The organism is Thiohalomonas denitrificans (genome assembly GCF_900102855.1).
GTDB classification, from domain to species: domain Bacteria; phylum Pseudomonadota; class Gammaproteobacteria; order Thiohalomonadales; family Thiohalomonadaceae; genus Thiohalomonas; species Thiohalomonas denitrificans.
The window spans coordinates 1-56,252 of the sequence record NZ_FMWD01000007.1 but is presented as its reverse complement, the minus strand read 5'-3'; the positions used below and the strand labels follow the sequence as shown (position 1 = coordinate 56,252).

Sequence of the window (56,252 nt, the reverse complement as noted above, 5' to 3'; positions counted from 1 at the left end):
GTGTTGTCGTCGGGCCGTACCTTTGACTTCGGCTTCCTTGACCGGCCATGGAAACAGGAATGCAGATATTGCAGGAGTAACATCTGTCCGATCCTGCCTCGCAGGGGACACCCCTGCCGCTCGGCTAGTGATTCTCTACGGCACACAGGGGACTTGCACCCCCTGGTCATTCGGTTAGCACCACCTAAACCGAAACAGCGCCATAACTGGCGCACCAAAAAGAGAACGGCCCGCAATGCGGGCCGCCTCTACCGAGTGTTTGAAACCGGCTAGTTACTGCAGTACAACCTCGGTGACTGGGAGTTCAACACCCTTCGCAGTAAGGCGATGCACGCGTACCTCCTCTATTACCTCTTCATATTGCATGTAATGCGTGAATTGGAACGAACCGTAATCGATGCTGCCGTCACCGTTCAGGTCTTCGAAGTTCCAGGGTGCGTACGGGGCAACCGGTTCGCCGCAGACGTATTCATTGGTAACGTCGTCCCAATAGCCAGTGGAGTAATCACAGTATTCACCGAGATCGTTCGGATCTGCCGGCTCGAAGCCCCAGCTAAACTCACCCGGGTCGCTGATATAGGTCCCACTCGCATCATCCCAGACGCTTTCGAGCCATCCGCAGCTGGCGTAAACGGTACCGTCACTGGTCTCTTCGAGACAACCATCGACGACTTCTTCGTATTGCCCGGTATCCGGGTTGTACACCGATTCGTCGAAGTTCCAGGTACCGCGATCGCTGCCGTCGCCGCTGGCCACGATGACCGTTTCATACCAGGCGCTGGTCAACGTACCCAATTCAGTGGTGGAGACACTCTTGCTTCCGGTCTCTGTCCCTGCCTGCTGCGCGGCTGCCAACTCAATGGCGGCTCCCCGGGAGCGGGGAAGGTTGGCTGCTACCGCTTTAGCAGCGGTTGCCGTAGTATCAACCAGCGTCTTCCCGGTACTCTGGAGGCGGAATTCGGCGATGTCGGTTACGATCGTGACACCGTCGACAGGTGTGCTGTCAAGATCCGTCTCCCCAATCGGGTCGTTTCCATCAGCGTCAACGAGAGATTCATCAGGGAGCAGGCTCTCGGGGTCATCCTCATACATACCGTAGAGTTCCGCACCCAGCATAGTGACGAAACGGTCTCCGGGATCGATACCGCATTCGTCATCGTCGCACCCTTTGGAGAGATTCCAGTGGAAGCCATCCAGAGTGGTGTTGTTGTCGTTGCCACTATGGAATTGGCTAAAGACTTCCAGCCAACCCGCATCCAGTTCAGCGGCAGAGGTTTTGAGTGCTATTCCGTACTCAGCCCAACCGCCCACGGGCAGTGTGGTATCGAAGGCCGCCTTGCTTGGATTCGCCGCGGTTTGGACCATCGGGTCATCACTGTAGCTACTAGCACCGCTGTAAAGCTTGAAACCGCTGAGCACCGTACCATCCGCCAAGGTCAACGGATCAGCAGCGCCGGTATCCGTTTCGAAGGTCCAATCCCCCTGCAGGAAGGTCATAACGACGCTATTCGGACCTTCAACGATTTCGCCGCCCGTGCTGGCGTAATCAATGAGGTCAGCCCATTCCATTGTGGACGATCCGAACGTAGCGGCTTCGAAGTAATATCGGCCAGGCGAAAGGGTAATGCTGGCGCGCGGTTCTTCGCGGTCTACCACGACCTCAGACGTGGCATCACACCAATGCGATCCCTGCGGGAGCCGGCAGTATGCAAAGGCGACAACCTGGGCGTCGCTGCTGATAATCGACTTGGTTGCCGTTTCCTCAGGGAATGCGACCGAAAGATTGATCGTCGCGGTCTTCACTGCGGAATCGGAGTCTCCGGTTGTACTGCTGTCGCCGCTGCCACATCCCACCAATGTTGCGGCTACCAGAGCCGGCAATAGATATTTCCCCTTATTCATTGTTTTCTTGCTCCTTGTCTGTTTGTCACGCCCCCTATTCGGGGGTACTTCGCAAATTTGTATTCAGTCCTAAAGCCCCTGCCGGGACGACGACGGCCATCCCGGCAGGTGTTCATCAGCGGATGATGACCTCGGTTTCGGAACTGATTTCGCTGTAGGTCACAGTGAACGTATGCGTGGTCGGGATCTCTACGTAACCATCATCCACCTCGACCATGATCGTGAAGCTCTGCCCGTCGGTCGCATCGTCAGGTACGGCAAAGGTGTGGGTGTCACCGGTCCCAACAACGGTACCGTCCACCTTCCAGACGAAGCTGAGCTCATCCTGATCATCGTCATCGGCAGTCACCGCGAAATCGATGTTGGCCGGCAGCTCGCTTACGGTCGTAGCGCTCTGTGTTGTTGAGGTGAAATACGGTGCCTTATTGTCAGCCGCCAGTACTTCCACGGTTGTCGTTCGCGTCGCCGTGTTGTTGCGATCACCTCCATCATCAGCTGTATAGGTGAAAGTGAGCGTATCTCCGGCGGACGCGGTACCCTGGAACGCCCCAGCGGGGTCGAAATCACCCACGCATGCATCACAGCTCCAAGAACCAGTCGTCGTACCACCATCCGGATCGTACGCATAGGCGTAGAGGGTAATAAGAGGCAGGCTGCCGTCCCGATTCAGCCGCACTGTGGTACCGACCGAAGCGTAGGCGTATGTAATCACCGGCGGCCGATTGGCATCGGCCGGAGCCACCGACAGCGTTCCGAGTGCGGCCTGTCCCTCATCCTTCCCGTCCGTTACGGTCAGCGACACCGGGTACTCACCTTCCACCAAGTCGGTGAGCTTGACTTCCTGGTAGCTATCGGCTTGTGTGATGGATCCGGTATGGACACTCTCCCCGACTTCCAGCGTGTAGGAAAGCGGGTAGTCCTCCGCCCCGTCTGCGTCGTAACCATAGACGTAGGCGGTGGCGCTGGCGGTCCCGGTCGTGGTGTTGGCCTTGACGCTGGTGCTGCTGAGATAACCGTATGCAGTGGGAACGGTGTTCGGTTTCGCTATCGTTCCCATATCAGCAACATCGCCGCCATCCGAATTTTCATCGCCGTTTATGACGTCATTGACTCGGAATGTCTTTGCGATGTCGCCAACGAACAACTCCATTTCGACGTCGCATGCAACCCGCGTCTCGAAGCCGCCATCGCTTCCGGTGTAGGCCCATCCATAACTATAAGGCGAGGTGCTGTATGCCCAGACGTACTCATTGGCAACGCCCTCTCCGTTCTTGGTGACAGTCCCCGAGACATAGCAACTCTTCGGTTTGGCAACCTCCACCGTGTGCGTCGCGCAACTATCCTCTTTCGCACCCAGCGGCACATCGGTTTTCGTCTGGTAGCTGTAATCGTACGGATTCCAGTAGCTGACCATCGCGGTACTGGGAATGTCATTTTCAGTGACGACGGAATTAAGCGTAACGACACCATTGCTCTTGGTGCTGGCAGACACGCGGCTCAGACCCGCCCCCGAGAGCTCTGCATAGAGGCCGGAGAGCGGGTTGGCCGATGCCGAGTCATCGGTAAACGTGATGTCGACGCAAACCTCAGTCGGCTGTGTCACCATCAGCGGATAGTCGAGATTCCACCAGGCGTTGATGTATTCCTCGCTGCTGACATGAATATTAAGGTAGTAATCTCCGTTCGTGCAGCTCGTGGAATCAAAGGTAGAAACTTCGTCGTAGTCGCTTCCATTAAAGGTCTGAACAGTGCCATCACCGAGCAGGATCCAAGAACCGCTGACCGGGCTGTAGGTGTAAATGGGAATCGTGTTTCCGTTGGACTCTCCGGAGGGGCCTGTCTGGCTCCAGAACGAATCCACTGAGGCGCAGCTCTCATAGGGGATCCAGCGCCGAACCGTAACATCCGTTTCAGCGCTCTTTACTGCTCGCCCTGTTTCCAGCGCGTCCTGCGCCAGTGCGGCTACGCTGGAACCTGCTTCGTCCGTTACTTCGATACTGTCGAAGGCGACAGAAACAAGCCGGTTCCCGTCGCTATCGATGTAATCACCTGGGAAACTGCGCGCATCTTCGGCGTTGTTCGGATCGAACGTCACCAGATTGGCACGCAGTGTATCCGTGTCCGGCAATGCCTGTTGCGGGATGGCGATCTCCAGGTCCATGCCCGCTGCACCTTCGGCGGCCTTGGCGGCCTTGAGGGCACTAGTGCCGGCTACGGCCTTCCGAGTGCCGTCGGCATAACGCACGACACCGAAGCTAAAAACCCCACCCTCAGCATTTGCTTTGAGCGGCGAATCGAGGTTCTGCACCTGAGTTTGTGCCGTGCGCAGCACTGCATTGAGATCGACGTCCGCCGGTTCACTGTAGTTGACGCGTTTGGACCAGCCTGTCGTGCCGGGACTCTTTACATCGACAACCAGATAACCACCCTCGTTGTGCAACGTAATTTGGCTGGAGAACACACCAACGCTTTCCGCCGCAACCGTCCGTGTTTCACTAAGGGTGCCATCAGACTCATAGGAGTGAATGGTGATACTGGCCGTCTCCGGAGCGACTCCCTTGGCCGCTTCAGCACTCTTTCCGGCAGTTGCCTCCCCACCTGAAGAGAGGGTTATGCTGCCAGAAACGCTCTTTACCGTGGTGCTCGGCTCAGGAGTGCCTGGGTCGTCGACGCTGCCACCACCACCCCCACCACAACCATTTAAAACAAACACAAGCGCGATCGCGCTCACAATGGGTATTCTACCGGACATGTTTCTCTCTCCTATTCTTCTGGCGACTCCGCAGCCCCAGCGTCGGTCCGTTTGTCCCGGCGCCTGCGAGAGTAATTCCATGACGTCTTAAAAACTAACCTAAGGTAAACGTGAAGTCCATCACAATTTTACGGACACTACGATAGAGGGGGGCCGCCCCGAATCCCCCCAGGGAGGCTTGATTGCCACTGCTGGCAACCGGCCCACTCATCGAATGGTTCAGTCGGCCCCTGGCAGATCCGCCAAGGGCCGATTGTCGGAGTATTCCCATTACCCGATTAGTTCGTACGCGATCGGACCGAACGCCGTCAGCCATACATATAAAAGACGGTGAAAAACACGCCGTTCAACGGGTTGTCTTTATAGCCCGTGCCCACCCTTCTTTTTGTAAGCAGCGCCCGTCGGTGAGAACAGCCTCCGTGCACAAAACGGCCTAACCGGTATAATGGAGCTTGATGCTTCACTCCTGTTACTACTGGTATGCGCACCTTCATCGTCCTGCTCCTGCTGCTACTCCTTTCCGGGACCGTTTGGGGTGATAACGTCGACCCGCGACTCAGAAATCGGCTGGTGGACGCACTGGCGGAAGGATTTGATTACGGCGATCGGTGGGATGTAGAGGTCTGGGTCACCGACATGGCTACGCGACTCTCCAACCGCGTAACCGACAGGGAGGAGCGGCTCACCATTCTCAAGCACACTTTCATCGAAGCCCACCAGGCGGGCCTCGACCCGGAGCTGGTGCTGGCCGTCATCGACACTGAAAGCAACTTCGACCGCTTTGCCATCTCCGAGGCCGGGGCCCGCGGGCTGATGCAGGTCATGCCCTTCTGGCTGAAAGAGCTCGGCAGGCCGGATGACAACCTGTTCGACATCGCCACCAACCTGCGCTTCGGCTGCACCATTTTGAAGTATTACCTGGATCGCGAGCGCGGCGATCTTACACGGGCTCTGGCTCGATATAACGGGAGTCTCGGCAAGGTCTGGTATCCACAGCGGGTCTATACCAAGCTTCGGGCGAGTTGGTATCGCTGATTGGGCTCTCGGTGCCGGGCGGAAGAGCGGCCTGCGGGGGCTGACCGAAGTCTGTGACGGGCTGAAGGGTGATCGACGGGGGCTGAACGAGGTTTTTGACGGCCTGAAGGCCGACCTGCGAGGGCGATGCTTTAGCGTGTTGAGAAATCCGGGGGTGGCGTCTCTTCTACCGCCTGGCATTCCACGAAGGCCACGTCTGCGGCATCGGAACCTTCCCACAGCCATCCCTTGAATTGCTCAAGAGCACTCTTTTCACCACAAGCCAGCACTTCCACCTGGCCATCGGGGAGGTTGCGGGCGTAGCCGGTCACGCCCCGGGCCTGCGCCTGGCGACGGGTGCTAGCCCGATACCAGACTCCCTGTACCCGGCCGCTCACGCGGCATCGCAGACACTGGCTCATGGAAAATCCACGACCACCGGCTGACCGATTCTGAGCGTTCGCTCCGAGTCGGGTGAAAACACCACATCCACGGGGTAGCGGTCGCCGCCGGCGGCAACCGGCTCGACGCCGATATGGTAGATCTCACCGCGATACTGTCGGTCCCCGACCCGCACCCGGATCTCCTCCGCCGCCTCTATGCCGGCCAGCTGCTCCGCACCTGCCTCCATGCGGGCCAGCAGCTCTCCGGTTCCGGCCATTGTCACCAGCGGAACGCTCTGAAGCCGGGTCACCACGATCTGTCCCGGCTCAACATTGCGCCTCAGCACCACCCCGTCGAAGGGGGCCCGCACCGCGCTGTAACGCAACCGTTCCCGGGCGTCAGCCAATTGTGCTTGTGCGCGCTGGTACGCCGCTTTGCTACGAACCGCATTGATCCTGGCCAGCTCCAGGTCGTGGTCCGAAAGCAGTGTCCTATCGTAGAGTTCCTGGGTCCGCTCCAGTTCACGTTCGGCTTCTTCCAGGGCTGCCTGCTGAAAGGCCAGCTCCGCCTCAGCCTGATTGAACCCCGCGCGCAGGGCCCCCTGATCCAGCTGCACCAGCAGATCGCCTTTCGCCACGCGATCCCCCGGGGCCACGGCAACCTGCTCCACCACACCGGAAACCAGCGTGCTCAATTCAACGCGCTGAAGCCAACGCAGCTGGCCTTCGAACGATTCAGCCATCGCTTGAGCGGCAGCCATCATCAAGGCGACGCCCAGCAACGTATTGGAAACCCTACTCATACTCATTTCTCCCCTAACCTTCATCGGCAGATGTGGACGCCTTCGGCAGTCCACCGGCCAGCGCTTTCAAGCGTTCCCAGGCCAAAACACGGCCAAAGCGGTTCTTCGCGGCTTCGATTTGGGCCTCCGAAAGTCGAACCATGGCATCGCCGAGGTCGGTTTTTACTTCCAATTCGTAGATCGTACGGCTACGGTCGAGATAGAGGTCGCGGTAGTCCTGAAGCGCCAGCACCCGGTCCGCATCCACTTGCAGTGTCTCCAGGTCAAGATAATTGTCCAGCAATGCCTGCCGAACAGCATCCTCCGCCGCAGCCAGTGAGGCCCGAGTCCGGTTCAGAGTGGCTTTCTCCCTGGCAATTTGCGCACCGACAGCACCCCCGCTGTACAAAGGAACCGTCAGTACCACGCCGGCGCGCCAATCATCATGCGAGCCAGCTTCCCGGGAGTAGGTGGAGGCTTCAAGCTCGCCATCCAGATAGGGACGGCGACCAGCGCGCGCCCCCGCAATTCGACTTTCGGCCGCTTTCACTTCCGCCCGCAAGGCCCGAATGGCGGGATTCTCCGCCAGTGCCTTTTTCAGCAGGGACTCGTATTCGGGCAATTCCCCATCCAGTTGCGGAAGATCGGGAAGGGAGAGATCGGAAGAGAGTTCTCCCGGACGGCCCAAAGCGATCGCCAGCCGCGAACGGGCTGAACGCTGGCGCGCCTGACTGGCAGCACGCTTTTTGCGTATTGCCTGGTACTCGGCTTCCATTTCCAGCAGGTCGATATCGGAAACCTGACCCAACTCATGCCGATCCTGTAATCGGTCCAAGCTGACATAAACGACGGCCATCTCCTCGTTGTCCCGCGCAAATTCCAGGTCCGCCAGCAGAACGTCGAAATAGGCCTCCATGATGGCGATGCGCCGCTGCCGTACCACATCGGTATATCTCAACCGGCTGGCCTTGCCAAGGCCCTCAGCGGCCGATTCCTCGGCAGCACTGCGACCGAAATCATAGAGGTTCTTGCGGACAAACAGACTACCCCGGTGATCGCCATTGGACTGGTCAGCGGCAACCTCGGACGGTTCGACCCAGCGCAAGCGGCCCTCCAGCGCCACGTTCACACCGGTGCGTGATTGCGCCAACCGCTCTTCCGCCTGGCTGTACTCCAAATCAGCACGGGCCTGTGCCACGTCCGTCGGCCCTCTCTCTGCCAGAGACAGGGCATGCTCCAGTGTCAAGGGCTCAGGAAGCGGTTCCGTATCGGCCGTCGAGATCCGGACCACCAGCAACAGGGCCACCGTTGCGAGGCAACCGCCCAGCACTCTCTTCTTCATAACGGTTACCGCTGCTGGCGCTTGAACCGGGTGAAGGAGGTTTCGTGGTAATGACCCTCCGCAACGTAACGGCCCAGAAGCATGAACTCTTCACTGTCGCGGGTACGACCGGTGAACCGGTGGATTCTTTCTCCTTCCAGATCGAAGAAGGCAAAAACCGGTGTAGCGCGCACACGATGTTTCTTGAAGGCGAAGTCTTTCTGCGTCATAGGCTCGCCCGAAAATGAGGTGATCTCAATCTCACCCTCAATATCGACGGGAAAGCTGAGAAAGTTTTCGCGATAGTACTCTTGCACATCAGCGCGGTTGAGCACGTGGTCTTTCATCCAGTGGCAAAACGGACACTCGTCCATTTCGAAAAAGAGCAGAATGCCCTGTTTCCCCTGGTCCTTGGCGAGTTGCAACTCTTCGGTGAAATCCCCGAAAGTTTCATTGAAAAAGTACTGGTAGGGATCCCGTTCACCCGCTGCGTAAGTCGGTCCGACCAAGCCCCACAACAAAACGAATACCGGCATCAAGCGGCGCATACTCACCTCCATCCTCGTTTAATTATTATAGGGTTTCCGAATAACGACACTACCACGAGTGCATCTGCCGGTGTGCCGTTTTATCGACTACCGACGGACCTGCTGATCGAAGCCGTCGATAAATTCAATAAGCCTGTCGCTGGTAATCGCCCCCACCTCCCTGGCAACCACCACCCCATCCGGGGAGACAAGATAGGTCGTGGGCAGGCCTGGAATCGGACCGATCATCTGGGCGTCCGACGTACGAACGCCGACCGGGTAGGTAACCAGATTTTCCTCAAGAAAGCGTCCCAAACGCTCCCCTTCCAAATCTTCCATATTGATGCCTACCACTACGGCATCGGAGTCCTTGTGTTCTTCATGAAAGTGCACCAGTTCGGGCAACTCTTCGAGACACGGTGGGCACCAAGTGGCCCAGTAGTTGACCACCACCCATTTGCCCCGGTAATCAGCAAGTTTATGGGTCTGACCGCTACTGACATCTTCGAACGTCAACCGGGCCTCGGCCAATGCCGTCATGCTGAAAGAAAGAGTGAGCAACAGAAAAAGAAACGTACGCAAGGAACACACCTCCAGCCGGTTCGTCGCCATACATTGCCAGCACTCGCGCCGATGCGCAACGAGCGAATTGCCTATGCCTGCCCCATCCGGCCTGCCGCCACGCGACCGGGTAAGATGGAGTAGGAGGAGGCTTCGCCATGCCTGACGCACCAAACAAAAAACCCCGCCGAAGCGGGGTTTTTTGTCAGGGATTTGCCGAGCGGTCTTAACGCGCCAGGTAGGCTCTGTCAGACTCTTCGACAACTCCCAGCGACCAGGCACCGCGGGTACGGGCATGCTCGACAGCGGCATCAACTTCACCGTCGGACCAGTCGTTACGGATCGTGAAGTTCTGCCCCGGGTAGATCAGATCAGCGTCACTAATCTTGTCACGGTTGGCTTTATAGATAAGCGGCCATTTGTAGGGGTTGTTGTAAACGTCGCTCTTGCCGGAGATGCTCCACAGGCTATCACCACGCTCAACCGTATAGGAACCGGGCGCCTGCTGCTGCTCCTGCTCCGCCCGCTGCTGCGCCAGGCGCCGCTCTTCAAGCCGCTTCTGGGCAAGGGCGTTTTCGGCCTGACGGCGAGCACGATTGGCCAATTCGACGGCACTAATGGTGTCACCCTCTGCGAGGGCCGCTTCCGCTTCCTTCACCATGTCTGCGCTATCCCGCCAGGCTGCGCCTGCGGCCTCGGCTTCCTCGACCGCAGCGTGGGCCGCATCGATCGCAGCCTGTGCTTCGGCGACTGTCGGCCCCTCGGGCTCTTCTTGCTGTGGTGCGGTGGCGCAGCCCACCATAAATCCAAGGACGAGCGCCAATAGTGCCGAGTGCTTCATTACCGTCAAGATTTTCATCGTTCTTGTGCTCCGGGACGATTGATTTTATCGAAAAAAATTCTATTTTTTTGGACCGTTTACTTCGACGTCAAACTAGCATCGGCCATTGGCCACGTCAATGCGACCCAGTTCTCAAAATTCCTAACCAGAATCAGAGGTTATGGAACTCCGGCTATTGTGCAGTGGCCAGTGCGTGGTCTCGCGCACTGATCGCCGCGGCCTTGGCTGCTGTGGCATAACGGCGTGCCCGCTCGTATTCACCATGCTCCAGGTCACGGGCGGCCTGCTCCAGAAAAGTTTCCGCCTGGTCCAGGTATTGTGAGGCATGACGCTCGGCGTGGGCTTCCCTGGCCGCATGGATCGCCTGACGGGCGTCACTCATTTCCTGCGCCGGGGGCATGCTGGCACACGCCACCAGGGCCATCGCAAACAGAAGCGGAATCATTCGGATGGTCGTTTCCATCCACAACCGGGTGCCGTCGCGAGTGGATCCTTCCAAATGCGGTAGGTTCGAGTCGCAGGATCGTATAGGCATAGTCATTCTGTTTCCCTGACATCTCGCGCGCAGATATCGTGTCCGGGCGCTGGGTGATAGCTGCCTGATCGGGAACGGGAATTAACCGCATACTGAGACAGAAGGCCCCTTGCCCGAAAGTTAGAAATCACCGTACACCCTTGTTTCTGCTAGGATAAGTTCAAACTAACACCGAATTGAAAAAACTGTCAAGGTGAAAAAATTGCATCCCGACTCCGGCTGAAACGCTACAATCGACCATCTCGACACGTAAAACAAGTCCGCCATGATTAACCCGCCTTACCGTAATCCATGGAGCCCTGAACCAGGAAAGGCATTGAAGTCAGTGCCGAACAAGGGGCTCCTGCCACATATACCTTGGAGGGAGTGTTGACATGATGGAAGTCCTTGTCCTCTATTACAGTCGCCATGGTGCCACCGGAGCTATGGCCCGACTGGTCGCACGGGGAGTGGAAGAAGTGCCCGGGGTTCAGGCCCGCTTGCGAACGGTGCCCGAGGTTTCGACCGTCACCGAGGCGGTAGCCGACGCCATTCCGGCCGAGGGCCCACCCTACGCGTCGCTCGAAGATCTCCGGGAATGCGCCGGCCTTGCCCTCGGCAGTCCGACCCGATTCGGCAACATGGCGGCGCCACTGAAGTATTTCCTCGACACCACGACTCCTTTATGGCTCTCCGGAGCGTTAATCGACAAGCCGGCGACACTCTTCACCTCCACGTCCAGTATCCACGGCGGCCAGGAAACGACGCTGCTTTCAATGATGCTGCCGCTTCTGCATCATGGCATGGTGCTGCTGGGACTCCCCTACAGCGAGTCGGACCTGTTCACGACGACCGGTGGTGGAACCCCTTACGGCTCCAGTCATGTTGCCGGAACGGATAACCGGAACCCCATCAGCGACGCCGAACGACGGCTATGCATCGCCCAGGGACGCCGGCTGGCCGAGTTGGTGTGGCGCATGGCCCGGGAAGGAAAGTGACACAGTCCCGCCTTGCCTACACCGTTGCCCTCACGGGCTATTTCGGCCTGCTGATCCTGTTGACGGCGTGGACCGTCTGGCTTTCACCCCCGGAGGAGCTGCCCATTGCACTGGTCCTGCTGGTCGGGGTAGGTCCACTGCTGTTGCCTTTGCGGGGATTACTGCATGGGCGTCCCTATACCTTCGCCTGGACCAGTTTTCTGGTCCTGCTCTATCTGGTACACGCAGTACTGGAGATCTACAGCAGTCCGGCTGACCGACTACTCGCCACGGCGGAGTTGCTGTTCGCGCTGATGCTGTATGGAGGAGCGGTGGCCTACGCCCGCTGGCGGGGCAAAGAACTCAAGGCATAATGGCCAACTGTTCACGGACGAAGGGAACGGTGAGCCGCCGCTGGGCGGCAAGCGAGGCGCGGTCCAGGTGTTCCAGCACTGAAAACAGCGAATGCAGGTCCCGTGGACTGCGCCTCAGAATATAATTCGCCACCTCATCCGAAAGCTCCATTCCCCGGTGGTGGGCGCGCAGTTGCAAAGCGACCCGCTTGTCGGCATCGACAAGCGGCAGCAGTTGGTAGACCGGCCCCCAACTGAGGCGCGACCTCAGGTCGGGCAGCGAAATACCCAGGGGCCCCGGCGGTGCATCAGCCGCCACCACGATCCGACAACCGCTCTCGCGGGCCCGGTTGTAGAGGTGAAACAGGCCCACTTCCCACCCGGTATGCCCTGCCACTTGCTGGAGATCATCGACGGTCACCAGGGCCATGGTCTCCAGTCCCTCCAGCATCTCCGGGGCCAGTTCGGTGCTCTTCGAAAGCGGCAGATAAACGGCACCACCGCTCTCGCCACTCACCCGGTGGCAGGCGGCCTGCAGCAGGTGGCTGCGACCACTGCCGGCGCCCCCCCAGAGAAAAAGGAAAGGTTCATTCCCTCTCTCGAGCTGAAGAACCACCTCGGTGTTCGGACCGGCAAAGAAATTATCGAAGGTCGCACCATCCCGCAGCCCGACCCCGAGCGGCAGTTGAGCGCTCATGGTCGATCCGTTGATTGGTTGAACAGCTCACTGTCCAGGTAGCGTTCATGAGCATAACGCAGGAGCACCATCACAATGGCGGCTACCGGCAACGCCAGCAGCACGCCGATGAAGCCGAACAGCTGCGCACCGGCCATGACCGCGAAGATCACCGCCACCGGATGCAGGCCAATGCGCTCACCCAATAGCAGCGGCTGCAGTACCATGCCCTCGATAGCCTGAGCCACCCCGAACACGGCCACCACATACAGCAGGTGAATGGCATCCTGAAACTGCATGATGGCCGCGATGCCCGCAGCCACAATGCCCACGATAAAGCCCAGATAGGGTACGAAACTGACGAGCCCCGCCGATACGCCAATCAGCAGGGCCAACTCCAGCCCTACCAGCCAGAGCCCCAGTGAATAGATCAGTCCCAGGGCGAGCATGACTATCAATTGCCCGCGGAAGAAGGCCCCAAGCACCTCGTCCGAGGCGCGGGCCAGACGAACAACATCCGGCTCCAGACGGCGCGGGAGCAGTTCACGTATCCGGCCCACCATGACATCCCAGTCCCGCAGCAGATAAAAAGTCACCACCGGAATCAGGATGAGATTGGCCAGCCAGCCGACCAGCGTCGCCCCGGAACGGGATAGCGCACTAACCACCCCGCCAGCCGAACCGGCTGCCTGCTGCCAGTAGTCGCTGACGGCCGTTCTCAGTGCGCCCAGTTCCAGCCCGCCCAGATCAATGCCCAGAAAAGCTCCGAGCGCCGGGAGCCCCTCTTTTTGCACCCAGTCGATGTAGGTCGGCAACTTTGAGACAAACAGTACGATCTGACGTTCGAGTAGGGGGACAAGCACCAGCATCAGCGCAAAAATGACGGCCAGTAACACTACAAATACCAGGACCACCGAAAGAGCACGTGACAGACCACGGTTCTCCAGCCGATCGACCACCGGGTCGCCGATATAGGCCAGCACCGCCCCCGCCACGAACGGTGTCAGAACCGGTGACAGCAGATAGAGCAGATACCCTCCGACTGCCACGGCCGCCAGCCAGTACCACTTCTGCGATTCTGTCATCGACTTCCCTTGCGTTCACTCGAGCGGTAATGATGGGCACGCTTTCCCCAGATGCCAACGTATTTGAACCCGCTCCAGACGGTGGTCACGGCCACGACCATAACTATCCCGTTGATAAAGGGTCCGGGCAGCGCCTGTATTGCAAACGAAAAAAGCACCAAAAGCACCAATAATACCTGAAGCGCCGTATTCGCTTTGCTGACCAGAGTGGGCTCCATTTCCACCTGCCCTATCAAGAACTGGTAGGCCGCCGCCCCACCGATGATGACGATATCGCGCAGAATGACCAGGGCTACCAGCCATGCCGGAAGCATGCCCAGCAGGCCCATGGTGATATAGGAAGAGACCATAAGGAGTTTGTCGGCCAACGGGTCCAGTAGCGCACCCAGTCGGCTCGACCACCCGAAGCGCCTTGCCAGAAATCCATCCAGCGCATCGGAAGCCCCCGCTACCGCGAACAGTGCGAGGACCATGCCGTATTGACGGTCCACGAGTAACGCGACCAGCGGAATGACAAGCAGGATTCGAAAACAAGTAATGAGATTCGGTATCGCCTTCGGGTTCACGGCACCAGGCGGTAGAGCAAGGCCCTACGGCTTCCCTGTTCTTGTTGTTCTTGTTCGTGCTGCTGATCCCGTTCCGGCACTGGTGTTGAGGCGTACTGCTGCTCCCGGTCCCGGTCGGGCACTGCTGCTGCGGTCAACGTATCACCCAGGGCCAGTGTATTCACCAGCCTTGCTGTACCGCCATCCACCCGCAGACCAAAGCGCACCTTCTCGGCCTCCACCCGGACCACTTCAATATGGTCGATGACGTTGAGACCGGTGAGATAACCCAGAGTCCGCTGTAATCCGGCCAGGTCCACTACCCCTGCCACGTCCAGTGCCAGTCGATCATCCGACATCCCGCCGGGTGAGCCGGAAAGGGCCTCGGAAAGGCGATCCGCCGCCCCCTCGATTCCCAGAGCCAGCAGTGACCGTTTGTCTTCACTCTCGCCATTCCAGCGGAAACGATTGTCGCCCTGGTACAGGGACCAGCGCACCGCCCACCGGGAACCTCGCAATGGGTAGAGCCGACCTACCAGTACCGCCTGAGGATCGTACCGTTCGGAGATTTCCACGATGGGCTGATGGAAATCCCCCCAGATGTCCGCGGGCCTGATCCGTGACTGCTCGGCCAGATCCAGCAGCGGCAGGCGCACCGGTAACCCCCGGCGCTCTCCTGTCGTGATCAGCGTCTCCCGGGCGAAGCCTTCATCATTCGCGCCCACCAGCTCACGATGTCCGCCCTGCTCAACCGCAAGCCACACCAGCGTCACGGGACGGGCGGCGCCCCACACGGAAACACCCTGCTCCCGCAACAGGCCATCGACTCCCCGGGCGTCAAACCGAACCCACAGAACGAGTTCATCGGTCGAAGGTGATCGTCGATAGCGATACTGCTGGACATATTTGGCGACCTCGGCCGGCGCCCTGTTTTCGACCTGGCCGGAACCACTCACCTTTACCAAAACCTGTGACAGTGCACGGGCAGTGGCATCCTGTCGCGCTGCACGACTCTGATCGGCCACGGGCACCTCTGCCTCATACAGACCATGGAGTTCCAGCGCCAGGAGATCGACCCCGGGCAAAAAAAGTGATAGAGAAAGGAGAAACACACGTAACCGCATCATCCGCCGCAAACTATGCGAGTGACTGCAGCAAGTCAAGGGAATAGAGCCCGATTCCAAGCGTGGGGTGGGACTGTTAAAATAGGCGCGAAAAGCAGTTCCTTTCTCAACCGACTCAGGATTCCCCAGTGAGCAGCGACCCCAAAACCGGCCAAGAAGGCCTCAGCTATCGTGATGCCGGCGTGGACATCGACGCCGGCAATACCCTGGTCGAACGCATCAAGCCGTTTGCCAAAAGCACCCTGCGACCCGGAGTCCTGGGCGGCCTTGGCGGCTTCGGGGCCCTGTTCGAGGTTCCTCTCGATCGCTACCCCAATCCCGTGCTGGTGGCCGGCACCGATGGCGTGGGCACCAAACTCAAGCTCGCAATGGAGTTGAACCGGCACGATACCATCGGCATCGATCTGGTCGCCATGTGCGCCAACGACCTCATCGTGCAGGGTGCCGAACCACTGTTTTTTCTGGATTACTACGCGACCGGCCATCTCAACGTAGACGCTGCGGCGGATGTGGTGAAAGGGATCGCCGCCGGCTGCGCAATGGCCGGGGCCGCCCTGACCGGCGGCGAAACGGCGGAGATGCCGGGCATGTACCAGGGCGATGACTACGATCTGGCCGGGTTCTGCGTCGGTGTGGTCGAAAAGAGCGAAATCATCGATGGCAGCCGGGTCACGGATGGAGATGCGATTATCGGGCTTGCCTCTTCAGGCCCGCACTCCAACGGCTACTCACTGATTCGAAAAGTGCTCGAGGTGAGCGGCACCGGACTTGACGCCGACTTCGGTGGCAGGCCCATCGGCGAGGTTCTGCTGGAGCCGACGCGGATATATATCAAACCGCTACTGAAGCTGTTCCAGGATGCCGATGTCGAGGTCCACGCGCTGGCCCACATTACCGGGGGCGGCCTCACGGAAAACCTGCCCCGGGTCCTTCCGGAGGGAACGCAGGCCATTATCGATGCCGCCAGCTGGAGCCGTCCTCCCATCTTCGATTGGCTCCAGCGCACGGGCGGTATCAGCGATGAAGAGATGTATCGCACCTTCAACTGCGGAATCGGCATGGCGATCTGCGTGCCCGCCGCACAGGCCCAACTTGCTGCCGAACGGCTTTGCGAGGCGGGGGAAGAAGCGATGGTCATCGGTCACATCGCGGCAGGCGGCGGAGAGCGGGTCATTATTCGATGAGTGCAAAGCTGCCCATTGTGGTACTCATCTCGGGAGGTGGCACCAATCTGCAGTCCATCATCGACGCCGTCCGGGAGGGCCTGCCTGTGGAGATCCGGGCCGTCATCAGCAACAGAGCCGATGCCTTCGGTCTGGAACGGGCGCGCCGTGCGGGTATTCCGACGGAAGTGGTCGAGCATCGGCAGTTTGCCGATCGCGAGAGCTATGATGCTGCGCTGATGGAGTGCATCGACCGCTTCCAACCGGGACTGGTGGTGCTGGCCGGCTTCATGCGCATTCTCAGCAATGACTTTGTTCGCCACTATCACGGCCGCATGCTCAATATCCATCCTTCCCTGCTCCCCAGACACCGGGGTCTCAACACGCATAGCCGCTGCCTCGATGCGGGTGATACCGAACATGGCGCCTCGGTGCACTTCGTCACCCCGGAGCTGGACGCCGGCCCCATCATCCTTCAGGCGCGGGTTCCGGTAGAGCCGGACGACAGCCCTGAAACCCTGGCATCGCGGGTACTGGCGCAGGAGCACCGCATCTACCCCCAGGCCATTCGCTGGTACGCCGAAGGACGGCTAAAGCTTAAGAACGGACATGCCCTGCTGGATGGCGAACCGGTTCAGTGCAGATAGTGCGGACGCAGCAGGCGTGGCGGATTCGTTGTCCGATGTGTGTTACAACCTATGACCTGGACGGAAGCTAAAGCTGAACATGAACTATTTTGCCTGGATCATAACGCTGCTGATGGCGCTGACGGCAGGCCCCACCGGGGCCAAACCCGCCTATGTACCCGAGCCCTACGAGGCGCACTACACGGTACACGCCAACGGACTCAAAGTGGGGGAGATGACCCGAAAGCTTGAGAAGCGCACTGACAATACCTGGCTGATGGAGTCATCACTCTACACGACCGGGCTGGTCGCGCTTTTTAAGGATCATCGACTTACCGAAACGAGCCTCTGGCGCTCCCGGAACAGTACCCTTGTCCCGCTCGATTTCCAGGCGAAGCACACGGGAGGCGATGACAATTCCTTCGAGCGGATGCGATTTGACTGGGAAGAGGAGATCGTGACCTATCTTCGCGAGGGTGAGGTGACCAAAGTGGCCGTACGGCCGGGGATTCTCGACAAACTGCTGTATCAGGTCGCGCTCGAGCGCGACCTCTCGGAGGGGGAGAAGCACCTCGAGTACACCTTCGCCGACCGGGGGAAAATCAAGACCTATCGGTTCGACGTAATCGGGCAGGAGCAGTTGGACACCCCACTGGGCACCTATCAGACACTGAAGGTGCGCAGAGAGGATGTCACCCTCTGGGTGGCTCCGGCACTCGATTACACGTTGGTAAAGCTCGTTCAGGAAAAGAAGGACTACACGGCGACCAGTTACATCACCAGACTGGAACGTCAAAAGTAACCCCGTTCCCGCAGTCTACCGGGAACCTCTAAAATTCATTTTCGTCACTCCCGCGAAAGCGGTAGCCCGGTAAAATCAACGGCTGGATTCCCGCTTTCGCGGGAATGACGAATTTATAGAAGTGCCCTACCGTCGAAAGCCGCTTCAGGTGACGGGCAGCGTTACACCGCGTTGCCCCTGGTATTTGCCGCCGCGATCCAGATAGGAGGTCTCGCACACCTCATCCGATTCGAGAAACAGCATCTGTGCAATCCCCTCGTTGGCGTAGATCTTGGCCGGCAGCGGCGTGGTATTGGAGAATTCCAGGGTCACATGCCCCTGCCATTCGGGCTCCAGCGGCGTTACGTTGACGATGATGCCGCAGCGCGCATAGGTCGACTTGCCTAGGCAAATAGTGAGTACGCTACGCGGGATGCGAAAATACTCCACCGTGCGGGCCAATGCGAAGGAGTTGGGCGGGATAATGCAGACGTCCGACTTCACGTCCACAAAGCTGGACTCGTCGAATCCTTTCGGGTCGACAATCGCCGAGTTGATATTCGTGAAGATCTTGAATTCATCCGCACAGCGCACGTCATAGCCGTAACTGGAAGTTCCGTAGGAAACGATCCGGTTACCGTTCACCTCCCGGACCTGGCCGGCCTCGAACGGCTCAATCATGCCCTGCTCTGCCGCCATGCGGCGGATCCACTTGTCGCACTTGATGCTCATGGGAAAATTTGAAACGCCCCAGGGAAAGGCATCAAAGATACAGGGAAAAGGGGACCCTAAACAAGCTTGAGTTTTGACCCCGGGGAGCAAGGGAGGAGACGGTGCCCCAAAAGGAATGAACCACAGAGAACACAGAGAGTTCACGGAGGCCTTTGAGCACACAAGCCGTTCTCCGTGTCCTCTGTGCCCTCTGTGGTTAAGGCCGTTAGCCCCAGTTCGTCGTCAGTCGTTCTGGATGACGATTTTCGGGAAGCGGGCGCTGTAGTCCTTCGCCTGACCGGCGAGCTTGGCGCCCACCTTGCGGGCGATATCCCGGTAAATCTGGGAGATCCGGCCATCCGGATCGGCCACCACCGTCGGCTTGCCGCTGTCGGTCTCCTCACGGATGGAGATATCCAGCGGCAGGGCACCGAGGAAGTTCACACCATACTCCTTCGCCATGGACTGACCGCCGCCCTCACCGAAGATGTGCTCCTCGTGACCGCAATTGGAGCAGATGTGGATCGACATGTTCTCCACCACGCCCAGCACCGGCACCTCGACCTTCTCGAACATCTTGTAGGCCTTGCGGGCGTCCAGCAGAGCGATGTCCTGCGGTGTGGTGACGATCACCGAACCCGAAACCGGCACCTTCTGCGCCAGGGTCAGCTGGGTATCACCGGTGCCCGGCGGCAGGTCGATCACCAGATAGTCGACTTCACGCCAGTTGGTATCGTTCAGCAGCTGCTCCAGCGCCTGGGTCACCATCGGTCCACGCCAGATCATCGGCGTATCCTCGTCGATAAGATAGCCAATGGACATGGACTGGATGTCGTGGTTGACGATGGGCTCCAGAGTATGACCGTCCGGCGAATCCGGCTTTTTGTCGTGAACGCCCAGCATACGCGGCTGGCTGGGGCCGTAGATATCTGCATCCAGCAGACCCACGGTGGCGCCTTCGGCCGCCAGTGCCAGCGCCAGGTTCACCGAAGTGGTGGATTTACCGACGCCGCCCTTGCCCGAAGCGACGGCGATGATGTTCTTCACGCCCTTGATGTGCTTGACACCCTTCTGGGCGGCATGAGAGACGATGCGGGTATCGATCTCGATTTCGACGCTATCAACGCCCTCCACCTGTTCGACAAGCCCCTTCAGCTTGCCGGAAACCTCGTCACGGTAGCCGTTCATCGGGAAGCCGTACTCGACGACGATTTTCACCTTGCCGCCGTCGATCTGGATGTCTTTCACGGCCTTGGCGGAGACCACATCCTTTTCAAGGTACGGATCGGAGTAGCCTTTGAGCGCCTCTTCAACCTGCGACTGGGACACCTGTGCCATCATTCTCTCCTGGGTTTTTTGCCGGCGCCATGCGCCCGGACCTAATAACTGAGTAATTCAATCGGAAATTATCGCAGAGTTTCATTAGTGTCGCAAACCACCGGCCGGTACGGAAGCCTTTGCCGCGGTTATCGACGATAACGATATTCCTCGAGGCCGTGCGGTAGCGGCCCTGAGGGCGATCATCCCCGAGTCTGAGCCATAATCCATTCGCGGCTTCTGCCTCTTCCACGTCCTGCAACCAAAGGCAAGGGGTTTCACTCACCTGTCTCGTCCGCTCGCTGGCGGCCATAACCCATAATTTGGTACTGTATTCCTCTTTTTCAAGCAACGGAAATCTCCCCACCCCGATGGCCGATAAAAATCGCAAAATCCTGGTCACCAGCGCCCTTCCCTACGCCAATGGTCCGATCCACCTTGGCCACCTGGTGGAATACATCCAGACCGACATCTGGGCGAGATTTCAGCGCCAGCGGGGACACCAGTGCCTGTACGTGTGCGCCGACGACGCTCACGGCACACCGATCATGCTGCGCGCCCAGAGCGAGGGGATTTCTCCGGAAGAGCTCGTGGCCCGCATGAGCCGGGAGCATCAGGAGGACTTCGCCGGGTTCCATATCGGCTTTGACAACTACCACAGCACCCACTCCGACGAGAATCGCGAGTGTGCCGAGACGATCTACACGCGACTGCGCGACGCCGGGCACATCGCAACCCGCACCATCACGCAGGCATTCGATCCGGAAAAGGAGATGTTCCTGCCGGACCGCTTCATCAAGGGAACCTGCCCCCGCTGCGATGCCAAAGAGCAGTACGGCGACTCCTGCGAGGCATGTGGCGCCACCTATACGCCGACGGAGCTCAAGGATGCCGTCTCGGCCATTTCCGGCGCCAAACCCGTTGAGAAGAACTCGGAGCACTTCTTTTTCCAACTGGCCGACTTCGAGGGCATGCTCCGCGACTGGATTGACGGTGGACACCTCCAGGAGTCCATCGCCCACAAGCTCAAGGAGTGGTTCGATACCGGCCTGCAGGACTGGGATATCTCCCGCGATGCCCCCTACTTCGGTTTCGAGATCCCCGATGCCCCGGGCAAATTCTTCTATGTCTGGCTGGATGCGCCGATTGGCTACATGGGCTCTTTCAAAAACCTCTGCAGCAAACGTGAGGACCTGGAATTCGACGACTGGTGGGGCCCGCACGCGGACTGCGAGCTGTACCACTTCATCGGCAAGGATATCGCCTATTTTCACACGCTGTTCTGGCCGGCGATGCTGCACGGCGCCGGATTCCGGCTGCCGAACGCCGTCTGGTGCCACGGCTTCCTGACCGTAAACGGCCAAAAGATGTCCAAGTCGCGCGGCACCTTCATCATGGCCCGCAGCTATCTGGACCACCTGAATCCGGAATACCTGCGCTACTATTTCGCCGCCAAGCTCAGTGACGGCATCGAGGACCTGGACCTCAGCCTTGACGACTTCCAGCAGCGGGTCAACTCGGATCTGGTCGGGAAGGTGGTCAATATTGCCAGCCGTTGCGCCGGCTTCATCACCAAAAAGTTCGACGGCAAGTTGTCGGCGCACCTGAGCGAGCCGGAGCTGTACCGGGAATTCGTTGCGGCCGGCCAGGAGATCGCCGCCCAGTACGAAGCGCGCGAGTTCAGCCATGCCATGCGCACCGTCATGCAGCTGGCCGATCGCGCCAATGAGTACATCGACGAGAAAAAACCCTGGGTGGTCGCCAAAGAAGCAGGACGCGAACAAGAGCTCCACGATATCTGCTCTCTGGGCGTGAATCTTTTCCGGGTGCTGATGAACTACCTGAAACCGGTACTGCCGGGCACGGCCGAGAAGGCTGAGAGCTTCCTGCGCACCGCTCCGCTGAACTGGAACGACTGCGAGACACCGCTGCTGGATCACACAATTGACAAGTTCAAGCCACTGATGACGCGGGTGGAAAAGGAGAAGGTGGAAGCCCTCATCGCCGCTTCGAAAGAGGACCTCGCAGCCGCCCAACCGACAGAAGACCCCCAGCCGGCGACGACACCGCTGGCCAAAGACCCCATCGCGGAGACGATCACTTTCGACGATTTCGCCAAAGTAGACCTGCGCATCGTGCGGATCGCCAGGGCCGAACATGTGGAGGGTGCCGACAAACTGCTTCGTCTCACCCTGGATCTGGGGGGCGAGACCCGCAACGTCTTCGCGGGCATCAAATCCGCCTACCAGCCGGAGGAGCTGGTGGGTTGCCTGACCGTGATGGTGGCCAATCTGGCCCCGCGCAAGATGCGTTTTGGCGTCTCCGAGGGGATGGTGCTGGCCGCGGGGCCGGGCGGCAAGGATCTGTTCATCCTCCAACCCGACGACGGTGCCGAACCGGGTATGCGGGTAAAGTAGTGAACTATTACCAATGCTTGCTTTACTAAAGTAGTCAGGTATTGTCACCTTATGACTGAATACGCCCTCATTCTGGTCAGCACGGTGCTGGTCAACAACTTCGTCCTGGTGAAATTCCTGGGGCTATGCCCCTTCATGGGCGTATCCCGGAAGCTCGAAACGGCCACGGGCATGGGACTCGCCACCACCTTTGTGCTGACCCTATCCTCCGTGTGCAGCTATCTGGTGAACGAATATTTGCTGGCACCGCTGGGATTGGAGTACCTGCGCACCATCAGCTTCATTCTGGTCATTGCGGTGGTGGTGCAATTTACGGAGATGGTCGTCCACAAGACTTCGCCGCTTCTCTATCAGGTGCTGGGCATCTTTCTGCCACTCATCACCACCAACTGCGCGGTCCTGGGCGTAGCTCTGCTAAACACCCAGGCGCAGCACGGTTTTCTGCAATCGGCCGTTTACGGCTTTGGGGCCGCTGCCGGTTTCTCCATGGTGCTGGTGCTGTTTGCCGCCATGCGCGAACGCATTGCCGTCGCCGACGTTCCGGTCGCCTTCCGTGGGCCGGCCATTGCCCTGGTCACCGCCGGCCTGATGTCGATGGCCTTCATGGGCTTCTCGGGTCTGGTCAAAGGCTAAAACAAAATTGAACCACAGAGCACACAGAGTTTACCGAGTGATTCCCTTTTGGAAACAGTCACACGCCTCTGTGTACTCTGTGGTTAACTGATTGTGGACATGCTGACTGCTATCGCCGCCATTGCCGGTCTGGCCATCGTCTTCGGGCTTCTGCTCGGCTTTGCGGCCGTGCGTTTCAAGGTCGAGGAAGACCCGGTGGTGGATCAGATCGATTCCATCCTGCCGCAAACCCAGTGCGGGCAGTGCGGCTACGCCGGCTGTCGTCCCTACGCCGAGGCCATCGCGGCGGGCGAGGCGGAGATCAACCTGTGTCCGCCGGGCGGCGAGAACACCATGTTGGCGCTGGCGGATCTGCTCGGGCGTGACCCGGTGAGCCTGGACGACGAGGGCAAACCGCAGCCCAAGATGGTTGCGGTCATCGACGAAGATACCTGCATCGGTTGCACCCTGTGCGTGCAGGCGTGTCCGGTGGACGCCATTCTGGGTGGTGCCAAGCAGATGCACACCGTCATCGAGAGCGAATGTACCGGGTGTGAACTCTGTGTGGACCCCTGTCCGGTCGACTGTATCGAAATGAAGCCGTTGGAGGAGACCATCCAGACCTGGAAGTGGCCCTATCCGGTGGTTGTGGAGCAGCGCAAGCGATGAGCCGTAAGCTATCGAATTTCCCCGGAGGTCTTCACCTGCCGGGGCATAAAGAGCTTTCGGCCGGCGAAGCCGTTACTGCGGCAGAAATTCCCGATGTGCTGGTTATACCCCTGCACCAGCACATCGGGGCCGCCGCCGAACCTCTGGTCGAAGCGGGCCAGACGGTCCGCAAGGGCGAGGTGCTGGCCAAGGCCAAGGGGTTTGTCAGTGCTGCGGTCCACGCCTCCAGCTCCGGGACCGTTATCGCCATCGAAGATCGTCCGGTGGCTCATCCCTCCGGACTGCCTGCCCCGTGTATCGTCCTCGAAACCGATGGCGAGGATACCTGGTGCGAACGTCGCCCTGTCGAGGACTACCGCTCTCTGGATCCCAGCGAGCTGCGGAACATCATTCGTGATTCCGGCATCGTCGGCCTTGGTGGAGCGGGATTTCCCGCCTATATCAAGCTCAATCCAGGCGCACGTACCGCTGTTGATACGCTGATCCTCAACGGCGCCGAATGCGAACCCTACATTACCTGCGACGACATGTTGATGCGTGAGCGTGCCGACGAGATCATCGCCGGAGCGCGCATCATGCGACATGCACTTAACGCCGGTGAATGCCTGGTCGCCATCGAGGATAACAAACCCGAGGCAATCGCCTCCCTGCGTGAGACCCTCGAACGGTTGGGTGCCGATGACATCGAGGTCGTTGAAGTCCCCACCCGCTACCCGATGGGCGGGGAGAAACAGCTCATCAAGGTTATCACCGGCAAGGAGGTCCCATCCCAGGGCCTGCCTCTGGATATCGGCATCGTCTGTCACAACGTAGCCACCGCTTCCGCCATACACCGGGCGGTGGAGCGTGGCGAGCCGCTCATCTCGCGAATTGTGACCATGAGCGGCGGCGTGGGACATCCACGCAACCTCGAAGTGCGCATTGGCACGCCTGTAGAAGAACTCCTGCCGCAAGCGGGCGGCCTTTCAGGCGATGTCGAGCGACTCATTGTCGGCGGCCCGATGATGGGCTTTACCCTCCAGCATCGCGATGCACCGGTCGTCAAGACGGTCAACTGTATTCTCGCCGCCACGCGGGAGATGGACGCCTCCCACGGACCGGTCCGCCCCTGCATCCGCTGCGGTGCCTGCTCTCAGGCCTGCCCGGTGAGCCTGATGCCGCAGCAGCTCTACTGGTACGCCCGCGCCAAGGATTTCGACAAAGTCCAGGATTACAACCTGTTCGACTGTATCGAGTGCGGCTGCTGCGCCTATGTCTGTCCATCCAATCTGCCGCTGGTGCAGTTCTATCGCTTCGCAAAGACCGAAATATGGTCCCAGGAGCGGGAGAAAAAGGCGGCGGACCTGGCACGCGATCGTTATGAATTCCGCACCGCCCGCATCGAGCGCGAGAAGGCCGAAAAAGCCGCGCGCATGGCAAAGAAAAAGGCGGCCGTGAAAGGGGAGAAGGGAAAGGGCGACGATGCGAAAAAAGACGCCATCAAGGCCGCCATGGAGCGTGCCAAGGCCAAAAAAGAGGGTGCCGGAACCCAACCCAAAAACACCGAGGACCTGACGGAAGAGCAAAAACGCAAACTGGCCGAAGCCAAGGCCCGTCGTGAAAAAATGCTCAAGGAACAGGAACAGGAACAGAACGGCGCATCCGGCGATAAAGAGGAAAAATAACCCCAATGGCCGAGATCAATTCCAGTTCACCCTACGCCCACAACCCTCACAATGTCACGGGCGTGATGTTGGCGGTGGTGTATGCGCTGATTCCGGCGACCCTTGTCTACGTCTGGCTGTTCGGGCCGGGCGTACTGCTCAATATCGGTATCGCCGCGGTGTTTGCCCTGGCTGCCGAAGCGGCCGTACTCGCCTGGAGGGGTACACCGGTGCGGCCGGCACTCAGTGACGGCAGCGCCCTGGTGACCGCCCTGCTGTTGGGACTCGCCCTGCCACCCCTCTCCCCCTGGTGGCTGACGACAGTCGGCATTCTGTTCGCCATCGTCATCGCCAAGCAGCTCTACGGGGGGCTCGGCTTCAATCCCTTCAACCCTGCCATGGTCGGTTACGTGGCGCTGCTCATCTCCTTTCCGGTCGAGATGACCACCTGGCTTGCCCCGGAGTCGCTGCGTAGCGGCGAGTTAGGTTTCGGCGCCATGCTCAGCTACGTGTTCACCGGCAACCTCCCCGCCGGTCTCACGCTCGACAGCATCACCGCAGCCACGCCGCTGGACGAGATGAAAACGCAGTTGAGCCTGGGGCAGACGGTGGATGAAATCCGCACCGCCAGCCCCCTCTTCGCCCAGTTCGGCGGCACCGGCTGGCAGCTCATCAACGGGGCTTTCCTGCTCGGCGGGCTGTGGCTATTGGCACGGCGAGTCATCACCTGGCATGCGCCGGTCGGCCTGCTGGGCACCCTGTTTCTACTGGCGGGTTTTTTCCATTTCTTCGATGCCAGCCAGTACCCGGGTCCGCTGTTCCACATTGCCAGCGGCGGTGTTCTGCTGGGTGCCTTCTTTGTCGTCACCGATCCCATTTCCGGGGCCACCAGCAACAAAGGCCGGCTTCTGTTCGGGGCCGGGGCCGGAGCCCTGATCTATGTCATCCGGACTTTCGGTGGTTACCCCGATGCAGTCGCATTTTCAGTACTGTTGATGAATATGGCTGCACCGATGATCGACTACTACACCCAGCCTCGCGTTTACGGCCATGTGCGGAAGGACTGAGCGATGCCGTTAAAGAACATGCTGCTCGGTGCCTTTCTGCTGGGGCTCTTCGCCATTGCGGGGACCAGCCTGGTGGCGTTCACCTATGACGCTACCGCGGAGCGTATTGCCGAAAACGAGCGACAAGCGCTGCTGAGTTCACTCCACCAACTGGTCCCCCCCGACCGGCACGATAATGACTTGTTTGCAGACTTCACCTATGTCAGCGACCCCCTTTTGGGCACTTCACGGCCCGTGCCGGTCTATCGGGCACGCCGCAATGACGAGCCGGTGGCCGCAGTACTGACACCGTTTGCCGATGGTTACGGAGGCAGCATCCGACTGCTGGTGGCCATCAATGTGGACGGCACACTGGCGGGCGTGCGGGTTCTGCGTCACCAGGAAACACCGGGGCTGGGCGACAAGATCGAAGCCGAACGCTCCGATTGGATCCTGCAGTTCCAGGGGCTTTCTTTAGAGCATCCACAACCCTCCGGTTGGGCGGTAAAGAAAAACGGTGGGGTGTTCGATCAGTTCACAGGGGCCACGATTACACCCAGGGCCATCGTGAATGCCGTTCGCAATTCCCTGGTCTTTTTCCGGGATAACCGCGAGAGGCTGTTCGAGCAGGACCGCGTAGCGCCAACCGACGAGCAGAAGGAGGATCAGGAGCATGGCTGATAGCGCTTATGGACAGATCGCCGCCGACGGTTTCTGGAAGAACAACGTCGCGTTCGTCCAGATTCTCGGACTCTGCCCGTTGCTGGCAGTTACCTCCACCTTCATCAACGGTCTGGGACTGGGCCTGGCGACAACCCTGGTGCTGGTCTCTTCCAACGTCACAGTTTCGCTGATCCGACATCTGGTTCGGCCCGAAGTGCGGATTCCGGTATTTGTTCTGGTCATCGCCTCCTTCGTTACCGCGGTGGAATTGACCATGAATGCCTGGTTCCACGATCTCTACAAGATTCTCGGCATCTTCATCCCGCTCATCGTTACCAATTGTGCGATCCTTGGCCGCGCCGAGGCCTTCGCCTCCAAAAACGCAGTCGGCCCCGCTCTCGTCGACGGGCTCACCATGGGATTCGGCTTTACCATGGCGCTGATTCTGCTCGGGAGCATGCGGGAAATCGTCGGCTCGGGCACCCTTTTTGCCCAGGCCCACCTCATGTTCGGTGAAGGCGCCCGCGACCTGGCCATCACGCTTATTTCGGACTACCGGGGCTTTCTGCTGGCCATCCTGCCGCCAGGCGCCTTTATCGGCCTGGGCCTGCTGATCGCCCTGAAAAACGTGATCGATAACAAGATAACGGAGCGCAGCAAAACGGCTGCCGCGGCGGCAGAACCCGCCGTCGAGCCAAGCGCCTGACGGCAACAATCATCGACAGGACTCAACAAGAAGGGGGAGCACGATGTGGAAAAAGGTCCAGGATTATAATTTTACTTGGCACCACCAGGAGCGCCGGGGCGCCATCCATCTCAGTCTGGAAGACGGGAGGGAAGGTATTTTGAATCACCTCTCCAGCCAGGATCTGGGCTCATTCACCGCCCTGCTCCGCGACGAACCGCTAATCTGGTATCACACCACTCGCGGCGACATAACCACCCACTCCGCACCCCAGGATGAAGAGGAACGAGACTAAGCCGGGAATCAGTAAAGCATCCGAAAAGATCTCAAAGCCCCATGACCACCCGGGCGATGAGGAAATAGAGCAGCAGGCCGCCGGCATCGACGACCGTGGTGACGACCGGAGCACTCACCACAGCCGGGTCGATGCCGAGCCGGTTGGCCAGCAGGGGCATGCCGGCGCCGACAAAGGTGGCCCCGGTACAGATAACGACAAGGGCCAGGGCAACAGTGATTGCCAGCGGAGAGCTGAAGACCAGGGTCACGGGGAGGTAGGCCAGCAGGGCGACGGCGGTGCCGAGCAACAGGCCTACGCGGGTTTCCCGGAACATCACCTGTGATTTATGCCCCCCGTTCATCTCGCCAGTGGCCATGGCGCGAATCACGGTAGTCGCCGACTGGGCGCCGCTGTTGCCGCCCACGCCAATCAGCAACGGAATGAACAGGGAGAGCGTGACCGCCTGCTCCAGCAGTGGTTCGAACACGTTCAGCACCTGGACCGTGACGGCACCGGCCAGTGCCAGCAGCACCAGCCACAGGAGCCGGGCTCGGGTAAGGCCCATGAGCGTCGTGGCAAAATAGGGTCGGTCGAGCGGCTCCTGGGCGCCGGTGCGGGCGATATCCTCCTCCTGCTCCCACTGCAACACATCCATTGCATCATCGACGGTAATCAGCCCGAGCAGGCGCCCGCTGGCGCTGACCACCGGCAACGCCAGCAGGTCCGCAACCTGGATCAGCCGCGCCACCTGTTCCTGGTCGGTCTCCGGCCTCACCGTAGGAACCGAGACATCCACCAGATCACTGATCACCTGGTCTCCTTCCGCCATCACCAGATCACTGAGCATCACCAGGCCGGCAAATTGCTCGCCCGGCCCCAGTACCGGCAGTGCGTTGATAGTTTCCACTTCGGTCCCTTCCCTTCGGACCCTCTCCAGAGCCGCCGCCGCCGTCAGCGTCGGCTCCAGCGACAGGTATTCGGGGGTCATGATGCGGCCAGCGGTCTCTTGCGGGTAGGCAAGGAGTTTATGGGTGAAGCGGCGCTCACGGGGGCTCAGCCGGGCGATAAACGCCCTGCTCACCGGCTCTGGCAACCGCCCCAGCAACCGAACCCGATCGTCAGGGTCAAGGTCCTCCATCAACCGGTAGACCTGTGCATCCCGCAGGTGCGCAAGGAGCTCCTCCTGCAAGGGCGCTTCAAGCTGCTCGAAAGCGGCTCGTGCCTGCTCCGGCGGCATGCGGGAGAGTCGGTCCGCCCGCTCCGGCGGCTCCATGCGCCGTAACGCCTCGGCTTGATCCAATCGATCCATGGGTTCCGTTGTGCTGACCATGCCTTGAACGATATCCACTTTGATGCCTATAGCCTATCAGCTTGCAGACCCTGTCGATCGGGGATCGCGGAAACGGCTACTCTCTGAAGTGAATCGCCTGTCCGTCCCTCACCATCGCGAGGATTTGCCGGGTGCCACACGAAGCGAAAGGCTCAACACAGGTGCACGCCTTTGCAATCCGCGTCCTGATCGGCGCGAGCGTTGTCATCGGGCTTTTGCTGCTCTTGCTGCTGCTGTGGTGGGCAATGGAAGCGCTACTGTTGACCTTCGCCGCCATACTGGCGGCCATCGTCCTGCGCACCTTATCGGATTGGGTGGCCATTCACACCGGTATGGGCGACAAATGGGCCCTCATGCTGGTGCTGGGCGGGGGCCTGTTCATGCTCGCCGGTTTGATGGTTCTGGTGGCGCCTCAAGTTACAGAACAGGCTGCGCAACTACAGCAGCGCCTGCCAGAGGCGATTGGGGTCATCCATGAAACGCTGCGTGAACGCGCCTGGGGAGAGTGGCTGCTGGACCTGCTTCCGACGCAGGAGGAGCTGGAAGAGCAGGACGGAATGGGCGGGGTGGTGTGGCAAGCCACCGGGTTTGCCTATACAGCCGTTCAGATCTTCGCCGGCATCGTTATTCTGATCTTCGTCACCATCTACCTCTCCTTCGACCCACGGCTGTACATCAACGGGATACTGCACCTGGTTCCACTATCCCACCGACCCCGCGCCGCCGAGGTGCTGGGGGCCGCCGGGGCGACCCTGCGCTGGTGGCTGTTCGGGACCCTGCTCAAGATGATCGCAGTCGGCTTGCTGACTTTCGTGGGCCTGTGGGCACTGGACGTGCCGTTGGCGATGCTGCTCGCCATTATTGCCGGCCTGCTCGACTTTGTGCCCTACGTCGGTCCGATTATCGCTGCGTTACCGGCGATCCTGATCGGGTTTACCGGGGGCCTTGAGCTGGCATTTTGGGTCGCTGTGGTCTACCTGGTCGTGCAGCAGCTGGAGAGCCTCGTGATCTCGCCGGTGATCTACCAACGCACTGTCTATATGCCTCCGGCACTGACCATCCTTGCAGAGATCATTCTCCTGGCGATGGCAGGAGCGATCGGGCTGATCCTGGCCACGCCACTGATGGCACTGACGATCGTGCTGGTAAAGATGCTTTATGTTGAACAGGTCCTCGGAGATCGAGACATCCCCCACCCCCAGGTACAACTCATCGACAGCGAAGCACTGCATCCCGATCGCGAAGAAACCGGAGGGGATTCGACGCAGCACGGCAAGGAGTGAACAGGGGGTGTTGAATACGTCCTGCATGAAACCGGGGGCAGTTGCACGATTTTACATTTATGATAATCACCCGACTTCTGATTCGACCCGATGCCCGATGAACCGCGAAAAACGTACTGAGATATTCCGCCGCCTGCGGGACAACGATCCCAGCCCCACGACCGAGCTGAACTACTCCACTCCCTTCGAGCTGCTGATTGCCGTCATTCTGTCGGCCCAGGCCACCGACCGCGGCGTCAACAAGGCCACGGCCAAACTGTTTGCCGTGGCCAACACACCCGGCGCCATCCTCGAGCTGGGGGAAGAGGGGCTGAAGGATTACATCAAGACCATCGGCCTGTTCAATTCCAAGGCTGCCCATATCATCAGGACCTGCCGGGCCCTGGTCGAAAAACATGATGGAACGGTTCCGGCTGAACGCGATGCGCTCGAAGCACTACCCGGGGTTGGCCGCAAGACCGCCAATGTCGTGCTCAATACCGCCTTCGGTGAGCCCACCATCGCCGTCGATACACACATCTTTCGCGTATCCAACCGCACCGATATCGCCACCGGAAAAAACGTCCTGGAAGTGGAAAAGCGACTGCTGCGGCTGGTCCCGAAAGAATTCCTCCACGACGCCCACCACTGGCTGATCCTCCATGGACGCTACGTCTGCATCGCCCGCAAACCCCGCTGCGGCGCCTGCCTCATCGAAGACCTCTGCGAGTACACGCACAAGACCGAGGACTGAAAGTTCGAACCGCAAAGACCACTAAATTTGCACTGCAGAGGCGCAGAGTACGCGGAGATTCGCAGGGAAAATCGACAGGCTGCTTCGGTAGGAGCGGCGCTCGCCACGATTACATATCGCCGACGGTGAAAGCAGCTGAATGACCTTTAGTTCAAGGATCTCTGCGCCCCTCTGCGCCCTCCGCGCCTCTGCGGTGCATATTCTTCCTTTGCGCTCTTTGCGCCTTTGCGGTTAACTTCCACACCATGATTTTCGGAAACGACAGAAACTCGATGCGGGCTGCCTACCGGGAGGCGTGGCGAAAACGGAGCGAAGGGGCACCCCTGGAGCCGCTGGAGGCGCAGATCGCTGCGGTGGTGGAGATGCACCCCGAGTATCAGAAAGCGCTGGAGAGTGCCGGTGTGCTGGAGCGCGATTACACGCCCGAAGGCGGCGAGTCCAACCCCTTCCTGCACATGGGCATGCACCTTGCCATCCATGAGCAGATCAGTACCGACCGGCCCGAGGGTATCGCCCGGCTGTACAAAAAGGCGCTAAAGAAAGTGGGGGACATCCATGAGGCGGAACATCGCCTGATGGAGTGCCTGGGGCAGATGCTCTGGTCCGCCCACCGCCACGGCAGCGAACCCGACGAACGTGCCTACCTCGACTGCATCCGGCGGGTGGCGAAAGGAAAGTAAAGCGTCAACAGCTGTTGCACCGCAGAGGCACAGAGTTCGCGGAGAGAAAACGTGCGTTCCTCTGCGCTCTCCGCGTCTCTGCGGTGAGACAATTCAGTTATTTCTTGCCGATCAACTCGATGGCGTAGCCGTCGGGGTCCTCTACGAAGGCGATAATGGTGGTTCCGGCATGCATGGGGCCGGGCTCGCGCAGGATCTTGCCGCCACGCTCCCGGATCGCCTCGGCCGCCTGATAGACATCATCCACCTCCAGGGCGATGTGGCCGTAGCCGTCGCCGAGGTCGTAGCGGTCGACGCCCCAGTTGTAGGTGAATTCGATAACCGCCTGCTCCGACTCCTCCCCGTAGCCAACGAATGCAAGGGTGAACTCCCCCTCCGGGTACTCCTTTTGCCGGAGCAGCTTCATCCCGAGCACGTTGGTGTAGAAATTGATGGAGCGAGTAAGATCGCCTACCCGCAGCATGGTGTGCAAAATCCGCATCAGAACCTCCAAAAGCGATTTACCGCAAAGGACGCCAAGAGCGCAAAGAAAAGCAACTGCAATTGCACCGCAGAGACGCAGAGGGACGCAGAGAACATCAATTTCGAAAAAACCCGCTGACAGTTTAAGGTCGAATCGATCATTCTCTGCGGCTCTCAGTGCCCTCCGCGTCTCTGCGGTGCAAATCATTTCTTTGTGTTCTTTGCGCTCTTTGCGGTTAGAAATGCAGTTTAGCCGCGTTTGCGGGCGGCGATGCGCAGGCGCAGGGCGTTCAGCTTGATGAAGCCTTCGGCGTCTTTCTGATCATAGGCGCCGGCATCATCCTCGAACGTGGCGATGCTCTCGTCGAACAGTGAGTCGCTGTCGGACTGGCGGCCGGCAATGATGACGTTGCCCTTGTAGAGCTTGACGCGGACCTTGCCGTTGACGTTTTCCTGCGAGGCATCGATCATCTTCTGCATCATCTGCCGCTCCGGGCTCCACCAGTAGCCGTTATAGATAATCTCGGCGTACTTGGGCATGAGTTCATCTTTCAGGTGCGCCACTTCACGGTCGAGGGTCAGGGACTCCATGGCCCGATGGGCACGCAACATGATCGCTCCGGCGGGGGTTTCGTAGCAGCCGCGGGACTTCATGCCGACGTAGCGGTTCTCGACCAGATCATCCCGCCCGATGCCGTTCTCGCCGCCCACCTTGTTGAGGAGCTCCATTACCTGGGCGGGTGTCATCGGGTTGCCATCGATGGCGACGATATCACCCTTCTCGTAGGTCAACTCCAGCAAGGTCGGCTGGTCCGGTGCTGCCTCCGGTGCGACGGTCCAGCGCCACATTTCCTCTTCCGGTTCGGCCCACGGGTCCTCCAGAATGCCGCCCTCGTAGGAGATGTGCATCAGGTTGGCGTCCATGGAATACGGGGACTTCTTGCCCTTTTTGAAATCCACCGGAATGCCGTGCTCCTCGGCATAGGCCATCAGCTTTTCACGCGAGAGCAGGTCCCATTCCCTCCAGGGTGCAATCACCTTCACATCCGGCTTTAGCGCATAGGCGCCGAGTTCGAAACGAACCTGATCGTTACCCTTGCCCGTCGCGCCGTGAGAGATCGCGTCGGCCCCGGTCTCGTTGGCAATCTCCACCAGGCGTTTGGCGATCAACGGCCGTGCGATAGAGGTGCCAAGCCGATACTCACCCTCGTAGATGGCATTGGCCCGGAACATCGGGAAAACGTAGTCGCGCGCAAACTCCTCACGCAGGTCCTCGATGTAGATCTCCTTGACGCCCATGGCCTGGGCCTTGGCGCGTGCCGGTTCGACCTCCTCGCCCTGACCGATATCGGCGGTAAAAGTCACCACTTCGCAATGGTAGGTATCCTCGAGCCATTTGAGGATAATGGAGGTATCGAGGCCGCCGGAATAGGCAAGCACGACTTTTCTGATCTCGGACATGGGGACTCCCGATGGCTAAAGATGCAAAAAGCCCGCAACGCGGGCGTTTTCATTGGCTACAAGTATACCGCAGGGGGTGAGAGACGGCGAAACGGCGGCACTAATGGATCCTGTCGCGGTCAAAAGACTGTTGTTCTTTGTTGAGATTACTGCATCATAAAGCCACACTATAACCGCCTTACAAGGGCTCATGGTATGCAAAACCCGAGTGATATCGAACTGGCGCTACGTCGCGTACCGCTTTTCTGCGACCTCTCCGCCGGGGTGCTAAACGCACTTAGCCAGCAGGCGGTTCCGGCCTCCTACGGTCCCAAGGACTTTCTGTTCAAGGCCAGCGACAAGCCCGATCACCTGCATGTGCTGTTCGACGGAACCGTTAAAATGACGACCAGCTCGCTCGATGGCCGGGAGACGATCATCGAGCTGCTGCAGCCTGTCGACTGCTTCCTGATGGCGGCCGTGCTGACCTCCAAGCCATATCTCATGTCGGCCCAGGCCATCACCGATGTCGAAGTCCTGCTGGTCCCGAGTGCACTGTTGCGCCAGCTGGTATCGGACGAATCGCAACTGGCACTGACCATGGTCGCCTCGCTGGCAAACCAGTATCGGCAAATGGTCCGGCACGTAAAGGACCTGCGCCTGAGGACGGCGGCACAGCGGCTGGGGATCTACCTGCTGGGACTGGTGGAAAAAGGCGACAGCGACACGCTGGCACTTCCCTTTGTCAAAAAGCTGATTGCCGCCCGCCTGCACATGACACCGGAGAGCATGTCCCGGGCCATTGTCACCCTGCGCAATGAAGGCGTCGATGTGACAGAAGATGAAGTTCACATCCACGATGTCGATGCGCTTCGCCGCTTCTGCAAGGTCGATAATATCCTCGATGAGCTGGAGGAGGAATTTTTCGTGCTTACCGATCGCTGAGGAATGCCGCCGGGAATCTGCGAAGGTACTTCCATTTACTAGCAACCAGGAGATAAACAATGAAAAAACTGGAAATGACCGAAGCCATTATGGCCGCCAAAGCCCGTTCCGGCCTGGGTTGGGAGGCCATTGCCGCAGAAGTCGGCCTGGCCCCGGTATTCCTCACCTCGGCCTGCCTGGGTATGAACAGCCTCAAGCCGGAATTTGCCGACAAGCTTTGTGAGGTACTCAATCTGCCTGCCGAGGTATCCACTGCGCTGCAGGCGTTCCCGCACAAGCGCTGGGACCAGGCTATCCCCACCGATCCGGTGATTTATCGCTGGTACGAGATCGTCGGCGTCTATGGAGAGACCATCAAGGAACTGATCCACGAGAAGTTCGGTGACGGGATTATGAGCGCCATCGACTTTTCAATGGATATCGACAAGGAGGAGAACCCGGCCGGTGACCGCGTGGTGGTCACCATGAACGGCAAATTCCTGCCTTACAAAAGCTGGTAAGAGCCCACTGTGGACATCCATCCCCAAATGCGCCACTCAACCGGAACTGCCGGTCCGCAAGGATCGAGCAGCCTCTGCTGTACCGACCGGACTTCCCCGTGACCCCCTGGGAGCTGCTGGATACCGCGCCCGTTACCGGCGATCGGGGTGAACTTCGGCTTTACCGGCGTGGCGAGGAGTACTCGATCCTGGTATCCAACGGCGGTGGTGAGTTGATGAACAGTCGGCTCCATGGTTCCGAGGACGCCTTGGCCGAGCGGGCCTGTTCGCAGGTGGCCGATCGGGCCAGACCGCGGGTGCTGGTCGGTGGATTGGGCATGGGCTTCACCCTCGCGGCGGCACTGAAGCAGCTCCCGCCCGGCGCCGAAGTAACGGTGGCCGAACTGGTGCCGGCGGTGGTGCAATGGAACCGCGAACTGCTGGGCGGCCTGGCCGGACACCCGCTCGAGGATCCGCGCACCATCGTGCATGGCGGCGATGTCGGGGTGGTTCTGAAACGCGAGAAGAGTGCATTCGATGCCATCCTGCTCGACGTGGACAACGGCCCGGAGGGTCTGACCCGTCGCCAAAACGACTGGCTCTACTCCTTCAAGGGACTGGAAGCCGCCTTCGATGCGCTGCGGTCTGCAGGAGTACTGGCTATCTGGTCGGCAGGTCCCGACGGGGCTTTCGCCGATCGCCTGCGACAGGTCGGGTTCGATGTCGAGGAGACGATAGCGCGGGCTCATGGCCCGAAAAAGGGCGCCCGGCACACCATCTGGTTGGCCACTCGGCCGTCGTAAAACGACCAGCCGCTGCGGAGGACTATTCTCCTGCGGATAAGCGAACGGGTTGAGTCGGACTGGGCCGTGTCACCACGTACACTGCCACCGTCATAAACAGAACCGCCATGGCGACCGGCACGGCCGTTCCGCTACTGACCCAGGCGATCCAGAACCAGCTCGGGAAAAGTAGCAGTACCGTCATCTGTTTGGCACGCCGCGGTATCGCGCGCTCCTGTTCCCAGCAGTACAACAGAGGCCCCAGATGGCGGTGCGCTTCCAGCCAACACCGCAGTCGTTTGGAACCACGGCTGGCGGCCCATGCAGCCACCAGCAGAAACGGCACGGTCGGCAGTCCGGGCAAGGCGATACCGGCCAGGGCCAGTCCCGTGAAGAGATAGGCCAGGAGAGCAAAGGGCCAGCGTACGTTTCGCGTAGGCTTCATGCAGGCAAATCAGCCGAATTCCCAGTTGGTAAGTAAAGTATACGACGGGTCGGTAGGTGTCGCAATCGACCTGTCGGAACGCCAGGGAGGGTTCCACCCTCCCTGGCGCCCCCGTTCAGTCTCAAATGAACTCGATACGTGTCGGCAACCCTTGCCTGGCGACGTTGCCCACCACCCAGTCGGTCAGGAAGGTGATGCCGGGGCGGTGCGGTTCCGGACAGCCGAGTTCATTGTGGTTGACGCCGGCTCCGGCGGCGACCGCCTTCGGCAACGGGTTTTCACCCAGCCGGTGCATCCGTGCTCCAAGCTCCCGGTGACCGAAACCGTGCTCGATTCCAATCACGCCGCGCTGTATCCCGCCACGGACCAGGACAATCCCCTCCACACTGCCTTCGGGGCTGACCACCCGGATGCGGTCGCCGGTTTTTACGCCGAGCTTAGCGGCATCATCATAGTGCAACCCGATAGGATTGGTCGGCTGGATTTGCTGTAGCCGGGCGACCCCGATGGTGTGCGATGACTGCAACTGCGATTTGGTACTGACAACCCGCAATGGCCATACCTCAGCCGGGTAGACATCTTCCAGTGGCGTTCCATCGGCAAGCACGGGTGGCTGCCAATACGGGGTTCCCCGATAGCGCTTGCCGGTAAGACTATTGCGCGCCAGAGCCAGTTGCTCGTTATAGAGCTGCATCGCCCGCGGGTAGCGCTTGCGGAGAAATTTATCATCATAGGCCGCTTCCGGGTCCTCGAAGCGCCCGCCGCGCGCATAGAGGTAGGCCACCTTGCGCCACTCCTCGCGCTTGAGCACCCGTTTCAGTTCCGGCAACAGGCGGGTAACACCGGTGGCTGCGATCTCGTCATCGCTGGCATCGGGCACCGGCGTGCCGTCGAACGCAATGTTGGCCGCTGCCCGCAGATACCAGTCCTCAGCCCGCTCGATCGGATACTCGTTACCGTCACTATCGGTAATCGCACCGGCGCTATAGCCCGGCAGCCCCATACGCTTGCCGACCGCAATAAGGAAGCTCTCCATCTCCATCACCTGCCCGTCAGCCGCGCGCGCCTGACGCGGTTCGACCACGGGCCAGCGGGCAGAGTTGACCTTGGCCAGATGGCCACCCCAGGCGCTCGCCCAGCCCCAGCTCTCGTAGAGTACCGAATCGGGAACAATATAGTCGGCGTACTGGTTGGACTCGTTGATAAACGGGTCGATGGAAACGATGAGCGGCACCACCTTCGGATCGGCCAGCCGCTCCTTTACCTGTTCTGTCATGCCGGACACCCCGTAGACCGGGTTGGTACTCCAGAGAATCAGCGCCTTGGCGCTGTAGGGATAACCGTTGAGCATTGCCGGCAGGAACTCCGAACTCATGTTCGGGCTGAGGGGAAGCCAGGGCGCCTCCGACGGGTAGGGCTTGCCAACCGCCTCCTTGCGCCTGAACTCGGTGGTTTTCTCATACGGAAAACCATTGCGGCCGAGACCTACACCCTTGGGCTTCTGCATGCCCTTGAAAGTGGCCAGGTTGTAGCGTGGCCCCGGCGCCACATCCTTGAAGCGACCACCACCGGCACTGGTACCACCCTGATGATTGAGGTTGCCGATCAGGGCATTGAGCATGACGATGGCATAGGCGGCATAGAAGCCGTTGCTGCCCATTGTACCGCCATGGGTATCCACCGCGGCGCGCTTTCCGTGACTGGTGAACTCACGGGCGAGTCCGGCAATCTCGGCCTCGGCAATGCCACAGGCATCGGCGTATTCCGCCAGTGTGTGCTCGAAGGCGGCCTCACGCAGCAGCGCCAGACTGGTGGCAACCGCCACCTCACCGCCTTCGGCCAACCGGGCTTGTCCCTGGTAGAACAGCTCGCCGCGATCACTTGCCGTGTGGGAGTGCAGTTTCCCCGTCTCGTCCGCCACCACAAACGGATCGTCATCACCTTTCGGATCGAGGCCGAGATCGGAGCCGCGCAGCATGCGCCCGAAATCAGCGCCCGGCTCGACGATCACCAGGTGTGTGGCGTTGGACCAACTCGCTTCGCCCACCTTGGTCGCCGCCGCGGGATTGGGGCTGGCCAGGAATCTGGCATCGTAGGCGTCCTGCTCGATGATCCAGCGAATCATTCCCATGCTCAGGGCGCCGTCGGTGTTGGGCCGGATCGGCAACCAGCGGCCGTTGTCCTCGGCTGCAATGTTGTCGGCATTGGTCAGCACCGGGTCGACCACCACATACTTGAGGCCACGGCTGCGTCCTTTCGCGATCAGGTGACCCTGGCGTTTGAACGGGTTACCGGCATTGCCCGGTGAGGTGCCGATGAACAGCAAAAATTCGGCGTTGGCGAAATCCGGCTTCAGGTGCGGCTGCGCCTTCCAATTGTCGAGCAGCGCGGCATAGCCCGAGCGCATCGACAGCCCGCAGTAGGAGCGGTGGCCGGCGAAATTACGGCTTCCGAAGCTGTTGATGGCAAAGCGCTTGGCGAAGGCCAGACGACCATCATTGAAGGCCGACATGAACACCATCTGGTTCGACTTCGGCCCCAATTCGGGCTGCTCCGGGTCGAGCGGGGTCTCCACATCACGAATCGCCCGCAGCCCCTCGACGTCGCCTTCCCGGAACAGGTCACCGCCCTCGACTACCTCTTCGACCAGCTGTTCGAAGGAGATCGGTGCCCATAGACCGGCGCCACGTTTGCCAATCCGCTTCAGCGGTACGCGAACCCGCTGTGGACTGTCGAGCTTGGCCAATACGGCATTGCCGCGGGCACAGGCGGTGGCGCGGCCTTCCAGCCCCCGTTCCTTGTGCCTGCTCACCCCGGCGAAACTCTCCAGCACCGACGTCTCGTACGGCAGGTGCGGATCGGCGGACAGGGTGTGGTAGGGGTTGCCGCTAACCCGCAAAACCTGGTCGTTGGCCTTGTCGATGCGAACCCGAACACCGCACAGGGTGGTGCACCCCATGCACACCGTGTACGACACCTGCTGCGCCGGATTGAGCCGGACCTGACCGGTCACCGCGTCAACCCGGTATTCGGGTTGGGGGGCATTGCCCGCGAAGGGATCATTGGCACGGGTGCGATCCAGGAAGCCCTTCAGGAATTGATCGGCGGTGTGGCTGTAACCGAGACCGAAAGCAGCCAAGGCACCCACTGCACCCAGGCCCTTGATGAACTGACGACGATTCTTGCTCATGGGAGACTCCTCAACCTTGTACATTAGCGGTGGGACGCAGCAGCGCGGTCAACGCCAGCGCGATCAGCACCCATAATCCAAGCGTACCGACGATACCCAGCAGCCCTTCGGGCCCGAGCGGCAGATGAACGCCATAAAATCCGGCGTCGTTCTTCGGAATACCTTGTCCGGCCATGAAGATCTCCCAGCGCCACATCCAGGCGCCGGCAATCGCCAGCAGGCCCGCCGCTATCGGCGCACGATGGAACCAGGCCAGCACCAGCGGCAGCAGTAGACCGACCAGCAGCCAGAGTCCGAAGGGCATCGGGCGGTATTCGGTAGCGAGTCGCAACAGCGCGTGAGCCGTACCGCTACCGCTGAGCCCCAACATCCAGGCGAATACCGCAAGACCGGTAAGCGCCAGAGCAGCCCATAGCCAGCGAAAAAGCGTCCGTCTCGGTGTCTCGAAGCGGCCGGCAAACAGCAGTGCCAGCCCGGCACCGCCGGCGATCCCGGTGGTGAGATAGACCACCGGCAGCAGCGCCGAATGCCAAAGGGGTCGGGCTGCAACCACCGCCACTTCCGCCCCGGTATAGAGAGCTACCAGGGCTGCAGCGATTGCAGTCACCCAGCCCACACTACGCCGTGCGCGTGGCAATGCGACCCCGGAGCCTGCCAGCAGTCCGGCAAGGCGACCAACCGGACCAGGATCCCGGGCCCGTTGAGCCAGCTCCGGCCGCAGGGCCAGCCAGCCGTAGAGAGTCAGCAGTCCGACATAAGCCGGCAGGAAAAACGATCCCCACGCCATCCAGGAACTGCCCTGCCCGAAGGCGTAGAAATGCCAGAACCGATCCGGCTGATGCAGGTCGGCGAGGAGCGCAACCGGCGCCGCCAGACCAGTGGTCAGGGCAACCAGCAGCGCGGCTCTGGCTGCCCGTTGATCAGACGACCATCGCAGCACGTAGGCCGGCAGTGTAATCAGAAAGGCACCGACACTGAGGCCGATGATGAAGAAGTACTGTACGGCCCAGGGCAACCAGGCGGGTTGCTGACTGAAACCGGTCAACTGGAGCACTTCGGGATTCATGACATCACCTCCTCAAGGGATGCGCGCAGCGGGGCCGGCACTCCCTCCACCTTGTTTTGCAGCCTCCCGTCCAGGCCGATATAACGAACCTGCGGTTCGGTGCCGGCCTGTTCGTTGAGACGGCTGACGCGATGTTCTGCGATCAACTGCGAGACCGCACTATCGGGGTCATTGAGGTCACCGAACACGCGGGCCCCGCCGACACAGGTCTCGACACAGGCCGGCAGCAGTCCCGCATCGACCCGGTGGGCGCAGAAGGTGCACTTGTCGGCCGTGCCGGTCTCTGCGTTGATAAAACGCGCATCGTAGGGACAGGCCTGAACGCAGTAGCCGCAACCGACGCAGCGGGTGTTGTCCACCAGCACGATGCCGTCGGCACGTTGAAAGGTGGCATCCACCGGGCAGACCGGGATGCAGGGCGGGTCCTCGCAATGATTGCAAAGACGCGGCAGTACCGCGCGGCGTGGCCGATCGCCCTCGCTGAGCTCATACTGGGAGACCACGGTGCGATAGCTACCGAGCGGAGTGCGATTTTCAGTGCCACAGGCAACGGTACAGGCCTGACAGCCGATGCAGCGACGCAGGTCAATGACCATACCCCAGCGCTGGCGGGAGTCACCTGTGGGACGTTCGGTGACGGCGTGGCTCGGAGCAACGGCGGTCGCCGCTGCTCCGACGGCGATACCTTTGAAGAAGTTACGGCGGGATGTATCCATGGGGCCAACCTCGTCTCGTATGCTTGATGCACATCAAGGCTAACCCCCGTTACAATCACGAGGGTATTGTGGTTAGCCGCAGGCGTATTGTGGTTTTTACTTAAGGGGTCCCATTCGTGGCGGAGAGGTAGAGTCGAATCACGTCCCCGACGCTATGGGCATCCAGTTTTTCCATCAGATTGTGACGGTGAACCTCTACAGTCCGGAGGCTGATACCGAGCTCCCGGGCAATACGCTTGTTTGGTTCGCCAGCCGCAACCAGCTCCAGCACCTCGCACTCCCGCGGTGTCAGCGACTCCAGCCGGGCAGCGGCCGAATCGCGTTCGTCCTGCCGCTGGTGCCGACGCCGGGCCTCTCCTGTCGCCGCCTGTACCCGCTCGAGAAGTGCCTGACCATTGTAGGGCTTCTGTACGAAATCGAAGGCCCCGACACGCATGGCCCGCACCGCCATCGGCACATCACCGTGGGCTGTTAGCAGGATTGCCGGCAGGGAGGGATGACTTTCGGCCAACCGCTCCAGCAATTCCAGCCCACTCATTCCCGGCATGCGCACATCCAGGATCAGAACTCCCGGTTCACCCCGGTAACCCTCCAGAAAAGCCTCGGCAGAGCCGAAAGTCTGCAGCGGGAGCCGTAGCGTCTCCAGCAACCATTTCAACGAACGGCGCATGGCCTCGTCATCATCCACTACGAATAGCGTCGGCTCAAAGTTCATGATCGTCTTTCGCCACGGGCAGCGTGAATTCCAGGGCAGCACCACCGTTCGGGGCATCGGCCACCGCCAGCCCACCACCGTGCGCCTCGATAATACTGCGGCTAATGGAAAGGCCCAGACCCATGCCTTGCGGCTTGGTGGTAAAGAACGGCTCGAACAGATGCTGCCGCGCTTCTTCACTCAGGCCGGGACCGGAGTCCATCACCGTAACGCGAACACCATCGGCTACGCGGGCGGAGATGACCTCGATCTCCCTCCGCTCGCACTCGGCCTCCTCCAGCACCTCCAGTGCATTGCGCATCAAATTCAAAACGACCTGCTCGAGCTGAATCGATTCACCGCATACCCGTGGCAGCGACGGCGCCAGAACGGTCCGCAAAGCCACGTGATGCCGATGCGCCTCCGGCGCAAACAGTGAAACCGCCTCGATTACCGCATCATTCAAATCGATCGGTACGGGTCTTGGCTCCTCCTTGCGAAGAAAACTACGCAGCCGGTGAACAATGGCCCCTGCGCGGGCCGCTTGAGTGTCGATCTCCCGCAGTGCATCGATCAACTCCGGTGCGGCTTCCTGTTGTCGCAATCGTACCAGACACCCTTCGGCGTAGTTGCCGATGGCCGCCAGCGGCTGGTTGACTTCATGGGCCATTCCGGCCGCGAGTTCACCCACGGTATTCACCCGCGCTGCGTGGGCCAATTCCGCCTCCCGCTGGCGGATAACCCTCTCCGCCGCTGCCTGTTCCTGCATCGCCTGTTTCAACCGTTCGTTGGCCGCAGAAAGCTGGGCAGTGCGAACCCGCACCTGCTGCTCCACCCGAGCGGTATGCCACACCATCCATACCGCCGACAGAAGCAGGCCCAGCAGCCACGGCCAATAGCGTCGAACCATTTCCACGGGTGTCATCTGTGAATCACGGCTGTAGGGCGGCAGCTCAAGACGGCGAAACAGGTCGTGGACCGGCTGATAATCCACGGGGATGGTCCAACCCGTGAAGGCGGCCGGAGCTTCATCTGATTCGAGGGCAAACAGTGCCTGTGTCACCCGTTTCGCCAACTCGCGTGACGTGTCCCGGGCCTTCGCGAACGGCCAGTCCGGATAGAGGGGAGTCGAAGCGGTGCAACGGAAGCCGTAGTGGTTTTGCGGCGCCAGCACCCGCAATTCTCCCGGCGGCAGCTGTCCCTCGACCACCATCCTTTCCAGCAGACAGGCCCGCAGGATACCGGCGTCTGCTTCCCCGGCAGCGACCGCATGGGCCACACGGTCCATGGGGAAACCGATGAAACGAAGCCGAAGGTCCCCGGGTTCAACTCCGGCTGCCCGCAGCGATGCCTCCGCCACCTGATAGCCGCCGAACGCGCCGCGGTCCACGGCCAGCAGAGAATGGTCCTTCAGATCATCCAGTTCTTGCAGAGCCTGATTGTCCCGGCGTACGACCACAGCCGAGCCAATGCTGTAATTCGGGTCATCGGTGATGCTCGACTCTACAGTGGCGATGCGCGAGATACCGTATGCGGCCTCCAGCTGCACATAATTGCCGGGATTGGTGAGTACGAAGTCCAACTCTCCGGCGGACAGCGCCGCATCCAGTGCCACAAAGTCGAGAGGCAGCAAGCGAAATTCCCGGTCGGGAAGGGCCCGTCGCAGGTATTCAACGGTACCGCCCCAGGTCTCCATCACCTGCTCGGCGCCGCGATAGTTGAGGACCCCGATACGTACATCGGCGGCAGCCAAAGAGGAGGCGAACAGAAGCGTCAAAAGGCCAACGCGGATAAAGTTCGCTCTATTTTTCATCGTGCGCCATTCTAATCGAATCGAACTCGTGGCTCACGCGAAAATCGATCGTTCCAGGCCCGAGCGTGAAACCACCGATGGCCGGCTATCGGTCATTGAACAGGTGCTGCAAAGATCAAAGGCGCGGCACCAAGCTGCGCGCAACCATTGCGGCGAAGGCGACCAGCGCAGCAAAAATAACACCCGCACCCGAGTCCGCCTCCATGACCCAATAAGTGGCACCACTGATCACACACCACAGCAGTGGTCCCAGGGCCAGCATCCAAGTGCTGCGGCCAGAGATCATCAACAAAAGGCCGAGAGTACCAATAGCGGTCGGGTCCGGAGTAAGCAGAAACAGTTCAATTGCCTCCCATTCACGACCCGATAAAATTCCGATCAAGGGGTGGCCCACTGCGGCATAAAACAGCAGCATGGCTCCAACGCCTCCGACCGCATCCGTACCCCAGGCAAAGCGCAGCCGACCCAGGGTGCCAGCAGTGATCAACAGTAGCCCCTGAAGTGCGAAGCCGACAGCAAACCAGGGTGCAGCCAGGAATATCTCGGCGTAGTAACGGAAAAAGAAGGCCCAGGCAATGAACAGCCAGGCGGCACCGAGTACGCCGGCAATCCAGCGGCTTTGCCGCAGCCCGCTGTCGCGGGTGACGACGAACATCCAGATCGCGACGGAAAGAGCCACTAAATGGCCCGGCCACAACATTCCGTTATAGCGCTCGAACAACCGGAAATAGACCTCCGGCGTGAACATCAGCAGGTCGTCCAACCGGTAGCCCTGCCACTCGCCCATCACAGATCCCGGACGTAAGCCGATATGCGCTCACGCATCGCCGCATCGGGCAGAGAACCGGTGGCGGCACCCATATTTTCGCGCATATGTTCAACCCGGGTGGTTGCGGGTATGACACAGGTGACAACCGGATGGGAGACAATGTACTTGAGCAGGAGCTCCGGCCAGTTGCGGCACCCGCACTCCGCCGCCCACTCCGGCAGCGGATGGCGCTGTACCTTGTTGATCAGCGATCCGCCTTGATAGGGACGGTTGGCAATCACGGCGATATTGCGTTCTACTGCCAACGGCAGGATGCGCGATTCCACTTCACGATCGACGGCGTTGTAGGTCACCTGAACAAAATCGATAGGCTGGCTGCGCATGATCGCCTCCAGATCCTTGTGCCGGCGGCCGTGGGACGTGGTGATACCAACATAACGGACCCTGCCCTCCTCCTTCATGGCAAACAGCGTCTCAAGATGCTCTCGCCAGGCCACCAGGTTATGCACCTGCAGCAGATCGAAACGATCGACACCCCACAAGCGCCGCGACTCGGAAACCTGAGAGGGGCCTTCGGCCCCCGATGAGGTCCACACCTTGGTAGCCGCAAACAGGTCCGGCGGATAACCGAGCTTCTCCAGGCCATAGCCGAGCACCGCCTCCGCCGAGCCATACATGGGCGAGGAGTCGATCAGTTCACCGCCCAGCTCAAAGAAGGTGCGCAGTACCTCGGTGCGCTCATCACGCAGGAGGGGGTCGGTTCCGACGTTGAAGGTAATCCAGGTCCCCATGCCGATCACAGCGAGCGGTTCGCCCGTACCGGGGACAGGTTTGGTGTTTACCGGCCGTTCCCAATTGGCACCAAAACCGCTGGAGATCCCGCCGAGAGCGATGGCACAACCCAGCGCGCCGAGAAAGCGTCGTCGTGACAAGGGGGCGATTAAGCGCATCGGTACTCCTCGCTGAAGCCGGCTGGCAAGGACAACAGCAATCTTGCCATGCAGAAAGAATACATCTCCATACGGCTTTCACGCCTCCATTCACCCGCAATCGAAACGCGGCGGTTGTTTCCCCCTGCACGGGTGGTCGATAATTCCCCTTAGCCATCACAACTCCCGGAACCCATGCCTACATCCCTCAGCCAGGAACCCATCCGCGTCATCCGGCGCGGTAATGTCGAATTCACCCTGCTCGGCACTGCCCATGTCTCGCGGGCCAGCGCCGAAGAGGTCACCAGGCAGCTCGATGGAGGGCAGTATGATGCGGTGGCCGTGGAACTCTGTCCCTCCCGTCATGCGGCATTGACCACACCCGATGTCTGGGGGCAGACCAACCTCTTTCGGCTCATCCGCGACGGCAAGGCGGGGATGCTGGCCGCCTCCCTGGCTTTGGGCGCCTATCAGCAGCGTCTGGCCGAGCAGTTTGGCGTGGAACCGGGGGCGGAGATGCGGGCGGCGGTGGAGCGGGCGCTTGCCCACAGCATTCCCGTGTTGCTGGTCGATCGCGACATTGGCATCACGCTGAGGCGCACCTATCACGGTACGCCCCGCTCGCAGAGGTTTACCCTGCTGGGCGGGCTGTTGGCCAGCGTTCTTTCCCGGGAAAAGGTGAGTGAGGAAGAGATAGAACGGCTGAAAGAGGGTGATATCCTTGAAACCACTTTCGCGGAATTCACCGAGCGCTCCGCCACACTCCAGGGACCACTCATCGATGAACGCGATCGCTACATGGCAGCCCGCCTGTGCGAAGAAACCGCTGCGGGGAATTACCGCCGGGTACTGGTAGTAATCGGGGCCGGTCACTTAAAGGGACTTGCCGATTATCTCTCACGGGGTGAAGGATGTACCGATCCGCAGGCGACAATCGCAAACCTGGAAACCCTCCCGCCGCGTGCACGCTGGCCGCGCGTGCTGCCCTGGGTCATTGTTGCGGTCGTACTGACCGGCTTTGCCATCGGTTTTTCGCGCAGTCCGGAACTCGGTGGACTACTGGTATGGGAATGGATCCTCATCAACGGCACGCTGTCGGCCGTCGGCACCCTGATCGCCGGCGCCCACCCGCTGACCATTCTTACCGCCTTTATCGCGGCGCCCTGGACCTCGCTCAACCCGATGATCGGTGCGAGCATGGTCGCCGGGGCCGTCGAGGTGTGGCTGCGCAAACCGCGTGTGGCCGATTTCGGCACCCTGCGCTCCGATGTCACTTCGCTCCGGGGCTGGTGGCGCAACCGCGTCTCACGAACGCTGCTGGTGTTCTTTCTGGCGGGCCTGGGCTCCTCTTTGGGAACCTACCTGGCCGGCTTCCGGATATACGACCACCTGCTCGGAGGCTGAAATGAACCCTCCCGGGATGCGTAAACTCCAACCACTTGCACCGAACTCGCTTTCCCCGCATAGCCAGGAAACCGACCCATGAAAATCAATCGTCGCCGGGAAGATACCGAAGAAAACGATCACGCTTCACTGACCACTGACCAACAGGATCCCCTGATCAAGGTACTGCATCAGGTAATCAGCTATGCGGTACGCGCCCTCTCGGTACTCATGGCGCTGGTGATCCTGTGGGGGGTTGTCGACGTGGTGTATGTGCTTTATCAGCGGCTGGTCCAGCCACCCTTGCTCATGCTGGAAATCCAGGACCTGTTAGCAACATTTGGTGCCTTTCTGGCCGTACTCATCGCCATCGAGATCTTCATCAACATCACGCTCTACCTGCGTGACGATGTCATCCACGTCAAGCTGGTGATTGCCACCGCACTGATGGCGGTGGCACGAAAAGTCATCGTCTTCGACTACCAGATACTGGATCCGGGGTATATCTGGGCAACCGGTGCATTACTGATTGCACTGGGTATCACCTACTGGCTGGTTGCCTGGAAACACCCCCGGAAAGTGCTACTGCGACAAGAGTACGAGGATGAGCCCCGGGATCGATAATCCACCGACCAGCGACCCCGTGTGTGCATCGCCGGCTGGATCGGTGGTGACTTCAGGAGTCGGAATCGATGACGTAATCGTCGCGACCGGAGAGGATCCCTTTCAGTTTTGCCGAACCGATGATATGCAGGACGAAACCTGAACTCGCACAGAAGATCACACAGGCCAGAAGACTGGCATGAATCGGATCAATAGGGGATTTTGGCGTATAGATAAATAGCGATACCAGGCAGCCCGCAGCCAACAAATAAAACAGCAGGGCAAAGCCGAAGGCTATCTGCTGGCCGGTGGTACGCCCCACGCCGCGCTGGGCGCGCAGGGGAAGACCTAGTAGTGAAGGCATGAAGGGCTCGAGTGCTGGTGAAATGGACGTCAAGTGTCTCACAGATGGCCCGAAGCAGCATTGAGCTGAATCAATTCCTCGGGCACCAACCTCCGCCGCCTGCACTCCGGCCGTCAAGGCACCAGATCCAGCTGTGCGAAGGCGTAGGTCAGCACAATCCAGATGCTCATCACAAGCGGAAGATATCGCCCCACCAAATAAATGCGCCACTCCCACCACCGAGTTTCGGTGCCCAGTACGGTACGGATCCGATGCGGCGGAATGAACCAGCAAAACAGCGCCGCGCCGACCACACCCGAAAAGATGATGACATTACCACCGGCCAGTCGATCCAGTACCTCAAGCACCGGTTCGCCGGCGATGGTCCACTCCATGGGGGTAAAGCTGAGCGCGGAGGCACTGCCCAGGATCAGCATCAGCGCAATCACGATAGAGACGGCGGCCCTGTCACTCAGCCGGAACTCTTCGGCCACTGCGGCCACCACCACCTTCAGGCCCGCCAAACTGGAGCTGAACGCCGCGGCAAAGAACAGGCCAAAAAACAGAATCGGCAGCCAGGCACCGCTACCCATCTCGTCGAATACCCGCGGTAAAGTGACAAAGGCCAGCTGACTCCCCTCATCGGGCGCCATGCCGAAGGTGAAGACAAAAGGAAAGATCATCCATCCGGCCAGCAGCGCAACGGCGGTCTCCGTACCGGCAACCACCAGACAGGCGCGAGGCACGTGGGTCTTGCGGGGAATAAAGCTGCCGTAGGTGACCAGGTAACCCTGTCCAATCGCCAGCGTGTAAAAGGCCTGCCCGAAAGCAAAGGCCCACAACGTGCCATCGGCGAGACGGCGCCAGTCCACCTGGAAGAAAAAGTCCTTGGCCTCACCCCAGCCCGGTGTCCGGCTGGCGACAATCACCAGCCCGACGATCACTACCAGCAGGACCGGCATGAGGATCTTCGACAGCAGTTCAATGGCTTTGACACCCCGGACCAACACGAATCCTGCCAGCATCGCTACCGCGAAGAAGTACCAGAGCGAGTTGTAGCCGGCGCTGAAGTCATCGAAGACCTGGGTCTGCCCCCGCACGGCATCCACCGTGTAACCCAGGGTCCAGCCGGTAATGACCAGGTAGTAGCTGGTGATGACCAACGTGATGAACACGACGAACCAGCCGTATACCCCGCCGAAGCGCCCTACCTGTCGATAGGTGTGCACCGTATTACCCTGGGAAAGCCGTCCGGCGGCCACCTCCAGAATCATGATGGGCACCACCACGACAAACAGGGCCAGCAGATAGGCAACAACAAAGGCGCCACCCCCGTTTTCACCCATCATGTAGGGGAATCGCCACAGGTTGCCGAGCCCGACGGATGCGGCCGCCATGGAGGCCACAAAGGCCGGCTCGGAACTCCACTGCCGGCGGGACTCACGAATGAATTCATGCTGATTGGCCAGGGGAAACCTCCTCGCGGAATATCGATGGACACCAGAATTCAGGTGTCTGTTTTCTGCCACAGGTAATCAGCCATTGGGTTTTTTGTAAACCCCCGAGAAGCTGGCAAAAAGCGTCTCCTGTGCTTTTCTCACAGCACGGCCACCACGCGGATAGCGGTTCGGCCAAAAGGAATTGGCACTTTCGTGAGTGATGGGGGACCCATGAGACCATTATTCTGGCTTGCTACTGTACTTTTACTGGCCTCGCCCGTTCCGGCTCTGGCAGCCGATGACCTTTCGGAGGATTTCGACTTCAAGCCGGCCCCTTCGGACGAACCGGGCGGCGCCGCGTACACCTGGCATGAAGCCCTGGACGCGTGCGAAGAAAAGGACATGACCCTGCCATCGAGCGCGGACATGGCAAAGATGTTCTGCCATGCCGATCTGGAACTCAAAGAGATTGTCCCCGAGTTCCCGCAGGTCGACGGAGGCTGTGTGGAAAGCGGGGCGACCGAAACGTTTTCCAACCTCAGGGAAAAGGGACGCTACTGGTCCTCATCCCGCCATAACGAGGGGGTATTTCGCTACGTCGACTTTTTCGATGGGCAGATCGGGTATTACGGCAGCGACGAAAAGCTGCATGTGCGCTGCATACTGCCCGGCGATCGCGAACGGGAGGGGCAAACCCCCTTTCCCTACGACATCAATGATGTCGACGAAGAGGCTTTCAGGTACATCATCGATACCATATCCACGCTTTATACGACTGCTTTTGCCGACCATGGAAAGCAACTCATCATGGATCAGCAGTGGGAAGATCAGAAGAAAGGAGCGGTTTCCTGGCTGATGGAGGAGTATGACCGGGAAAAGAAGCAGATCAACCAAATCCGCGAGATTGACCTGAATGGTGGATTGGCCCGCCACCCGATGTTGAATCGGGATGCCTACGCCATGGTCATCTGCCATGAAATAGGACACCACCTCGGTGGCGCACCGCACGCACTCGGGGCCAGTTCGGAGGGACAATCGGATTACTTCGCCGCAGCAAAGTGCATGAAACGCTACCTGAAGGTGACCAGGTATCGTCAGCACCAGACCGAACCGCTACCCGACGAGCTCGAAGCCGTTTGTACGGCCAATTACCACGCAAGCGACGAACGCACGGCTTGCCGGCGAAATATCCTCGCCGGACTCACGCTTTCCCGATGGTTTGCGTACACCAGGGAGATGGATCAGACGGAGCTTACACGGCGTGATACCCGGCAGCGGCCCACCACCCTGGTACACGGCTACCCGAGCCCCCAATGCCGCCTCGATACCTTTATCGCCGGAGCCCTGTGTCCGGTCGACGAGGAGGCCCCGTTCTCCGATGACAGCGTCCGTACAGGCGCCTGCACCCGGGAAGCCGGATACGAACAGGAGGCACGCCCCCAGTGCTGGTTTCGCATGGAAGATGCCTTATAGAGCGCCCGGCAGCTCCCTCGTAGCCGATCCAGAACGCAGTGTTTGCCCCCTTGCACTCGGTACATTCTGGCTTAGACTCAGGGTCATCCAATGCATGGAAAGGAGGCTGTCATGAAAGGGACAAGTGAGATGGTTTGCAGTACGCTGCACAGCGCAATCGAAGGACACGATCTGGACCGGTTGCTCAGCATGTACGACGAAAATGCCGAACTACGGGTCATCGATCACAGTCACCCCCCAAGCAGCCCTTTGGAACTCAAAGGTAAAGATGCCATTGGGAACTACTATCGGGATATATTCAGCCGGCAGCTGAATCACCGCGTGACCCGGGAACTAGCGAGCGACGGAAGCCTGGCCTTTTCCGAGGAGTGCGAGTACCCGGATGGAACGCAGGTGTTTACCAACGGCTTGGCCGAGCTCAAGGACGACAAGATCATCCGCGAGATCGACGTGCAGGCATGGGACGAATCACCCAAGCACTAAATGAAGAACAGCGAGCGGGCTTTCACAGCCGTTCGCTTTACCATCTGCGAGACTCGTCGAGACGCGATACTCCTGAATCTGGCTGGACTTGCCGGTTTGGGGTAACCGCCCGCACTACTTTTCCCATCCGCAATATAAGGGCACTTCTATTAATTCTTCATTCCCGCGAAAGCGGGATTCCAGCCGTTTGATTTTACTAGGCTCCCCGCTTTCGCGGGAGTGACCGAAAAATGACTTTTTTAGAGGTTCCCATAAGTCTGCGTTCACCCTGTCTCTGTCTTTCCTGGCATTTGCAATTCCTCTGCGTTCCCTCGATTATGATTCATTCTGTCCATCGAACCGGAGCCTCTGAAGGCCCGCACGAAATCCCATGAGTTACGACGAGATACCCTACGAAAGCAGCCCGTTCCCGGAGACACATCCCAATTTTCTCGCCACCGTCGCACGCCTTTTCGGCGTCGATGCCGCCCCTCCGGACCAGTGCCGGGTTCTGGAACTGGGCTGTGCCAGCGGTGGCAATCTCATCCCCATGGCCTTCCGACTGCCGGACGCACACTTCGTCGGCATCGAGCTTTCCGCTACCCAGGTAGCAGACGGGCAGCGGCTGATCGCACAGGCCGAACTCCCCAACATCGAATTGCACCAGGGCGATATCCTGCAGTTCGATACCGAGGGCGAGGGCTTCGATTACATCATCTGCCACGGGGTCTACTCATGGGCTCCCGAAGCGGTACGCGAACGCATTCTCGCTATCTGCCGCGGCCGATTGAATGAAAATGGCGTTGCCTACATCAGCTACAACACCCTGCCGGGCTGGCACATGCGCGGCATGCTGCGGGAAATGCTGTTACACCACACCCGCGAGCTGGAGTCCCCGCAGGAGCGACTGGCCGGAGCGCACGAGTTGCTGGGTTTCCTCGATGGCTCACTGGAGGGTAGCGACGCCCTGCACGGGCGCTATTTGCGCATGGAGATCGACCGCATCCGCGGCAATCATCCCAGCTATCTCTATCATGAATACCTGGAGGAGATTAACCAGCCGTTTCTGTTCTCCAGGTTCGTGGAGGACGCTGCCAGGCACGACCTGCGCTACCTGTGTGATACCGAACTGCACTCCATGTTCGCCTCACCTCTGGGCGAGACTGCGGACCAGATGCTGGGCTCCATCGAGGATCCCATTCAGCGCTGGCAGTACACCGACTTCCTCACCAACCGCAATTTTCGCCAGAGCCTCCTGTGCCGATCCGAATCCCGGGTGGCCCGTGATCCGGATCTGGAGCGATTCAACGGCTATGCCTTCCATTCCGATTTGAAACCGCCGAAGAAGCTCGACCTGCGCCGCGTTAAAGCAGCACCATTCACCAGCGCAACGGGCGAACGCGTGCAGGTGGCCCATCCGCTCACCAAGGCCGCGCTCGCGCATCTCGACCGCGTGTTTCCCGACAGCCTGTCATTCGAGGACCTGGTATCCGTGGCGCAGCGGCAGGTGACAGCATCGGGTGGGGGCGCCGCAGCGGCACAGCTCGATCACCTGACCAGTGAGCTATTCAGCCTCTTCGCCCATCAGGCGATCGGAGCTGCGCCTTCGCCACACACGGTGTTCCACCAAATCGAGGAGCGCCCGCGCGCCAACCGCCTGGCCCGCGTCCAGGCGGATGCCGGAATCGGCCACGCCGCCGGATTCCACCACACCACGGTAGGGCTGGACCCCTTCAGTACAGTGCTGCTGCAACAGCTCGACGGCACGCGGGATCGGACCGAGCTGGTCAGGGAGTTGGCACGACGCTTCGAGGAGGACAGCACCCTGAGTGCCCTGGCAGGCAACCAAACAGGGGAGAAGTTGAGACAGATGATTTCCGCCAATACCACCCGTATGCTCGAACTGTTTGCCAGGCAGGGACTACTGGAGCCCGGAACAGCGGCCTAGAGCATCGATCAGATACCAATGCGGCGAGGTGCAACTCATTGATTTTGTGGCCGTCGGCCTCAGGAATGCGGCCGTCGAGCCTACAGGGATGTATTCCTGGCATCCCCGAAATCAATGATTGCACCTCGCTCGGGATTCTATCTGTTTGGTGCTCCAGGAGCCTGTCCGAAAACATCGTTTTTTGTAGGTTGGGGTGAGTTATGCGAACCCAACGCTGATTTTGTTGGGCTTCGTTCCTCAGCACCAACCTACGTGCTGGAGACCCATCGCCACTTCTCGGAAGTTACTGCAGCGCGAGCATGATCGGCGTGATCAGGCCGCCCGATGCGATCAGCAGGCCGTTCTTCAATGCACGCGACGCGGGGTAGCGGGAACTATCACGCGTCCCCTTTGCGAGTCCGACTGCAGTCGTTGCCGCCAACCCGATCATCGCAGCCGTCTCCTGGGGGTAACCGACAAAGCTCAAGGCCAGGCCGGTCACACCGCCAATAAAGGCACCGGCAGCGAAGTGCATGGCATTGGGGTCTGCCTTGAAAGGATTGTCGCTCATGACCTCGAGCATACCACGCGCACGGGGCCCCCGGGAGCGTCTACAGAGCAGTACAACTTTCGCGGTAATCGTTGAGACCGGAGTCGTGCACACCCGGAGATGCGCCATCGCGGACCGCCATTACCTGGAAATGCGGATCCCGCTTCTGCCCAACGCCGATCGCGCCCTTGGCCATGTAGAGGGCCCAGGCCCAGTCCGGTTCATAGACGCTGGTGGTGGCACTCCAATAGCCCTCTCCCAAGTCGTCGAAGTTCGCCCCGGCCGGCAGTGCCGGGTTGCTGTGGTCACAGTCCACCAGCAGTTCGAGCTCGTTTACGTTGGGAAGCCGCCAGGGCTTGCCCTCTTTCACCCGTAACCGCTGTACGGCCTCTAGTGCCTGCTGCCAGTTCACTGCGCCTTGTGCCAAATCGGCATTGCGATGCCAGACCAGCCCGGCAAGCCGGTCGAACAGCGCATCGCCCTCACACACAAACCGCGGTTCAGGCCAGGTGCGACCCATCCGGTGTTCACCGTCCTGACCAGAGCCACTGCAGGGAATCGGGCGGCCTGCCTCATCGTAGCAACGGGTCTGTCCCGTGGCACTCAACAAGCCGTTGCCTTCGCCCCGCACCGGCCAGACCATGAACGACTGGTCCTTGCCGCCGTAGAACATTCGTCCCCCATCCATGTGGACATACCACGCATGGGCAGGGCTGATCGCAGCACTGGTGCTACTCCAGTACCAGCCCGGAAACAGTTGGGTAAAGGGATGCCCCCGGGGCAGTGCGGGGCGATGGGTCTGGTAGCTGAGGAGGCTGCGCAGCTCACGCCGGTTCGGTAGTCGCCAGTCGCTGTGCCCAAGCCCCACGTCCGCCACAAACTCCAGGGCCTCCTCCCAGGTTAGCGGGAACTCTGCGAGGTTGGCATTTTGCGTCCAGGTCAGGCCCGTCAGGTGATCAAGCACGGTTTCCGCCCCGGTGACGAACCGTGGCTCCGGCCACGCTGACCCGGCACCAATTTCCGCATCCTCCCCCCAGTCACAGGGACGCGGACCACCTTCGGTGTCATAACAGAGTCGCTGGCCCGTTTCAGGATAGGTGTCCATGGTAACGATATGGGGCCGATCCGCTACACCACAACTCAGGGACACGCCGAGTCTTATGTTCGTCTCGGCGAGCATGCAACTTGACATCGACCACCGCCATGATATGTGGCGCTTCGGACCACTATTCGCGGCTTTTGACAGGGGCGCAACAGGGAACTAATACATGGACACGAATCCAATTTTTAGAGGTGCCTGATGAAACAGATTGACATCAATGTCCGTGGTATGGAGATGGGCTACAAGACCGCAAGCATCATTGCCCAGGCACTGGCTGCAACCATGGAAAAGGTACCTACAGTAGTCGCCTGGCACGACAAACCCCATGCCAGGATGTCCCCGAACATCGAAGGGGGCGATATCAATAGCCGTTGGCACGACTACGGTGAAAGCTTCGGAGGTGAATTCAATATCACCATCAATGGCGAATACGACTTCATCTTCACCGATTCGGAAAACTTCGACACGGTGGAATCGACGGCTTTCCGGATGGTCAAGGACTCCGAGGGACACGAATATATGTGCCAGGCAAACCTGCTCCGCGACCCGAACGACCCGGGCAAGACTTGCGAACAGGTGGACAAGGAGCGTGGCGCCTATGGCGGCCACGGCGGCTACGCCTAGGAGCCTGTCCGAGAGCGCAGATCCACGCAAGTTTGCGATCTCCGCCTAGGTCGGGCTTTAGCCCGACCGCGTCGGACTGAAGGCCGACCTACATCAGCGATATTCGGCTTCGAAAGCTCGCCCATCACATCCAGGGTGATCTCTTCAAACTGCAACAGCTTGCCGCCGTACTCCGCGATAAACGCCTCCGCCTGCACCAGTTGAGTGAGTCCAGGTTCATGGATTGCCGAATGCGGAAGGGTAAAAAGCCCTCCGGGCCGGATGACGTCAGGAGCATCTACTCAGGCTTCGACCAACATGCGCCCGCGCATCTCCATGTGCATCGCATGACAAAAGAAGGAGCAGTAGTACCAATGGACCCCCGGCTGGTCGGCGACAAACGTGACAGAGGCCGTCTGCTGCGGACTGATATTAAAAGAAACGCCATGATTGGTCATCACGAAACCGTGGGCCAGATCCTCGATGCGGTCCAGGTTGGTGACCACCACGGTCACTTCATCACCCTGCTTCACCGTGAATTTGTCGATACCAAACACGGGCGCCACTGAGGTCATGTAGACGCGCACCTTGTTACCGTCGCGAATCACCTTGTTGTCCGCCTCCAGCGTAACGCCATCTTCCTT

The 56,252-nt window shown here is 60.0% G+C and carries 57 protein-coding genes; 26 read left to right on the top strand and 31 right to left on the bottom strand.

Annotated features, from left to right (window positions below; all coding sequences use genetic code 11):
• Positions 1 to 273: 273 nt before the first annotated feature.
• Both BLP65_RS11720 and BLP65_RS11715 read right to left on the bottom strand, forming a co-directional pair.
• Entirely contained in the window at positions 274 to 1,569 is a 1,296-nt protein-coding gene (locus BLP65_RS11720) for a hypothetical protein (protein WP_139181499.1), read from the bottom strand.
• 448 nt (positions 1,570 to 2,017) lie between these two features.
• Complete coding sequence (locus tag BLP65_RS11715; RefSeq protein ID WP_139181498.1) at positions 2,018 to 4,654, bottom strand: hypothetical protein; 2,637 nt, start codon at positions 4,652 to 4,654, stop codon at positions 2,018 to 2,020.
• Between the two features lie 480 nt (positions 4,655 to 5,134).
• On the opposite strand from BLP65_RS11715, the gene BLP65_RS11710 reads away from it, so the two are divergent.
• On the top strand, positions 5,135 to 5,689 hold the full coding sequence (locus BLP65_RS11710) for a lytic transglycosylase domain-containing protein (protein ID WP_092997293.1): 555 nt from the start codon (positions 5,135 to 5,137) through the stop codon (positions 5,687 to 5,689).
• A gap of 131 nt (positions 5,690 to 5,820) precedes the next feature.
• On the opposite strand, the gene BLP65_RS11705 is transcribed toward BLP65_RS11710, so the two are convergent.
• The 7 genes from BLP65_RS11705 to BLP65_RS11675 all read right to left on the bottom strand — a co-directional run bounded on the left by BLP65_RS11705 (position 5,821) and on the right by BLP65_RS11675 (position 10,546).
• Positions 5,821 to 6,090 (bottom strand): acylphosphatase, encoded by a 270-nt coding sequence (locus BLP65_RS11705; RefSeq protein WP_092997290.1) that lies wholly within the window; start codon positions 6,088 to 6,090, stop codon positions 5,821 to 5,823.
• The gene (locus BLP65_RS11700) at positions 6,087 to 6,854 is read right to left on the bottom strand and encodes an efflux RND transporter periplasmic adaptor subunit (RefSeq protein WP_175452548.1); all 768 of its coding nucleotides are present in this window, start codon (positions 6,852 to 6,854) and stop codon (positions 6,087 to 6,089) included. Before BLP65_RS11700 ends, BLP65_RS11705 begins: the two co-directional genes overlap by 4 nt.
• Before the next feature lie 13 nt (positions 6,855 to 6,867).
• On the bottom strand, positions 6,868 to 8,175 hold the full coding sequence (locus BLP65_RS11695) for a TolC family protein (protein WP_092997284.1): 1,308 nt from the start codon (positions 8,173 to 8,175) through the stop codon (positions 6,868 to 6,870).
• A gap of 5 nt (positions 8,176 to 8,180) precedes the next feature.
• Positions 8,181 to 8,702: a thioredoxin family protein gene (locus tag BLP65_RS11690; RefSeq protein WP_399351876.1), complete on the bottom strand. Its 522-nt coding sequence runs from the start codon at positions 8,700 to 8,702 to the stop codon at positions 8,181 to 8,183.
• 87 nt (positions 8,703 to 8,789) lie between these two features.
• Entirely contained in the window at positions 8,790 to 9,272 is a 483-nt protein-coding gene (locus BLP65_RS11685; protein WP_399351983.1) for a TlpA family protein disulfide reductase, read from the bottom strand.
• A gap of 196 nt (positions 9,273 to 9,468) precedes the next feature.
• Positions 9,469 to 10,101, bottom strand: a complete 633-nt coding sequence (locus BLP65_RS11680; RefSeq protein ID WP_139181497.1) for a LysM peptidoglycan-binding domain-containing protein — start codon at positions 10,099 to 10,101, stop codon at positions 9,469 to 9,471.
• Positions 10,102 to 10,255: 154 nt separating this feature from the next.
• On the bottom strand, positions 10,256 to 10,546 hold the full coding sequence (locus BLP65_RS11675; protein ID WP_245688314.1) for a DUF4398 domain-containing protein: 291 nt from the start codon (positions 10,544 to 10,546) through the stop codon (positions 10,256 to 10,258).
• A 446-nt stretch (positions 10,547 to 10,992) separates the two neighbouring features.
• On the opposite strand from BLP65_RS11675, the gene wrbA reads away from it, so the two are divergent.
• Both wrbA and BLP65_RS11665 read left to right on the top strand, forming a co-directional pair.
• Positions 10,993 to 11,595, top strand: coding sequence for an NAD(P)H:quinone oxidoreductase (gene wrbA, locus BLP65_RS11670; protein ID WP_092997275.1), 603 nt, complete (start codon positions 10,993 to 10,995; stop codon positions 11,593 to 11,595).
• Positions 11,592 to 11,948, top strand: a complete 357-nt coding sequence (locus BLP65_RS11665; RefSeq protein ID WP_245688313.1) for a DUF2069 domain-containing protein — start codon at positions 11,592 to 11,594, stop codon at positions 11,946 to 11,948. Before wrbA ends, BLP65_RS11665 begins: the two co-directional genes overlap by 4 nt.
• Here the strand turns inward: BLP65_RS11665 and hda are convergent.
• Genes hda through BLP65_RS11645 form a run of 4 tightly spaced genes read right to left on the bottom strand, consistent with a single transcriptional unit; the run spans position 11,938 to position 15,360 of the window.
• Positions 11,938 to 12,624: a DnaA regulatory inactivator Hda gene (gene hda, locus BLP65_RS11660; protein WP_092997269.1), complete on the bottom strand. Its 687-nt coding sequence runs from the start codon at positions 12,622 to 12,624 to the stop codon at positions 11,938 to 11,940. The genes BLP65_RS11665 and hda overlap by 11 nt on opposite strands.
• Positions 12,621 to 13,688 (bottom strand): AI-2E family transporter, encoded by a 1,068-nt coding sequence (locus tag BLP65_RS11655; RefSeq protein ID WP_092997266.1) that lies wholly within the window; start codon positions 13,686 to 13,688, stop codon positions 12,621 to 12,623. The genes hda and BLP65_RS11655 overlap by 4 nt, the downstream gene beginning before the upstream one ends.
• The gene (locus BLP65_RS11650; RefSeq protein WP_092997263.1) at positions 13,685 to 14,254 is read right to left on the bottom strand and encodes a CDP-alcohol phosphatidyltransferase family protein; all 570 of its coding nucleotides are present in this window, start codon (positions 14,252 to 14,254) and stop codon (positions 13,685 to 13,687) included. The genes BLP65_RS11655 and BLP65_RS11650 overlap by 4 nt, the downstream gene beginning before the upstream one ends.
• Entirely contained in the window at positions 14,251 to 15,360 is a 1,110-nt protein-coding gene (locus BLP65_RS11645; protein WP_092997260.1) for a DUF2066 domain-containing protein, read from the bottom strand. The genes BLP65_RS11650 and BLP65_RS11645 overlap by 4 nt, the downstream gene beginning before the upstream one ends.
• 125 nt (positions 15,361 to 15,485) lie before the next feature.
• Here BLP65_RS11645 and purM point away from each other — a divergent pair, with 125 nt between their 5' ends.
• From purM to BLP65_RS11630, 3 genes are all read left to right on the top strand, one after another.
• Entirely contained in the window at positions 15,486 to 16,541 is a 1,056-nt protein-coding gene (gene purM / locus BLP65_RS11640; RefSeq protein WP_092997257.1) for a phosphoribosylformylglycinamidine cyclo-ligase, read from the top strand.
• Positions 16,538 to 17,167, top strand: coding sequence for a phosphoribosylglycinamide formyltransferase (purN, locus tag BLP65_RS11635; protein WP_092997254.1), 630 nt, complete (start codon positions 16,538 to 16,540; stop codon positions 17,165 to 17,167). The genes purM and purN overlap by 4 nt, the downstream gene beginning before the upstream one ends.
• Before the next feature lie 79 nt (positions 17,168 to 17,246).
• Complete coding sequence (locus BLP65_RS11630) at positions 17,247 to 17,948, top strand: DUF3108 domain-containing protein (RefSeq protein WP_092997251.1); 702 nt, start codon at positions 17,247 to 17,249, stop codon at positions 17,946 to 17,948.
• A gap of 144 nt (positions 17,949 to 18,092) precedes the next feature.
• Here the strand turns inward: BLP65_RS11630 and dcd are convergent, their stop codons facing one another.
• Together dcd and apbC are read right to left on the bottom strand one after the other, a co-directional pair.
• The gene (gene dcd / locus BLP65_RS11625) at positions 18,093 to 18,659 is read right to left on the bottom strand and encodes a dCTP deaminase (RefSeq protein ID WP_092997248.1); all 567 of its coding nucleotides are present in this window, start codon (positions 18,657 to 18,659) and stop codon (positions 18,093 to 18,095) included.
• Between the two features lie 222 nt (positions 18,660 to 18,881).
• Complete coding sequence (apbC, locus tag BLP65_RS11620) at positions 18,882 to 19,976, bottom strand: iron-sulfur cluster carrier protein ApbC (protein ID WP_092997245.1); 1,095 nt, start codon at positions 19,974 to 19,976, stop codon at positions 18,882 to 18,884.
• 350 nt (positions 19,977 to 20,326) lie between these two features.
• On the opposite strand from apbC, the gene metG reads away from it, so the two are divergent.
• The 8 genes from metG (at position 20,327) to BLP65_RS11580 (ending at position 27,985) form a co-directional block, all read left to right on the top strand.
• Positions 20,327 to 22,372 carry a methionine--tRNA ligase gene (gene metG, locus BLP65_RS11615; RefSeq protein ID WP_092997242.1) on the top strand — a complete coding sequence of 682 codons (2,046 nt, stop codon included), beginning with the start codon at positions 20,327 to 20,329 and terminating at the stop codon, positions 22,370 to 22,372.
• 51 nt (positions 22,373 to 22,423) lie between these two features.
• Positions 22,424 to 23,005, top strand: coding sequence for an electron transport complex subunit RsxA (gene rsxA / locus BLP65_RS11610; protein ID WP_092997239.1), 582 nt, complete (start codon positions 22,424 to 22,426; stop codon positions 23,003 to 23,005).
• Positions 23,006 to 23,104: 99 nt separating this feature from the next.
• On the top strand, positions 23,105 to 23,653 hold the full coding sequence (rsxB, locus tag BLP65_RS11605) for an electron transport complex subunit RsxB (protein ID WP_092997236.1): 549 nt from the start codon (positions 23,105 to 23,107) through the stop codon (positions 23,651 to 23,653).
• Entirely contained in the window at positions 23,650 to 25,317 is a 1,668-nt protein-coding gene (gene rsxC / locus BLP65_RS11600) for an electron transport complex subunit RsxC (RefSeq protein WP_092997233.1), read from the top strand. Before rsxB ends, rsxC begins: the two co-directional genes overlap by 4 nt.
• A 5-nt stretch (positions 25,318 to 25,322) precedes the next feature.
• Positions 25,323 to 26,363, top strand: coding sequence for an electron transport complex subunit RsxD (gene rsxD / locus BLP65_RS11595; RefSeq protein WP_092997230.1), 1,041 nt, complete (start codon positions 25,323 to 25,325; stop codon positions 26,361 to 26,363).
• Positions 26,364 to 26,366: 3 nt separating this feature from the next.
• Positions 26,367 to 27,023, top strand: a complete 657-nt coding sequence (rsxG, locus tag BLP65_RS11590; protein WP_245688312.1) for an electron transport complex subunit RsxG — start codon at positions 26,367 to 26,369, stop codon at positions 27,021 to 27,023.
• Positions 27,016 to 27,711, top strand: a complete 696-nt coding sequence (locus BLP65_RS11585) for an electron transport complex subunit E (protein WP_092997227.1) — start codon at positions 27,016 to 27,018, stop codon at positions 27,709 to 27,711. Before rsxG ends, BLP65_RS11585 begins: the two co-directional genes overlap by 8 nt.
• Before the next feature lie 43 nt (positions 27,712 to 27,754).
• Entirely contained in the window at positions 27,755 to 27,985 is a 231-nt protein-coding gene (locus BLP65_RS11580) for a hypothetical protein (protein WP_092997224.1), read from the top strand.
• Between the two features lie 31 nt (positions 27,986 to 28,016).
• On the opposite strand, the gene mgtE is transcribed toward BLP65_RS11580, so the two are convergent.
• Positions 28,017 to 29,276, bottom strand: a complete 1,260-nt coding sequence (gene mgtE / locus BLP65_RS11575) for a magnesium transporter (RefSeq protein ID WP_175452547.1) — start codon at positions 29,274 to 29,276, stop codon at positions 28,017 to 28,019.
• Between the two features lie 152 nt (positions 29,277 to 29,428).
• Here mgtE and BLP65_RS11570 point away from each other — a divergent pair, with 152 nt between their 5' ends.
• The 3 genes from BLP65_RS11570 to BLP65_RS11560 all read left to right on the top strand — a co-directional run bounded on the left by BLP65_RS11570 (position 29,429) and on the right by BLP65_RS11560 (position 31,993).
• Positions 29,429 to 30,580 carry an AI-2E family transporter gene (locus BLP65_RS11570; protein ID WP_092997218.1) on the top strand — a complete coding sequence of 384 codons (1,152 nt, stop codon included), beginning with the start codon at positions 29,429 to 29,431 and terminating at the stop codon, positions 30,578 to 30,580.
• Between the two features lie 97 nt (positions 30,581 to 30,677).
• Positions 30,678 to 31,313, top strand: coding sequence for an endonuclease III (gene nth / locus BLP65_RS11565; RefSeq protein ID WP_092997215.1), 636 nt, complete (start codon positions 30,678 to 30,680; stop codon positions 31,311 to 31,313).
• 272 nt (positions 31,314 to 31,585) lie between these two features.
• Positions 31,586 to 31,993 carry a DUF1841 family protein gene (locus tag BLP65_RS11560; protein ID WP_245688311.1) on the top strand — a complete coding sequence of 136 codons (408 nt, stop codon included), beginning with the start codon at positions 31,586 to 31,588 and terminating at the stop codon, positions 31,991 to 31,993.
• Positions 31,994 to 32,090: 97 nt separating this feature from the next.
• Here BLP65_RS11560 and gloA read toward each other — a convergent pair whose 3' ends face one another.
• Positions 32,091 to 32,474, bottom strand: a complete 384-nt coding sequence (gloA, locus tag BLP65_RS11555) for a lactoylglutathione lyase (RefSeq protein WP_092997209.1) — start codon at positions 32,472 to 32,474, stop codon at positions 32,091 to 32,093.
• Between the two features lie 230 nt (positions 32,475 to 32,704).
• On the bottom strand, positions 32,705 to 33,916 hold the full coding sequence (locus BLP65_RS11550; protein WP_092997206.1) for an argininosuccinate synthase: 1,212 nt from the start codon (positions 33,914 to 33,916) through the stop codon (positions 32,705 to 32,707).
• Between the two features lie 195 nt (positions 33,917 to 34,111).
• Here BLP65_RS11550 and BLP65_RS11545 point away from each other — a divergent pair, with 195 nt between their 5' ends.
• The 3 genes from BLP65_RS11545 (at position 34,112) to BLP65_RS11535 (ending at position 36,122) form a co-directional block, all read left to right on the top strand.
• Positions 34,112 to 34,840, top strand: coding sequence for a cyclic nucleotide-binding domain-containing protein (locus BLP65_RS11545; protein WP_092997203.1), 729 nt, complete (start codon positions 34,112 to 34,114; stop codon positions 34,838 to 34,840).
• A gap of 59 nt (positions 34,841 to 34,899) precedes the next feature.
• Positions 34,900 to 35,340 (top strand): cyanase, encoded by a 441-nt coding sequence (gene cynS / locus BLP65_RS11540; RefSeq protein WP_092997200.1) that lies wholly within the window; start codon positions 34,900 to 34,902, stop codon positions 35,338 to 35,340.
• Positions 35,341 to 35,438: 98 nt separating this feature from the next.
• Positions 35,439 to 36,122, top strand: coding sequence for a spermidine synthase (locus BLP65_RS11535; protein ID WP_092997197.1), 684 nt, complete (start codon positions 35,439 to 35,441; stop codon positions 36,120 to 36,122).
• Positions 36,123 to 36,144: 22 nt separating this feature from the next.
• Here the strand turns inward: BLP65_RS11535 and BLP65_RS11530 are convergent, their stop codons facing one another.
• The 8 genes from BLP65_RS11530 to BLP65_RS11495 form a co-directional block, all read right to left on the bottom strand.
• The gene (locus BLP65_RS11530) at positions 36,145 to 36,546 is read right to left on the bottom strand and encodes a YbaN family protein (protein WP_092997194.1); all 402 of its coding nucleotides are present in this window, start codon (positions 36,544 to 36,546) and stop codon (positions 36,145 to 36,147) included.
• Positions 36,547 to 36,667: 121 nt separating this feature from the next.
• Positions 36,668 to 39,736: a molybdopterin dinucleotide binding domain-containing protein gene (locus tag BLP65_RS11525; protein WP_092997190.1), complete on the bottom strand. Its 3,069-nt coding sequence runs from the start codon at positions 39,734 to 39,736 to the stop codon at positions 36,668 to 36,670.
• Between the two features lie 10 nt (positions 39,737 to 39,746).
• Positions 39,747 to 40,802, bottom strand: coding sequence for an NrfD/PsrC family molybdoenzyme membrane anchor subunit (nrfD, locus tag BLP65_RS11520; RefSeq protein ID WP_092997187.1), 1,056 nt, complete (start codon positions 40,800 to 40,802; stop codon positions 39,747 to 39,749).
• Positions 40,799 to 41,518, bottom strand: a complete 720-nt coding sequence (gene dsrO, locus BLP65_RS11515) for a sulfate reduction electron transfer complex DsrMKJOP subunit DsrO (protein ID WP_092997184.1) — start codon at positions 41,516 to 41,518, stop codon at positions 40,799 to 40,801. The genes nrfD and dsrO overlap by 4 nt, the downstream gene beginning before the upstream one ends.
• Positions 41,519 to 41,618: 100 nt before the next feature.
• A complete protein-coding gene (locus BLP65_RS11510; RefSeq protein ID WP_092997181.1) occupies positions 41,619 to 42,233 on the bottom strand; it encodes a response regulator transcription factor in 615 nt (204 codons plus the stop codon).
• Entirely contained in the window at positions 42,223 to 44,025 is a 1,803-nt protein-coding gene (locus BLP65_RS11505; RefSeq protein WP_092997178.1) for a sensor histidine kinase, read from the bottom strand. Before BLP65_RS11505 ends, BLP65_RS11510 begins: the two co-directional genes overlap by 11 nt.
• 115 nt (positions 44,026 to 44,140) lie before the next feature.
• Positions 44,141 to 44,812 (bottom strand): DUF6064 family protein, encoded by a 672-nt coding sequence (locus BLP65_RS11500; protein WP_092997175.1) that lies wholly within the window; start codon positions 44,810 to 44,812, stop codon positions 44,141 to 44,143.
• A complete protein-coding gene (locus BLP65_RS11495) occupies positions 44,812 to 45,744 on the bottom strand; it encodes an aldo/keto reductase (RefSeq protein WP_092997172.1) in 933 nt (310 codons plus the stop codon). Before BLP65_RS11495 ends, BLP65_RS11500 begins: the two co-directional genes overlap by 1 nt.
• A gap of 174 nt (positions 45,745 to 45,918) precedes the next feature.
• On the opposite strand from BLP65_RS11495, the gene BLP65_RS11490 reads away from it, so the two are divergent.
• Together BLP65_RS11490 and BLP65_RS11485 are read left to right on the top strand one after the other, a co-directional pair.
• Positions 45,919 to 47,127: a TraB/GumN family protein gene (locus BLP65_RS11490; RefSeq protein ID WP_092997169.1), complete on the top strand. Its 1,209-nt coding sequence runs from the start codon at positions 45,919 to 45,921 to the stop codon at positions 47,125 to 47,127.
• 78 nt (positions 47,128 to 47,205) lie between these two features.
• Positions 47,206 to 47,730, top strand: a complete 525-nt coding sequence (locus BLP65_RS11485) for a phosphate-starvation-inducible PsiE family protein (protein WP_092997166.1) — start codon at positions 47,206 to 47,208, stop codon at positions 47,728 to 47,730.
• 52 nt (positions 47,731 to 47,782) lie between these two features.
• Here BLP65_RS11485 and BLP65_RS11480 read toward each other — a convergent pair whose 3' ends face one another.
• Both BLP65_RS11480 and BLP65_RS11475 read right to left on the bottom strand, forming a co-directional pair.
• Entirely contained in the window at positions 47,783 to 48,073 is a 291-nt protein-coding gene (locus BLP65_RS11480) for a hypothetical protein (RefSeq protein WP_092997163.1), read from the bottom strand.
• Between the two features lie 113 nt (positions 48,074 to 48,186).
• Positions 48,187 to 49,581, bottom strand: a complete 1,395-nt coding sequence (locus BLP65_RS11475; protein WP_281180212.1) for a sodium-dependent transporter — start codon at positions 49,579 to 49,581, stop codon at positions 48,187 to 48,189.
• Positions 49,582 to 49,722: 141 nt separating this feature from the next.
• On the opposite strand from BLP65_RS11475, the gene BLP65_RS11470 reads away from it, so the two are divergent.
• The 3 genes from BLP65_RS11470 (at position 49,723) to BLP65_RS11460 (ending at position 53,374) form a co-directional block, all read left to right on the top strand.
• On the top strand, positions 49,723 to 50,964 hold the full coding sequence (locus tag BLP65_RS11470) for an Lcl C-terminal domain-containing protein (protein ID WP_092997160.1): 1,242 nt from the start codon (positions 49,723 to 49,725) through the stop codon (positions 50,962 to 50,964).
• Between the two features lie 111 nt (positions 50,965 to 51,075).
• A complete protein-coding gene (locus tag BLP65_RS11465) occupies positions 51,076 to 51,447 on the top strand; it encodes a nuclear transport factor 2 family protein (RefSeq protein WP_092997157.1) in 372 nt (123 codons plus the stop codon).
• Between the two features lie 370 nt (positions 51,448 to 51,817).
• Positions 51,818 to 53,374 (top strand): methyltransferase regulatory domain-containing protein, encoded by a 1,557-nt coding sequence (locus BLP65_RS11460; RefSeq protein ID WP_092997154.1) that lies wholly within the window; start codon positions 51,818 to 51,820, stop codon positions 53,372 to 53,374.
• 283 nt (positions 53,375 to 53,657) lie between these two features.
• Here the strand turns inward: BLP65_RS11460 and BLP65_RS11455 are convergent, their stop codons facing one another.
• Together BLP65_RS11455 and BLP65_RS11450 are read right to left on the bottom strand one after the other, a co-directional pair.
• Complete coding sequence (locus tag BLP65_RS11455; protein ID WP_139181495.1) at positions 53,658 to 53,924, bottom strand: hypothetical protein; 267 nt, start codon at positions 53,922 to 53,924, stop codon at positions 53,658 to 53,660.
• A gap of 40 nt (positions 53,925 to 53,964) precedes the next feature.
• Positions 53,965 to 55,095 (bottom strand): Lcl C-terminal domain-containing protein, encoded by a 1,131-nt coding sequence (locus BLP65_RS11450; protein WP_217631977.1) that lies wholly within the window; start codon positions 55,093 to 55,095, stop codon positions 53,965 to 53,967.
• 108 nt (positions 55,096 to 55,203) lie between these two features.
• On the opposite strand from BLP65_RS11450, the gene BLP65_RS11445 reads away from it, so the two are divergent.
• Positions 55,204 to 55,629, top strand: coding sequence for an AF1514 family protein (locus tag BLP65_RS11445; RefSeq protein ID WP_092997144.1), 426 nt, complete (start codon positions 55,204 to 55,206; stop codon positions 55,627 to 55,629).
• Positions 55,630 to 55,910: 281 nt separating this feature from the next.
• On the opposite strand, the gene BLP65_RS11440 is transcribed toward BLP65_RS11445, so the two are convergent.
• On the bottom strand, positions 55,911 to 56,252 hold a 342-nt coding region (locus BLP65_RS11440; protein ID WP_175452546.1), incomplete at its 5' end, for a cupredoxin domain-containing protein.

Coding starts and splice junctions, on each gene's coding strand:
- BLP65_RS11720 (WP_139181499.1), bottom strand. CDS start 1,569: ATGGAATGGGCTGACCTCATTGATTACGCCAGCACGGGCGGCGAAATC.
- BLP65_RS11715 (WP_139181498.1), bottom strand. CDS start 4,654: ATGTCCGGTAGAATACCCATTGTGAGCGCGATCGCGCTTGTGTTTGTT.
- BLP65_RS11710 (WP_092997293.1), top strand. CDS start 5,135: ATGCGCACCTTCATCGTCCTGCTCCTGCTGCTACTCCTTTCCGGGACC.
- BLP65_RS11705 (WP_092997290.1), bottom strand. CDS start 6,090: ATGAGCCAGTGTCTGCGATGCCGCGTGAGCGGCCGGGTACAGGGAGTC.
- BLP65_RS11700 (WP_175452548.1), bottom strand. CDS start 6,854: ATGAGTAGGGTTTCCAATACGTTGCTGGGCGTCGCCTTGATGATGGCT.
- BLP65_RS11695 (WP_092997284.1), bottom strand. CDS start 8,175: ATGAAGAAGAGAGTGCTGGGCGGTTGCCTCGCAACGGTGGCCCTGTTG.
- BLP65_RS11690 (WP_399351876.1), bottom strand. CDS start 8,702: ATGCGCCGCTTGATGCCGGTATTCGTTTTGTTGTGGGGCTTGGTCGGA.
- BLP65_RS11680 (WP_139181497.1), bottom strand. CDS start 10,101: ATGAAAATCTTGACGGTAATGAAGCACTCGGCACTATTGGCGCTCGTC.
- BLP65_RS11675 (WP_245688314.1), bottom strand. CDS start 10,546: ATGGAAACGACCATCCGAATGATTCCGCTTCTGTTTGCGATGGCCCTG.
- wrbA (WP_092997275.1), top strand. CDS start 10,993: ATGATGGAAGTCCTTGTCCTCTATTACAGTCGCCATGGTGCCACCGGA.
- hda (WP_092997269.1), bottom strand. CDS start 12,624: ATGAGCGCTCAACTGCCGCTCGGGGTCGGGCTGCGGGATGGTGCGACC.
- BLP65_RS11655 (WP_092997266.1), bottom strand. CDS start 13,688: ATGACAGAATCGCAGAAGTGGTACTGGCTGGCGGCCGTGGCAGTCGGA.
- BLP65_RS11645 (WP_092997260.1), bottom strand. CDS start 15,360: ATGATGCGGTTACGTGTGTTTCTCCTTTCTCTATCACTTTTTTTGCCC.
- purN (WP_092997254.1), top strand. CDS start 16,538: ATGAGTGCAAAGCTGCCCATTGTGGTACTCATCTCGGGAGGTGGCACC.
- BLP65_RS11630 (WP_092997251.1), top strand. CDS start 17,247: ATGAACTATTTTGCCTGGATCATAACGCTGCTGATGGCGCTGACGGCA.
- dcd (WP_092997248.1), bottom strand. CDS start 18,659: ATGAGCATCAAGTGCGACAAGTGGATCCGCCGCATGGCGGCAGAGCAG.
- apbC (WP_092997245.1), bottom strand. CDS start 19,976: ATGGCACAGGTGTCCCAGTCGCAGGTTGAAGAGGCGCTCAAAGGCTAC.
- metG (WP_092997242.1), top strand. CDS start 20,327: ATGGCCGATAAAAATCGCAAAATCCTGGTCACCAGCGCCCTTCCCTAC.
- rsxA (WP_092997239.1), top strand. CDS start 22,424: ATGACTGAATACGCCCTCATTCTGGTCAGCACGGTGCTGGTCAACAAC.
- rsxB (WP_092997236.1), top strand. CDS start 23,105: ATGCTGACTGCTATCGCCGCCATTGCCGGTCTGGCCATCGTCTTCGGG.
- rsxC (WP_092997233.1), top strand. CDS start 23,650: ATGAGCCGTAAGCTATCGAATTTCCCCGGAGGTCTTCACCTGCCGGGG.
- rsxD (WP_092997230.1), top strand. CDS start 25,323: ATGGCCGAGATCAATTCCAGTTCACCCTACGCCCACAACCCTCACAAT.
- rsxG (WP_245688312.1), top strand. CDS start 26,367: ATGCCGTTAAAGAACATGCTGCTCGGTGCCTTTCTGCTGGGGCTCTTC.
- BLP65_RS11585 (WP_092997227.1), top strand. CDS start 27,016: ATGGCTGATAGCGCTTATGGACAGATCGCCGCCGACGGTTTCTGGAAG.
- BLP65_RS11580 (WP_092997224.1), top strand. CDS start 27,755: ATGTGGAAAAAGGTCCAGGATTATAATTTTACTTGGCACCACCAGGAG.
- mgtE (WP_175452547.1), bottom strand. CDS start 29,276: ATGGATCGATTGGATCAAGCCGAGGCGTTACGGCGCATGGAGCCGCCG.
- nth (WP_092997215.1), top strand. CDS start 30,678: ATGAACCGCGAAAAACGTACTGAGATATTCCGCCGCCTGCGGGACAAC.
- BLP65_RS11560 (WP_245688311.1), top strand. CDS start 31,586: ATGCGGGCTGCCTACCGGGAGGCGTGGCGAAAACGGAGCGAAGGGGCA.
- gloA (WP_092997209.1), bottom strand. CDS start 32,474: ATGCGGATTTTGCACACCATGCTGCGGGTAGGCGATCTTACTCGCTCC.
- BLP65_RS11550 (WP_092997206.1), bottom strand. CDS start 33,916: ATGTCCGAGATCAGAAAAGTCGTGCTTGCCTATTCCGGCGGCCTCGAT.
- BLP65_RS11545 (WP_092997203.1), top strand. CDS start 34,112: ATGCAAAACCCGAGTGATATCGAACTGGCGCTACGTCGCGTACCGCTT.
- cynS (WP_092997200.1), top strand. CDS start 34,900: ATGAAAAAACTGGAAATGACCGAAGCCATTATGGCCGCCAAAGCCCGT.
- BLP65_RS11530 (WP_092997194.1), bottom strand. CDS start 36,546: ATGAAGCCTACGCGAAACGTACGCTGGCCCTTTGCTCTCCTGGCCTAT.
- BLP65_RS11525 (WP_092997190.1), bottom strand. CDS start 39,736: ATGAGCAAGAATCGTCGTCAGTTCATCAAGGGCCTGGGTGCAGTGGGT.
- nrfD (WP_092997187.1), bottom strand. CDS start 40,802: ATGAATCCCGAAGTGCTCCAGTTGACCGGTTTCAGTCAGCAACCCGCC.
- dsrO (WP_092997184.1), bottom strand. CDS start 41,518: ATGGATACATCCCGCCGTAACTTCTTCAAAGGTATCGCCGTCGGAGCA.
- BLP65_RS11510 (WP_092997181.1), bottom strand. CDS start 42,233: ATGAACTTTGAGCCGACGCTATTCGTAGTGGATGATGACGAGGCCATG.
- BLP65_RS11505 (WP_092997178.1), bottom strand. CDS start 44,025: ATGAAAAATAGAGCGAACTTTATCCGCGTTGGCCTTTTGACGCTTCTG.
- BLP65_RS11500 (WP_092997175.1), bottom strand. CDS start 44,812: ATGGGCGAGTGGCAGGGCTACCGGTTGGACGACCTGCTGATGTTCACG.
- BLP65_RS11495 (WP_092997172.1), bottom strand. CDS start 45,744: ATGCGCTTAATCGCCCCCTTGTCACGACGACGCTTTCTCGGCGCGCTG.
- BLP65_RS11490 (WP_092997169.1), top strand. CDS start 45,919: ATGCCTACATCCCTCAGCCAGGAACCCATCCGCGTCATCCGGCGCGGT.
- BLP65_RS11485 (WP_092997166.1), top strand. CDS start 47,206: ATGAAAATCAATCGTCGCCGGGAAGATACCGAAGAAAACGATCACGCT.
- BLP65_RS11480 (WP_092997163.1), bottom strand. CDS start 48,073: ATGCCTTCACTACTAGGTCTTCCCCTGCGCGCCCAGCGCGGCGTGGGG.
- BLP65_RS11470 (WP_092997160.1), top strand. CDS start 49,723: ATGAGACCATTATTCTGGCTTGCTACTGTACTTTTACTGGCCTCGCCC.
- BLP65_RS11465 (WP_092997157.1), top strand. CDS start 51,076: ATGAAAGGGACAAGTGAGATGGTTTGCAGTACGCTGCACAGCGCAATC.
- BLP65_RS11460 (WP_092997154.1), top strand. CDS start 51,818: ATGAGTTACGACGAGATACCCTACGAAAGCAGCCCGTTCCCGGAGACA.
- BLP65_RS11455 (WP_139181495.1), bottom strand. CDS start 53,924: ATGAGCGACAATCCTTTCAAGGCAGACCCCAATGCCATGCACTTCGCT.
- BLP65_RS11450 (WP_217631977.1), bottom strand. CDS start 55,095: ATGTCAAGTTGCATGCTCGCCGAGACGAACATAAGACTCGGCGTGTCC.
- BLP65_RS11445 (WP_092997144.1), top strand. CDS start 55,204: ATGAAACAGATTGACATCAATGTCCGTGGTATGGAGATGGGCTACAAG.